Origin of the sequence: Salmonirosea aquatica (assembly GCF_009296315.1) — a bacterium.
Taxonomy (GTDB): Bacteria; Bacteroidota; Bacteroidia; order Cytophagales; family Spirosomataceae; genus Salmonirosea; species Salmonirosea aquatica.
This window is the reverse complement of record NZ_WHLY01000002.1, coordinates 1-54,333: the sequence shown is the minus strand read 5'-3', so window position 1 is coordinate 54,333 and position 54,333 is coordinate 1. Positions and strand designations below refer to the sequence as shown.

Here is a 54,333-nt window from a genome sequence, read left to right as displayed (position 1 = left end):
CCCCGAACCGGTAACCAATGCTGGACTCCCCAACCTCGAAATTGTGAATAAAATACCTGGGGCTTACCGGGTAGGGTTAATCAGCATGGTGTCGTACAAGGAGGCCACCCGTCTGGCAAAGGCAGAATTTGTAGGTAAGACTTTTTCGTACAGCAACGGAAAGTACACCGTGGAAGTCACAGATCTTGATTTGTTCGGACAGAATGAGTTTTTGATCATAAAAGCCGTACTCCGAGGTAGTATGAATGGGACGATCTACCTGCGGGGAATGCCCCATTATGACGCGGCCACCAAAAACCTCACCCTTAAAAATCTGGATTACGACCTGGATACCCGCAATGTCATTATAAAAACAGCTGGCTGGTTGCTTCAGGGAAAATTCAGCGCTATGATGGAACGCAATTTCGTATTTCCCATAGGTAAGCAAATTACCGAAGCGCAACGATCGATCCAGAAGATGCTCACTCAGAATAATTTGGCCAAAGGTATTATGCTTACAGGTACCCTCGAGGAAATTGTTCCAGACAGGGTGTACCTAACGCCGGAGAATATTTATTCGGTTGTTTTCGCCCGTGGACAGGTATCTCTGAGGCTCGAAGGCCTGCTCTAAAGCGTACAGAATGTTGGTTTTATGGGCCTATTGGGCGTAAAAATTTGCTTTTTGTACACGGTTAGGTACCAATCAAAGCAAAGTATTTCTTAGCTTTGTAGCCAACCGGGATTAGATAAGCTGTCCTATCGCTCTTGCTTCAAGCAGGGGAGGAAAGTCCGGGCAGTGCAGAGCACCGTACTTCCTAACGGGAAGGCAGCCGATTGGCGACGATTAGCTGACAGCAAGTGCCACAGAAAAGATACCGCCTGGCATACTTTTTATGCGAGGTAAGGGTGAAAAGGTGGGGTAAGAGCCCACCGGATCGGTAGCGATGCCGAGAGCAGGGTAAACCTTACGGACTGAAAGACCAAATAGGTGCCGAGAAGAAGCGGCTCGTTTCGGTTCCGGCACGTTCGGAACATTGGCACGGGTAGGTCGTTAGAGGCTCCGGGTGATCGGAGCCCCAGATAAATGATAGGAGTTTCGGGGAAACCCGGAATACAGAACCCGGCTTACAGGCTTATCTATTTTCGGATTTATTGTTTTGTGTATATACAAATTCAGGCTTATTGAATCACATAACTGGTGTTTCCTCATGAAGAAGAAAAATCTTTACATTACACTTTCCTTGCTGGCTCTGTTTACTACGGCATCTTTTGCCCAAAACCGTACCTATGAGGGGCCCAACAAAATGAACACCTGGTCCATTACCGGGTACGGGGGAATAACCCGTTTCTTTGGTGACCTTAAGCAGTATGACTTTCGGAGAGGCCCTGAGGAACCGCTCACAGGAGGTTTCGGAGTATCCATCAACAAGCAATTATCGCCACTTTTCGGGGTACAGCTTACGGGCTGGAATGGCTGGTTGGCTGGATCCAAAACAGGGGTTGTAAGTTCGATCACTGGGAAATCACAGGATGTATATTTCAGGAGCCCATCTTTTGTGCAAGTTACACTCGATGGTACTGTGAATTTGAACCGACTGCTATTTGGTTTTGATAAGCTACGTCGCTGGAAATTCGATGCACATGCCGGGGCGGGTATTATTTATTACCATACCGATGTATACGATTTAAATACTAAAGCCTTGCTACTTCAATCCAATACGGATGGAAGCTCGAAAACTGCGGGCGAATGGGAGCGCAACGGGTCCATATATACCCGTGAGTGGGTAGTACCCCTGGGTTTGGCCATCCACTATGAACTTTCTCCACGGATTGACATTGGTTTAGACTTTGCCATTAACCATGTGATGACTGAGAAACTCGATTTGACGGCCAGTGACTTGACGGACTACGCTACCTCTACCGGAATCTTTGGATTTGTAAAAGGTGATTCCGAGCTGGATAAATGGGGCTATGGTGCTATTGCCCTTACCTATAAGTTAGGCAAGAACGCCGTAATGTCCAAAAATGGTAAATACGATGCTTCCAGCGGTCGCTACCACCTGCGTTGGGCAGATCCCCGCGCTTTAGTGCCCCCCCTTATAACCCTACTATGGAAGATGCCGATTCTATTGCTAAAGCCAATATGCCGAAACCCGTCGATCCCCGACTCTACACGGATTCAGATGGTGATGGAGTAGCCGATCTGTTCGATAAAGAACCTAATACGCCTGCTGGTAGTGTTGTATCGGGTGGCGGTGTTGCCATTGATCTGGATAAATATATTACCGACGCAATAAAGAACAATATGCCTAAGGATGAGTGCGAGGCCCTGTTCAGTAACATTGAATTCGATACTGATAAAGCCACCATCCGACGCGCTTCCCAGGAAACACTTACCAAGGTTGTCGAACTGCTAAACATGCGTCCCAACTGCCGTATCGTTCTGGTAGGTCATGCTGATGCCCGGGCTTCTTACGGGTATAACATGAATTTGTCAAGACGTCGGGTAGAAGCTGCTAAGCGGTACCTGATCCGGGCGGGATTAGCTGATCCAAGCCGCCTTTTGGTTGAGTATTTCGGTGAGTACCGGCCTTTGGCTGAGAATACGACTCCTGAAGGACTTCAGGCTAACCGTCGCGTCGAAATCAAAATCATGCCTAACAACACGCTGCGTTCCACATATCCGGCTGGGTTCAAGCGATAGTTTTCAATTTGAAGTTTATATAGGGGAAGGTTCCAGAGGAACTTTCCCCTTTTTTTGTTCATATGCTTACTAATCAGGAAATTTAGTTAAATTTGCACCCTGTTTAATCGGAGGGACGAGATCCCCCCACCAATAACAATTATAACTACATGGCAGTTAAGATCAGACTAGCGCGTCGAGGACGCAAAAAAAGAGCGATGTATGACATCGTCGTAGCCGATGCCCGGGCTCCCCGTGACGGACGCTTTATTGAAAAGTTGGGTACCTACGATCCCAACCAGAATCCCCATAATGTAGTGCTGCAGGCCGACCGGGCTGTGGATTGGTTACTCAAAGGAGCTCAACCCACAGACACCGCCCGTTCTATTTTGCACCACGAAGGCGTCATGCTTCGCAAACACCTACAGGTAGGTGTCAATAAAGGCGCCGTAACGCAGGAAAATGCCGATGCTCGTTTCGAAGAGTGGAAAAATGCTAAAAGTGAAAAATTGGCCAACAAAGCCGATACCTTAAATAGCAAGAAAACATCTGAGAGGGAACAGAAACTGGAGGCTGAACGCAAAGTGAATCAGGCCCGTATTGAATCAATAACCAAGAAAAATACGCCCCCTGCTGATACCACTGCTCCCGAGACAGAAGCAGAAGAACCAGTAAATGAGTCGGCAGAAACTGAAATTGCCGCCACTTCAATAGAAGAGCAGCCAGAGGCAGTTGAAGAAACAACTGCTGCCACCGAGGCACCTGCTGAACAGCCTGCTGCCGAAGCACCTGCTGAACAGCCTGCTGCCGAAGCTCCGCAACCCGTAGCTGAAAAAGCTGAGGAAACGACCGTAGTTGAAGAGGCTGCTCCCGCAGCTGATCAAGCGAGCGAGCCTGTTGCTGAAGCTGCGCCAGTTGCAACCGAAGCTACTGCCGAAACCGAAGTTCCGGTTGCGGAAGCACAAGATACACCCGCAGCACCGGATGAGAAATCGACCGAAGAGCCTACTACTGCTTCGGACGAGTCTGATGCCAAGAAAGCCTAAGTATACCGGCTTTCAAGGTGTCCTTCCAATTTAATTTCACACATGAGTCTGTCGGGTATCCGCACAGACTCATGTTTATTTTAGGGATACCTACCTGATTTAATCATATAAACAATTAAGACCGTGACACAGGCAGATTGCTATTTGCTGGGATATATAGTAAAAACCCATGGGACCAAGGGACAATTGGTATTTCATCTTGATGTCGATTATCCCGAGGACTATGAAGAGATGGAGTCGGTTTTTATAGAAACTAAGGGCGAACTGATACCTTATTTTGTTGAACTTTTTAACCTCCAGAAGCAGAGTAGGGTGATTGTGCAGTTCGAGGGAGTCGACACAATGGAAAAAGCTCAGGCTCTGGTAGGTACTTCCCTTTTTTTACCTCTGGATGCTTTGGACGAACTAGAGGAGGGACAATTTTACTACCACGAAATTCAGGGATACGAGATTCTTGATCAAAAACTTGGAAGCCTGGGTACCGTCCGGGAAGTTTATTCAGTAGCTACTCAAAACCTGATTGCATTTGATTATCAGGGAGCCGAAGTGTTGATCCCTATTACTGACGGTATTGTGCTGGAAGCCGACCGAACCAACAGGCAGCTCCATGTGGAATTGCCCGATGGGCTATTGGAGGTATATACTGAGAGTAATGCAAGTAACGAACCGGAGGACGGCGATGAGGATTGATATCATTTCGGTAGTGCCAAAACTGATGGAAAGTTTTTTCGCACACTCGATTCTGAAAAGGGCGAAAAACAAAGGCTTGGCCGAAATCCATCTGCACGATCTCCGAATGTATGCCACAGGTAAAAATCGACAGGTAGACGACTATGCTTTTGGGGGCGGGGCAGGGATGGTATTGCAGATAGAGCCTATCGCCCGTTGTATACGTGCTTTACAATCTGAGCGTACCTATGACGAAATCATCTACCTGACCCCGGATGGTGAGCGGCTTGCGCAGCGGACAGTAAATCAATTATCGTTGAAAACAAACCTACTCCTGCTTTGTGGACACTACAAAGGGGTTGATCAGCGGGTACGCGACTTATTTGTAACGAAGGAGATCAGCATCGGCGATTACGTCCTTTCCGGTGGTGAACTGGCCGCTGCTGTACTCACCGATGCCATTGTACGCTTGGTTCCCGGAGTGCTCAATGACGAAACTTCTGCTCTGACCGACTCTTTTCAGGACAATCTGCTCGCACCACCCGTATATACCCGACCTGCCGTTTTTGAAGAAAACGCAGTACCGGAGGTGCTGTTGTCAGGCCATGAGGCCAAAATAGAGCAATGGCGGCTGGATCAGTCCCTTGCCCTGACGAAACTAAAACGTCCTGATTTATTGTAAATCATGTGACCTATCCGGGGTACCCTAACCAAGATGATTAATGGATGCTGTGAAGTTTTTTCAGAAATCCAGATGGCAATTTAGCCACTCATCATCGAACCGCGTACCGTATTTGCGGTAAAAGCCTACGGCGGAGGTATTCCAGTCCAGCACCTGCCACATCATACCCGTGCAGTTCGTATTCTTGGCAGTCTGTACCACCGCGTCAAAAAGTGTTTTGCCCAATCCATTTCCACGCACCGATTCTGTAATCACGATATCTTCCAGATACAGCCGCTTGCCTTTCCATGTAGAATAGCGGAAATAGTATAAGGCCAGCCCTACGGTCACACCATCGGATTCGGCAATGTGAAAATCGTAAAGCTTGTCGTCGTAATCCTGGTTCATGCGCTCTACCGAGTTGGTTACCTGATCGAGGGCTTTCTCATAGACAGCCAGTTCTTTGACCAGCTCAAAAACAGCTGGTATGTCTTCACGTGAACCGGGGCGGGTGGTAATGTTCATATTGTATTACTAGTAAATGAGGAATTGGATAAATGATAGGATAAGTACAAAAATTAGGTATTCTATCATTCACCCGATCAAAATTGTTAGCGATGATGTACGTAATTTTCCCATTTGGCCATAACCTGCCTGAAATCGTCTGGTAGTTCGGTGTCGAATTGCATGAACTCCCGGGTCTTGGGATGGACTATCCCCAGCGATTTAGCGTGCAACGCCTGACGGGGTATAATCTTAAAACAGTTTTCCACAAATGCTTTGTAACTGCCGCTGGTCGTGCCCCGGCGGATTCGGTCTCCCCCGTAGGTACTGTCATTGAATATCGGATGGCCGATGTGTTTCATATGGGCCCTGATCTGATGGGTACGTCCGGTTTCCAGGGTACATTTTACCAGAGACACATACCTTAGCGGCTGGATAACTTCGTAGTGGGTGATGGCTGGTTTTCCCTGGCTTCCGTCGGGAAAGATATCCATGATTCGGCGGTCTTTAGCGCTCCGTCCAATATGACCTTCAATGGTACCTTTGGCCTCCTTGGGCTCGCCCCATACCAGGGCATAGTAGGTGCGCTCGATAGTATGTTCAAAAAACTGCTTGGCTAGGTAGGTCATCCCGTACTCACTGCGGGCGATGACCAGCAGGCCTGATGTATCCTTATCGATTCGGTGTACCAGCCCGGGACGAATATCGCCGTTACGACCCGTGGGCAAATGCTGGAAATGGTATACCAGTGCGTTGACGAGGGTACCAGTCCAGTTGCCGAAAGCGGGATGAACCACCATGCCGGCGGGTTTGTTCACGATTGTCAACTCGTCATCCTCGTACACGATATCCAGCGGAATGTTTTCGGGTACAATCTCCGTATCCCGGGGCGGCTGGGGTAGGGCCAGTACAATGACATCAGCGGGCTTGACCTTATAGCTGGCTTTGGAAGGCGCATCGTTTACGGTAATAGCTGCCAAGTCGATCCCGTTCTGAATCTTGGTGCGGGTAGCGTTAGGTACGTGCAGACTCAGGTACTTGTCCAGCCGCATAGGCCCCTGCCCCTTATCAACCACAAGGCGGTAGTGTTCATAAAGGTCTTCTTCCTCGTCGGTTTCCTGCGTTGGCTCTGACATTATTTAGCGTTATGAGATATGGGGAGTCCCTTTTACTTTTGACAAAATTATCAAAATTTACGTGGACTCACCGATTTCTGCCCTACCTAGCCCATTGCAGCCACTGGTTGACCTAACCACACAACGGGCCGGGGTGAACCTGTATCTGAAGCGCGATGATCTGATTCACCCCACGGTTTCGGGAAATAAATGGCGCAAACTGAAATATATTTTGCTGGATGCTCGGCAAAAAGGGTATAACACGCTGCTTACATTCGGTGGAGCGCGTTCCAATCATCTTTATGCGGCTGCGGCTGCCGGTGCCCTGCTGGGTATGCGCACGATCGGATTCGTGCGCGGTGAGGAGTATTTAGAAAAAAGTACCGAAACACTGGATTTTTGTCGGGCTGAGGGTATGCAGCTTTATGGTATTAGCCGTGAGAAATACAAGCAGCGGAATACCCCCAGGTACCTTGAAGAATTAAAAGGTACCTTTCCCACGGCTTACATCATTCCCGAAGGTGGTACGACCCCGTTTGCCTTACCCGGTGTAAGGGAACTCGTAATGGAAACAGAAACCCAACTTGGCTTCAAGCCCGACTACTTTGCCGTAGCCGCAGGAACAGGAGGTACCACCGCGGGACTTTTAACCGCAAAAATTCCGGTACTTGCTTTTACTGCTTTGAAAGGTGGCGGATTTCTCAAACAGGAAATCCTGGAATTGGCGGATAGTCTGGAGTTAGAAAATAACCTGCACCTTTTTACCGACTATCACTTTGGAGGGTACGCCCGCCATACTCCTGAATTGCTGGCTTTCATGGAAGAATTTGAATTGCGTCACCAAATCCTGTTAGAGCATGTGTATACGGGAAAAATGCTGTACGGATTGTATGATCTTATGAATAAGGGGTATTTCCAAAAAGGAGAAACCCTAGTGGCTATACATACCGGTGGATTGCAAGGCCGTAGTCATGTATTCTAAAAAAAGCCGCAAGGTCAAAGACCCGCGGCTCATATAGAAGAGGTTTACAAAGCTCTTGTTATCCCACACTACCCTCAAGGCTGATCGCCAGTAGTTTCTGTGCTTCCACAGCAAATTCCATGGGGAGTTGATTCAGTACTTCTTTGGCGTAGCCATTTACAATGAGGGCTACGGCCTGCTCGGTACCGATACCACGCTGATTGCAGTAGAACAGAATATCTTCACCAATTTTCGAAGTGGTTGCTTCATGTTCTACCGTGGCCGTAGGGTTGCTCACCTCGATGTAAGGGAAGGTATGCGCGCCGCACCGGTCGCCCAGCAGCAGCGAGTCACACTGCGAGAAATTACGGGCGTTGTCGGCACGCTTAAATACTTCGACCAGACCCCGGTAGGAGTTCTGGCTTTTGCCCGCTGAGATTCCTTTCGAAACGATACGACTCTTGGTGTTCTTACCGATATGTATCATCTTGGTACCCGTATCGGCCTGCTGCATATTGTTGGTAACAGCCACGGAATAGAATTCCCCGATGGAATTATCACCCTTTAAAATCACCGAAGGATATTTCCAGGTAATGGCCGATCCTGTTTCAACCTGAGTCCAGGAGATTTTGGAGTGAGCACCATCACAAAGCCCGCGTTTGGTCACGAAATTATAGATCCCCCCTTTGCCTTCCTTGTCACCAGGGTACCAGTTCTGAACGGTCGAGTATTTGACTTCTGCTCTTTCGTGGGTGAATATTTCCACCACTGCCGCGTGCAGTTGGTTCTCGTCCCGCATCGGGGCGGTGCAGCCTTCAAGGTAGCTTACATAGCTACCCTCGTCAGCCACGATGAGGGTACGTTCAAACTGCCCCGTTCCCGACGCATTGATGCGGAAATAGGTCGATAGCTCCATCGGGCAGCGAACACCTTTGGGAATGTATACGAACGATCCGTCGGAAAAAACCGCTGAATTGAGGCCCGCGTAAAAATTGTCCTTGGGAGGAACTACCGATCCCAGATATTTTTTTACCAGATCGGGATGTTCTTTGATCGCTTCTGTGATGGAGCAGAAAATGATTCCTTTTTCTTTCAAGGATTCTTTGAAAGTAGTAAAAACCGATTCGGAGTCCATGACAGCATCTACTGCTACATTAGAAATCCGTTTTTGCTCATCCAGCGAAATTCCCAACCGCTCGAAGGTATTGCGCAATTCGGGATCGATATCATCCAGGCTGTCAACCTGCTTTTTCTTTTTTGGGGCCGAATAGTACTTGATAGCCTGCAGGTCAATGGGTGGATAATGTACATTGGCCCAGGTAGGTTCCGTCGTTTTAAGCCAGGCACGATAGGCCTTCAGGCGCCATTCCAGCATCCATTCGGGTTCATTTTTTTTGGCGGAAATGAACCGGACAATTTCTTCGCTGAGACCCGGAGGGGCTTCGTCAGCTTCAATATCTGTTACGAAACCGTACTTATATTCTGAACTGGTGATTTCTTCTAGTAATTCTACTTCTTTGCTCATAGTACTGTATGTTACCTTATTAAGGATACATGGAGTTAACAACCGCAGGGGAAGTTGAGTTTGGTGATTCAGACAAAAATATAGAAAAATTCCAAATAAGCCACTACGAAGGCCTTGGGCGAGCCTGAGATAGGACTTGCCTAGCTCATTGACCCGATAATTAGTGTAATATCGGGCTAATAGGCTAGGCCGGAAAGACATCAAGTCAAGAGGTTAGTAATAGGCGTTAGGAATCAGGTACTGCGTTACATAGTTTTCGATTCCTTCTTCTAGGGAATGGAAGGGTTGGGCATAGCCAATGGCGCGCAGCTTGTCCATAGAAGCTTCGGTGAAATACTGGTACTTGTCGCGGATGTCGGCGGGGGTATCGATGAAATCAATGACCGGCTCAATTTGCATGGCGTTGAAGGTACTCGTAACCAGATCTTTGAACGTACGAGCCTTTCCGCTGCCCAGGTTGTAGATACCCGAGTTTTTTCGATGATTCATCAAAAATATACACACATCAACTACGTCCTTCACATACACAAAATCGCGCATCTGCTCGCCATCTTTGAAATCGGGATGATGAGACCGGAAAAGTTTCATTTTGCCGGTTTTCTGGATTTGGTGAAAAGCGTGGAAAATTACGGAAGCCATCCGGCCTTTATGGTATTCGTTGGGACCGTACACGTTGAAGAATTTCAGTCCCGCCCAGAATAAAGGCTTCTTCTCCTGAGCTAATGCCCAGATGTCGAATTCGTTTTTGGAATCACCATAGGGATTCAAGGGGTGCAACTGCGGAATCAGTGCCTCATCGTCAAGGTACCCCTGTTCGCCTAGTCCGTAGGTAGCGGCCGAGGAGGCGTACACCAGCGGAATTTGATACGCTACGCAGCGATTCCAGATTTCCTTGGAATACTGCACGTTGAGCTCATCGAAAATCGCCCGGTCAAATTCAGTGGTATCGGTGCGGGCACCGATGTGGAAGATAAACTCGACTTCTTCCTGATTTTCGTCGAGCCATGCGAAAAAATCGCTGCGCTCGACGCGTTCCTGAATGGTCTTGCCGGTCAGATTGTCCAATTTTTCATACTTGGAAAAATCATCGACTGCAATTATGAAGTTAAAACCTTCCTGATTCAATCGGCTGATCAGACAGCTTCCGATAAAGCCCGCGGCTCCTGTTACTACGATCATGTATGCAATGGATGGTTGACAGTTGAACAGGGACAGTGTCGTTTGCCCCGCAACTAGTAAGATGTTTAAAAGGAATTGTAAAGTTAAGCACAATACCGCGCTCCTTCCCAAACAAAACGTATTTTTGCAACAGAAACGAGTTGACAAGCTAGGGCGTTAAAGCCAAGCATCGGTCAACTCTCAATTGTCAACTGTCAACTGAAAAAGTGGTTTACGTCACTCGAAAAGAACATTTTAACGCGGCCCACCGCCTGTACAATCCGAACTGGACCGAAGAAAGAAACCAGGAAATATTTGGCCCCTGCGCCAATATCAATTTCCATGGCCACAATTTCGAGCTCATCGTGACCGTGAAGGGGGTACCTGATGCAGGAACAGGCTTTGTGATTGACCTGAAGGCGTTGGGCGATTTGATTAAAAACAGGATAATCGATCAGGTGGATCATAAGAATCTGAATCTCGATGTACCGTTCATGCGGGGGAAGATGGCCTCCTGCGAAATATTTGTGATGGAAATCTGGAAAATCCTGGCTCCCGCTGTAACTGAGATCGCTCCCGAAGCGCGGTTGCATTACATCAAGCTGATCGAGACTCCCAAGAATTTTGTTGAGTACTACGGCGAATGAAGTACTACCTGATTGCCGGCGAGCGTTCGGGCGACCTGCACGGAGCCAATCTGATGAAGGGCATCCGGTCCCACGACTCTGCCGCGGAATTCCGGGCCTGGGGCGGCGACCTGATGCAGCAGCAGGGAGCTACGCTTGTGACGCACTACACCGACATGGCTTTCATGGGGTTTCTGGAAGTGGTAATGAACCTGTCTATCATTTTAGGATTCCTGAAAAAGTGCAAAGAGGATGTAATGGATTACCAGCCTGACGCCCTGATTCTTATTGATTATCCCGGCTTTAATTTGCGGATGGCGTCCTTTGCCAAAAAAGAGGGATCAGGGTACTGTATTATATCTCGCCGAAGGTATGGGCCTGGAATCAGAAACGGGCTTTGAAAATTAAGGCTACCGTGGATCGTATGTATGTAATCTTTCCTTTTGAAGTGGAATTTTACAAAAAATACGGTTATAAAGTAACTTATGTAGGTAATCCGCTAATGGATGCGATCCATGAATTCTCCGCGGATTCTGATTTTAAAGCAAAGAATAACCTTGAAAATAAAAAGATTATCGCCCTGCTCCCCGGCAGCCGCAAGCAGGAGGTCATGGGTACACTGGATACAATGCTGAGTATTCAGGCAGCGTTTCCAGACCATGAATTCGTCATAGCCGCAGTAAGAAGTTTGCCAGAGGTAGTCTACGAAAAGTACCAAAGCTTACCGAACGTAACTGTAGTATTCGAAGGTACCTATGACCTGCTCTCAGTGGCCGAAGCAGCAATAGTAACCTCCGGTACCGCGACGCTTGAAACCGCCCTTTTTTCGGTACCCGAGGTGGTCTGTTACCGAACCAGTACTATTTCGTATACAATCGCCAAAAACCTGATCCGGGTACCTTATATTTCGCTCGCCAACCTGATCATGGAAAAGGAGGCCGTCCGGGAATTGATTCAGGACGATTTTTCTTCGAAACAACTGGACGCTGAACTGCGCGCTATCTTGCCCGGCGGCACCAAACGGGCTACCATGCTGGACGACTTTCGCCAACTTCAAGCCAAGGTAGGTGGCCCCGGAGCTTCTCAGCGCGCCGGTGCCTCCATGGTAGGGTACCTTAAGGAAGAAATTGGCTAAGTGACTCAGTGCAGAGGGACAAAGTGACAAAGATTTTTAAAGAAATAGGGTAGAAGCCATTGAGTTTAATTTTCCCTAACTGTCCACTGTCCACTGTCCACTGTCCACTGTCCACTGTCCACTCACTTAATAAGGTACCCCGCCCGTTCGATGTTTTTCAGAGTTTTGCCTGCACCCCGTACCACCATGCGCAGTGGATCTTCCACGGTATGAACAGTCAAATGAGTTTTTTGGGAAAGACGTTTGTCAAGCCCATGTAGCAAAGCACCACCTCCCGACAGGTACATGCCCCGCTGGTAGATGTCCCCCGCAAGTTCGGGAGGCATTTCTTCCAACAGTTTCATCACCGACTCCTCGATTTTGGATAGGGATTTATCGAGGCAGTGGGCTATTTCGGCTTGCGTCACTACGATCTGCTTGGGCATTCCGGTCATCAGGTCGCGGCCCATGACCGTGCAATCGCGCTGCGATTCGGGCAAGTCGGTGAGAGCCGCCCCGATGCTGTGCTTGATGCGTTCGGCGGTAGGTTGCCCGATCAGGAGGTTATATTCGTGGCGGATGTATAGTTCAATATCGGCGTCGAGGGTGTTGCCAGCTACCCGCACCGACTGATTGCAAATGATACCGCTCGAGGCAATCAGGGCAATTTCGGTAGTACCCCCCCAATATCCACAATCATGTTGCCTTCGGGTTCCTCTACGTTGAGACCAATACCCACCGCCGCCGCAATCGGCTCGTGAATCAGGTACAATTTGCGGGCGCCGAGGATTTCAGCCGAATCTTCAACGGCGCGTTTCTCGACTTCGGTGATTCCCGACGGGATGCACACTACCATCCGGATAAAGGGCCGGAACAGGCTGCGGCGGAAACCCACCATGGCCATCATGCCCCGGATCATTTGCTCGGCGGCGTTGAAATCGGCGATTACACCGCCCTGTAACGGCCTGACAGTACGGATTTTATCGTGAGTTTTGCCTTCCATTTGCATGGCCTCATGACCTACGGCGAGCATTTTGTTGGTGGCCCGGTCGAAGGCTACCACGGAGGGCTGATCAACGACAATATTGTCTTCGTGGATTATCAGAAAATTGGCGGTGCCAAGATCAATTGCTATATCGTGATTCATATGAATAAGTCAAAATAATGGGGTTAATCGTTCAGACCGATTACACACAATGTGGGCCGAACCATGCAAAAGCCAGTAAGTGAAAAGGAGGGTTGGGGATAAGAAACTTTACCGGAAAGGGCGAGGCAGTGAGCCGATTCGTCATTAAAAGCCAAAAAGTTTCTCATTCCATCACCGGATCGACCTTCTCCCTCAAGTATCCCTTTCTGCACGTGGATCCGAACTTAATGAATTTCTTACTTCCTCAAATATACAGGGATAAAACTGACTATTCCGAAAGACCCGTCGGGTTATTTTGATTTTTTTGGAACTATATTATGCATTGAACAAAATATGCTCAGCAGGGCATGCTATATCAACTGCCCCTACTAATGACTACCGGCAATGACGCCAGTGCGGGCATACATGTCAAGCCAGCTTTTTCTCCGTCCCCCGATCGTTAGGTAAAAATCGTAGATGGCATGCATATCGTTTGCATAATCTCCGGTAAGCCACAGGGGGTCACGGATGACAAATGCTTTCCGGGGATAATCGAATCCTACCAGAATGAGGGGTACCTGTGCTTGTAAGGCCATGTAATAAAAACCTGTTTTCAGGGCATGCACGTCACGGCGGGTACCTTCGGGGGTAAGAGCAATGTGCAACCGCTCATTTTCTCGAAAAGTTTCAACGACGGCATCTACCAGATTGTTGCCCTGAGTGCGGTCTACAGGGTACCCTCCCAACGCCCTGAACAGCCCGGCCGAGTACCATTGAAAAAGTTCTTTTTTTGCCAGAAAGCCTATATCGAAATGCATGGTAGCACGGGCGCCCACGCTGATGAGGAAGTCCCAGTTGGAATGATGGGGCGCGCCTACCCAAATCGCTTTGGGTATTGCGTAGGGCGGAGTGCCGACAACTTTCCAACCTGACAGTTTGAATAAAAATGCGAACATGATGCAGGAGGAAAGTAGAAGAAAAAAAAGAATTCAGCTCAAAGCCTACCCTTGCGACCTCAGTATAAATAGAATGTCCACTTCCCAATTATACAATAATGAACGGCTTAGGACTCGCACACAGAACAAACACCAGCACCGCCAGCCAGCCCAATAGTATTCGACCGGTACCCAGCGGACCCTCTTCAGCCGTTTCGGGATGGTAGACGCCCAGAAAACGGCCCAACAAAAACACAAAAGGCAAAAAGCCAGGGTACCCCTCCCAGTCGGGTCGAAGGTAGGTAACAGCAAATTGGGTGATCACAATACCCAAACTGAGCATCAGGGCAGTACGGGGATTGCTGCTTAGGCGCCTCAGGCAGATGTACAAAAAATAAGCGTAAAAAGCCAGGTACCCCAAAAGGGTATAGAATTGCTCATCATTGGGAACAGAAAATTCGTCAGCCTTGAAAAGGCCCAAACCTGCGTAAAAAGTGAAGAGGACGAATAGGATAGGTGCTACTGCATTGAACCGTTTTTTGCCGATCAGCCCATACAAAATATGTCCACCATCCAACTGGCCAATGGGAATCAGATTGAGTGAAGTAAAGAAAAGCGCCATGTAGCCCGCAAAGATGTAGGGGTAGTGGATCATCTCAAAAGCGTGGGGCAGTCGGGTAGGATCGGCAATGTAGGTTTTGAACCACCAAAACAGGATCGTATCACCCAAAGCAAGGCCTCCCTCCTGATTTTGGTACACATACTTGGGATAATCGAGCCCGTAGCGGAGGTATTCGGGGTGAATGGTAAAGATATGTTCCGGGGGAGGCAAATGGGTGAAACCGTACCAGAGTACCCCCAGCGCGGCCACAAAACCAGCCAGGGGGCCTGCAATGCCAATGTCGAAAAATTTGATTCTGGAGCGCACCACCGAGGTAATGCGGATAAAAGCTCCCATGGTTCCGATGCTCTGGGTAATGCCGAACCACAGCGGAATGTAGTAGGGTAGGGTGACCTCCACCTGGTAAAACTTGGCGGTAAAATAATGCCCGAACTCATGGATGGTGAGGATGGCCAGAAACGGAATGGAAAAATTAAGCCCCTGCCAGAATTCGGGCCAGCCGAGGGGATTTTCCATGAAAATGAAGGTTTTGCCGTAGATCCACTCCGCTCCCGAAAGGGTAGTCGTGATGAGTGTGAGAACAAATAAAATGCCCTGAATCAGGTAGGTGCGGGTCTTAATCGACATAGTCGTTGAGGTAGTCCAGAATGCTTAACGGTTTCTGAACATGGATGGTTTGAATGCCGAGCAAACGGGCGGCGTGGATGTTATCGAGGTTATCATCCAGAAACAAGGTTTCGTCGGGCAGAAGGTCGGCTTCCGTCAAAACCCGCTGGTAGATTTCGGGATGGGGTTTCATCACACCCATTTCGTAGGAGAGAAATACTTTTTCAAACAAATCGCCCAACCGTTCGGCGCCGGATGCCTGGTGGAGGATTTTGTCAACGGCCTCAATGTGAATACTACTCGTGTTGCTGAGGAGAAACAGCCGGTAATCCTTACTCAATTTCCGGATCAATTCGATGCGTTCAGCGGGAATATCAAGCAAGAGGGAGTTCCAGGCGGTGTCCACTTCGACATCGGCCCAGGTAGTATTGTTCAGGATTTCCCGCACGTAGGATCGGAAACCGTCGGCATCCAAAGCACCCGTTTCGAACTGGCGGAACAGGTTTCCCTCTTCGAACAGGCGCACTATTTCCTCAGTGCTGCGTCCGCTTAGGGTAGCAAACGATTGCGCCGCGCGCGGCACGTCGATGTTGATGATGACATCACCCAGGTCGAAGATGATGTTTTTTATGGAATCTATCACGAAAGTACCTATTCGTTAAAAACGCCCATGGCGCAGAATTTGTCGATCCTTTGGTTGATGCGATCTTCCGCGGAAAGCCGGGAAAGCTCATCCAGCGTTTCGACAATGACTTTTTTTAGATTTTGGGACATAATAGCGTGGTCGAGATGAGCGCCACCAAGCGGTTCAGGCACAATTCCGTCGATCAGGCCATTTTCTTTCATGTCGCGGGCCGTAAGTTTGAGTGCTTCGGCGGCCTGTTCCTTATAGTCCCAGCTCCGCCAGAGTATGGTCGAGCAGTTTTCGGGAGAAATCACCGAATACCATGTATTCTCCAGCATCAAAACCCGGTCGCCAATGGCGATACCCAAAGCGCCGCCGGAGGCCCCTTCTCCGATGATAATACAAATGACAGGTACCTTGAGCATGAACATTTCCTTCAGGTTACGGGCAATGGCCTCCGCCTGACCGCGTTCTTCGGCCTCCAGTCCCGGGAAAGCCCCGGGTGTATCGATCAGGGTGATGATGGGGCGGTTGAATTTTTCGGCCAGCTTCATCAGGCGCAGGGCCTTGCGGTATCCTTCCGGATTGGGCATGCCAAAATTCCGGTGCTGCCGCTGCTTGGTATTACGGCCTTTTTGCTGGCCGATAATCATGACTCCCTGCCCACCCAGTTTGGCAAATCCTCCGATCATCGCCGGATCGTCGCGTACCTGCCGGTCACCGTGCAACTCAATGAACTCCTCGCACATGAGCTGGATATAATCATAGGTATAGGGCCGGTCAGGGTGCCGCGACAGCAAGACCCGCTGCCAGCGGGTGAGGTTGTCGAATATTTCCTGACGGAGTTTGGCAATGCCGTTTTCCAGGGCCGTCGTGGCTGCTGATACATCCACGTTGCTTTCTTCGGCCAATCGCCGCATATCGGCTAGTTTGGCTTCGAGCTCAACAACGGGTTTCTCAAAATCGAGGTAGGTTCTCATGTAAGGGGGTGTAATTGTACAAGTGTTTAATCGTAGTATGAATGGTTCACTATACCGGTGTATTAAAAGGCTGGCGCATGGAAACATTCTGGAAATCCATGGCAAATCAGCAATCAATACCCGACGACACGATTCAACAGTTCAACAAACAGTTATAATTCATAGGTCTGCCCACGTTCCGGAATTTCTGTTTGGAAGTAGCCCTGTCCGAGTAATAACTCGCGAAAATCACTCAGACTCTGGGCTTCTCCGTGGATCAGAAACAGTTTTTTCAATAGCTCCTTATCCTGCATTTGCACAAAATCAACCAGATCATTCTGATCGCCGTGCCCGCTAAATACGTCAATTTTTTCAATATTCGCCAAGACCGATTTCTTCTCGCCCCGGATTGTGATGGTATCCTGACCATTGAGCAGCCGCCAGCCCAGGGTATTTTCCGAGGCGTAGCCGATCATCAAAATTGTGGCGTAAGGGTTCTCGATATTGGCCGCCACGTGGTGCTCTACCCGTCCGCCCTGTACCATGCCCGACGAAGAAATGATCACACAGGGCTCGCTGTAATTGGAAATGGCCTGGCTGGCGTCGCCCGTTTCGATATATACCAGGTTTTCAAAATCGAAGAGCAGTTCGTTGTCTTCCTTGAATTCGCGTGCTTCCCGGTTCAACAGCCGCGCGAATTTCTGGTACACCCGGGTACTGGCAAAGCTCAGCGGACTATCGGTAAACACTTTCAGCGGGGGCAACTGGTGATTGACATACAGCTTGTTGAGTGTATACAGCAGGGCTTGCGTGCGACCCACGCTAAACGTAGGGATAATAAGCCGGCCCGGAATATCCACGCAGGTGCGCTGAATGACATCCAGCAACGCTTCTTCGGGGGGACGCATGTCCTCGTGCAGGCGGTTACCGTAGGTGGTTTCGCAAATCAGGTAGTCAACTTGGGGTACCGGGTAGGGATCGACGAGCAGGGGGTAGTTCTTACGGCCCAGATCGCCCGAAAAACACAGTGTCTTTTTCTCACCGTCTTCCCGCACCTCAACCACAATGTGGGCGGCGCCCAGCAAATGCCCGGCCGGCAGGTAGGTGACACTTACGCTGTCCGTGATTCGATAGCGCTGGCCGAAGGCCACCGGAAAAAAGTTTTCAAGAGCTTCCTTGACATGCTTTTCGGTGAATAGGTCACGGGGAATGTCGCGTACAGGCTGGCGTTTTTTTTTCTTATTCGACGATTGGCCGTTGGCGGTATTCAGCCGCTTCTGGTGGAGCATGGCGGCGTTTTGCAGCAGCAGGCCCGTAAGGGAATAGGTCGGCTCGGTACAAACGACCTGCCCCTCAAAGCCTTCCTTGTACAGGTTAGGGATATTGCCTGAGTGGTCAATATGGGCGTGGGTGAGCAGTACCGTGTTTACAAGCGTGGGATCAAAGGGGAAAACACTGCGTTGTTGATCATAAAGAGCCTTTTTTTCTTTTTCATCCAGGTCGAAATTTACGCCACAATCAATCAGAATACGGTAGTCGTCAACTTCCAGCAGGCACATACTCCCCGTAACCTGACGGGCGGCGCCCCAAAATGTTAATTTCATATAAATGCTATGCGGTGAATAATCATCTCCTGGCGAGTATATTGCGACTCCTTATAAGCCCAAAAACCCTGTTGGATGGTTTTTTCGTGAACTAATGTATATTGACTACCCTACCAGCTTCTGTTTGGTTTAGTCTGTTTTGATCGCCAGTACCTTAGCGGATATACTTCCGAAAAAGCCTCTTTTGATGAGAGGCGAATTAACAAAAGTACCAAAAAAAGGGGCAGTATTGTCTACTTCTCCCTCAATAACGCACGATAATGACAAAGTTGATAAAAACCATCGGTTTCACAGCCGCCTTAGGGCGTATCCTGATATCTGGCATTCTTTTCTACATATTTTCTCTCCAAATCAGTACCGCGCAGCGCATCGATTCTCTGGGGCTGGGGCGGTTGGCAGATGCCGTGATAGAGCTGCAGAACTCCGAACTCATGCGCAATGGTACCCTGGCTTTTTGCCTGAAATCGACGCGCGACGGACGTACCATCCTGGGACTCAACCAGGAGCAGTCACTTCCCTCGGCCTCTACTCTGAAACTGGTTTCTACGGCCACAGTACTCTCGCTATTCGGAGGAGACTATACCTATAAAACCTACCTGGAATACGACGGCCAGCTAGTCGGTGATACGCTGCTGGGAAACCTGTACATCCGCGGTACGGGCGATCCGTCCTTGGGTAGCGACCGTTTCGAAGGCTACCCCGACCGTCCTAAACTTCTTGCCCGCTGGACGGCGGCCGTGCGCAAAGCGGGCATTAGGTACATTCGGGGGCAGGTGGCGGCCGACCCTACCTTTTTCGATGATAAAGTTTTGGCCGATACCTGGGTGTGGGGTGATTTGGGTAATTACTACGGAGCTGGGGTACATGGACTGAACTTCGGTGAAAACCTGTACCGTGTTTCGTTTCGAGCTGGCCGCGATGTGGGCGATCCTACGCAGGTATTGGGTATCGATCCCGAACTGCCTTACCTTACCCTTGCCAATCAGGTAACTACGGGTGAAGCAGGTTCGGGTGATCAGGTCTATATTTACACTAGTCCGCTGGGCAATGCAGTGCAACTGACCGGGACGGTACCCCGTGGGGCCATATCGTTCGCCGTGAAGGGTGCCGTGCCAAATCCTGCCTATGCGGTAGCGTTCGGATTGAATCAGACCCTGAAAGCAGAAGGAGTAGGGGTAGCGGAAGAACCCCGGGTTCTGGCTGCTTCCGGAGCGATTCAGGTACCCCGTACGGTGCTCGATCAATACGATTCACCCACGCTGCGGGAACTTTGCCAGCAAACCAACTGGTGGAGCATTAATCTGTATGCCGATGCATTTCTGAAAACGTCCGGACAGCGCCTGAGTGGCAAAGCCTCTTTCGATGATGCCGCCAAAGCTGAGGCTGCATATTGGCGTACAAAAGGGGCCGATATGCGGGGTTTCTACATCAAGGACGGAAGCGGCCTTTCACCCACCGGATCGCTGACTGCCCAAAACCTGTCGGAGGTCCTGAACGCTGCAACGAAGGATAAAACCTTTACCGATTTCTACAACAGCATTGCGATACTGGGGAAAACCGGGACAGTCAGGAACATAGGCAAACGCACCAAAGCCGCCGGTAATGTACGTGCCAAGAGCGGCTCCATTGAAGGTACCCGTGCTTACGCAGGCTATGTAGTCACCCAGGAAGGAGAACGGCTCAGCTTTGCCATGATTGCCCACAAGTACCTGCCAGATACCAGCGGCGAAGTGAGCCGGGCGTTGCGGGAATTGCTGGTGCTGTTGGGGGAGTTGTGAAGGAGAGTTTAGGAGACACATAGGGACAAAGGCACAGAGTAGCAAAGTTAGGATATCTCTTTCCTGAACTTTGTCGCTTTGTACCTTTGCTCCTTCGTTTTACCCTATCTTTTCTACCGTCAGATTCTGATTGGTATAGATACACAAATCTCCTGCGATCATGAGGCCCTCGCGGACCATTTCCTCGGCCGTGAGTTGGGTAGCATGTTTTTTCAAAGCAGTGGCAGCCGAGAGGGCAAAGTTGCCTCCGGAACCGATGGCCGCAATCCCGTTTTCGGGTTCCAGTACGTCACCCGTACCCGAAATGACCAGGATTTCTTCCTTGTTGGCCGTGATCAGCATGGCTTCCAGTTTACGTAGGTAGCGGTCAGTGCGCCAGTCTTTGGCGAGTTCGATGGCGGCACGCTTCATGTTGCCGCCGTAGGCGTTGAGTTTTTCCTCGAATTTTTCCAGCAGCGAAAAGGCATCCGCCGTGGAGCCCGCGAAGCCGACCAGAATCTTGCCGCCTTGCAGGGCGCGTACTTTTTTGACATTGCTTTTGGCGACGGTATTGCCCATGGTGGCTTGTCCATCGGCTCCCAGGGCCAGTTGTCCGTTATGCAATACGCCGAGGACGGTGGTGGCGTGTATCTTTTCCATAGTATGTAAATTCTTGATGGAGGTTGGTTTTGACCTAAAAAAAATGATTCGGGCGGAGGGCCGAATCAGGGATATAACCGGAAAGGGGGTAGGAACGTTCAGGAGGGTGAGTTCAAGGAATTGGGCGACGAATGGGTAAGTTCCGGTTGTAATTGATTCTCAGGTTTTTTCCTGCTAGCTTTAAGCTGCACAATATTCCTAGATATGAAAGTCATCACTTGCCTTCTCTTCTGTGCCTTCATTGGTCTTGTTTCCTGTCAGACTCAGCGCGATGATGAAAAAGTTGGCGAAAAGATGAACTTGCCGCTCACGTATGTCGAGGGCTTGGGGCCCTTCCATCCCAGTGCGAGTTTATTAGGGTACGAGAATCCCAAAGACACGATTGACAAAGGATTCTGGGCGAAAACCTATTTGCCAGTCAGAGGGGTACCTAAAACCTGGAAACTCGTCAAAAAGTCGATGGTTTGGCTGGATGTCCATCAACTCATCTATCAGAACTTCCAGGCAGGTACCCTCAATGATAAGGAATTTGCTGGTTTTAAAAAATCTTCTGAGTGGGAGCCTGACCCGAACGAACTACCTGATAAGCCGATCAAGTGCTTTGTCTACGTAATTCGCGGTAGGGATGAAAAAGGCAATGCCGCCGTGATGGTTGATACAGATAACGATCTTGATTTTAGTGATGAAATTCCTTTTTACCCAGCGGTAGCTTATAAAAACAATTTAGAGTCGATCGAAACTTATCAGGAAGCAGAAAAGAAGTACTTCACTTACGAGGTATACGAGGGAGGTAAGCTAGTGAACAAACGGATTCCCATCATGATCAAACGTATGCCTTTCGAACCCGCCGGGATGGATTTCCTGTATTATTTCCCTATTCATGCCCGGACACAAATAAAGATAGGGGGAGAAAAATACGAAATTGCAATCGCTGGTGGAAGCCGGATACCAACTTTTGAACATGCTAGTTTTGTGTTGCTGGAAAAGGATTCTACCAAAAAATATGAGCACCCTGAATTCATCAAGAAGGGAGATTTACTAACCCTGGGAAGTATTCTTAATAAAGTCCAATACCGGAACGAGGGAGTGAGCTTGTATCATAATGCATTACAATTTTCCACAGTCAATCCTGATGAGCGGGAATATTCTTTAAAGGCAGGGTACCCGTTCCGACCATTTGATGTCAAAGAATTTCAGACAGAAAATTCGATTTCAATGCGTGATTATAAAGGTAGGTACCTCTTCATTGATTTCTGGGGTACCTGGTGTAAGCCCTGCGTCCAGGAGCTGCCTGAGCTGCAGCGGATTTATAAGGGCATTGACAAAAGCAAAGTAGCGTTTGTCAGCATTGCCGGGAATGATACCCCGGCTTCTTTATCCCGATTTTTGAAAAAACGCCCGCTGGACTGGCCGCAAATTTTGTCAGATTCTACAAACAAGCTTATTAAAACTTATAATGTCAGCAGTTTTCCAACCACTGTGTTGGTCGGGACGGTTGGGAAAGTAGTGGCTAAGGATTTGCACGGAGCGGCTTTGGAGCAGAAATTGGCCAAGTTAGAGGTTCTTGTTTCTCATTAGTGCGTGTTGTTTAGGTGGCGGCGGATGTTTCCATCCGCCGCCAAAACGAATTTCAGAATCGATCTTTTTTCAAGACAATGTACTTTTTGGGATTTTCCAACGTTTCCTTTCGATATTTTTCATAGTGAGCATTAGTCATCAAATCCAGTTGGTATTTGTATTTATACCCTGTTTTTGGCTGTGCGTTCGGATATACTTTACTCACAAAAACCTGTGAAAAATCGGTAGGCTTATATTTGTCTAATGCGGTATTCGGCACCTTTTTTTCGTCGATCCAGACACCATACACTTGCGGATTTTTATATTTCTCGTATTCAGCCTCGGTGGGAGTAGCTCTGAACAAGGGCTTTATCTTATGGATTGTATAATCCAACGAGACCTTTTGTTCTTGAGTCATAGCAGCCAGTAGGGTTTCCATTCTGTCCCCATCTACCTTCGAAGGCTCCTGAATGAAATCGCGTTTTTTTGATCTATCAATGTATTTGTCAACCAGAGCGTTATACTCTTTCACTGCATCGGACGAGGTACCCCTTTCAATAGGCGGAGGTGGCGGCGCTTTTTCAACTGGCGGTGGCGGCGGCGCAATCTGGGCCAGCGTTAAATCGCTGAATGCAAAGAAAATCACGGCCAGTAGGGGTACCAGGGTACCCTTGATCAAGAGAGAGCGTCTGTGGGAAGTTTGTCTGTTCATCATGACGAATCTTTTTTTGGTGAAGGAATAGTTGAATTGACTGGTAAAGGGTTGGTCGGAGACATAGGTCGCTTTTTGAAGGAGCAGGTACTGGTAGGTGGGCACATCGCGGCAGGCGTCGATCACAGCTTCATCAGCCAGAAACTCGTGGTTGAGGGCAATGGCATTCCGATAGAGATAGAAGGCCGGGTTGAACCAGAAAATCACTTTTAGAAACTCGATCAAGAGAATATCCAGGGTGTGAAGTTGGCGGACGTGAGCGCGTTCATGATCCAGGATTTCCCTCTCGAGGGTACCTTGCAGGAAGGTACCTTTGGATAAAAAGACGTAGTTCAAAAAGCTATGGGGTAAGGTAGGTTCATTGACCAAAACCAGTTTCATTTTCTCCAACCCTCTTACTTCGTGGGTACGGATGCTTTGCACCAAACGAATAATATTCCGGCTAAACCGAAACAGCAGCCCGCCGCTGACCAATACGTACAAGGTACCCACAAGCCAGCTCCACTGGAAACTTTGGGAAAGGTCGGGTTCAGAAATCAGGGCCACCGTGTAGCGCGCCTGAATGCCCTGCTCGGCCAGGGCTACGGCCGCAGGAGGGGGTGTAAACAGATTTTGTGCCACCAGAATTTCCAGGGGTACCCAGGGCAAAACCAACGACAGCATCAGGGTACCCAGTAAATAAAACCGATTGAAGCGGAACATCTTTTCTCGTTCCAGTACCAGCCGGTAAAACAGCAGCAGGCATCCCGAGCACAGCGTGACTTTCAGCAGGTAGGTAATCATGCGTTCCGTTTTTTGATTTGGTCGTCGATGATTTTCTTCAAATCCTCCAATTCAGCCTTCGTCAGATTCGAAGACTGGGTGAAAAACGACGCAAACTGGGCCGAGGAATTATCGAAAAAGTTGGTAATCAGTCCGTCGAGGTGCGTCGTGAAGTAATCGTGCTTACTGACCAGCGGATAGTACTGCCGCGAATTGCCAAATTCGGTGTAGGCCACAAAATGCTTGTCGATCATGCGACGGAGCAAGGTAGCTACCGTGGTCGGGGCAGGCTTGGGCTCCGGGTAGGCATCCAGCAGGTCTTTCATAAAGGCTTTTCCCAGTTGCCAAAGGTACCCCATGAGGGTTTCTTCCGTTTCAGTAAGTTTCATATTCTACGTTTCTAGATTCTATTCTACAAATGTAGAATTAAAAATTACAATTCCAAATAATCCATAAAAAAATACCGGCTGGACAGATTCTGAAAATCTGTCCAGCCGGTAGAAAAACAGTGGGTGAAACCGTACTTAACTTTGTTCTTCGGCAGCCATCATTGCCATTTCGTCGGCACTCGGACCGTAGGGACCGGGAATCGGAATATCCAATAGCCGCAGGAATACGCCGAGTTGAGCACGGTGGTGGGCATTTTGCCCAAAGGCGTGGCGAATGGCTTCCCATTTCTCAATATCAAGGTACACATCATCGCCTGCACGAAGTAGCCAGCGTTTTTGTAAAACGGCATCCGAAGCATGGCTAAGTGCTTCTTGGGAACGACTTAGCCCTTTGTCGAATTTCTTCAGAAGATCCTCGGCGTTTTTGCAGTCAACCGGTTCTTCAGCCTTGGCCAGATCCCATTCATCCTGGTCAAGGATGGCAGAAATCCAGGATGCAATGTCGGCCAAATGGGTAGAGAGGGCCTTGATTGTCATGCTCTTGGGGTGAGGCTGCCAATCCATTTTATCGGCGGGTACAATGGCCAGCATGCGGTGGGTTTCTTTGGATTCGTCGGCCAGTTCTTTTTGGAATGCTTCAATGAAGGAGATCATACTTTATCGTTCGTTTAGTGATGCTACAAAGATCACACCGACCAATGACAGCCCTATGTCAGCAGGGTTCGGATACTTTTGTCAAGAGTCGCTGCCGTGTTTTTTCGAGCTTCTCCAGCACCAATTCCTTCAATTCTTCGGGTTCGACGATGTCTGCGGCCTGACCCAGCCAAACGAACCAATGCGCCAGGCCGTTCAATGATTCCGTCAGAAAAGTCATTTCGATTTGATCGCCTGCATCGGTTTGAGAAACGAAACCATTGTAGTAGTGATGATCGCCCAGATAACGCTGCGCGACTCTATCCAGCCGGATTACCGCTTTGTGCAGAGTTCGTTCACGGCGTGTTCGCTCGATGAAGCTCTGGAGCGCCGGGTGGAGGGTCTCGAATCTTTCTGAAAGTACCTCCATGGACTGAACGCGGTCGGTGCGGAAGTTGCGATAGCCCTCGCGGAGTCGGCACCAGGCAATCAGGTACCAATAGGCACCGCTGGAATAAATGCCTACGGGTTCGATGATGCGTTCGGTCATATCCGGACTGGTCATGGAAATATAGTGCAGGCGGATCACCTTCTTTTCAGAGATGCAGTTCAGGATGGTCTCGATGGACATTTGATGACGGTCTTTGGGTAAATAAGGATCATCTACCACCGCGATTCGGTCACTGAGGTCGTCCAGCAGTTCTTTGTCCGTGGATCTGAGTACGGATTTGATTTTATAGAGAGCCGATTGGTAGGAGGTGCGGGTTTCCGGATCGGTCAATTTATTCACCAGTTTCTCCGCCGTCACAAACGACATGGCTTCTTCTCGTGTAAATTGGACGGGCGGCAACCGGTAGCCCTGCATGATGGAATAGCCGATACCGGCCTCGCCAATGAGAGGTACCCCCGCCAGCTCCAGGGTACGTATATCGCGGTACACGGTCCGGAGGCTTATCCCAAACCGCTCAGCGACTTCCTGTGACTTGACGATGCGCTTGGACTGGAGTTGGATCAGAAGGGCGGTCAGCCGGTCGAGTCGGTTCATAAAAGCTATTGATTTTTATACTCCGAATTTACTGGTTGCGCTGATCAAATCCACGTGAATGGTTAATTTGACGCTGTATTTAACAAAAAAAGGAGAACCAAAAAGTTTGGTTCTCCCAAGAAAAATCATTGAACATGATCCACTACACTAGCATACTCATCGGCTCTTCCAGCAACTTCTTCACGGTTTGCAGGAATTGAGCGCCCGTGGCTCCGTCCACAACGCGGTGGTCGCAGGAAAGCGTCACCTTCATGATGTTGACGGGGTACACGGAACCGTCCTCCTTAAACGCAGCGGTCTGTTTGATGGTACCTACGGCTAGGATACACGAATCGGGCGGATTGATGATGGCGGTGAATTCATCGATGCCAAACATACCCAGGTTCGAAACTGAGAACGTATTACCCTCCCAGTCTTTGGGCTGTAGCTTTTTGTCCTTGGCCTTGCCGGCGTACTCCTTCACTTCACCCGAAATTACCGAAAGCGTTTTCTTATCGGCGTCACGCACTACGGGTACCAACAGCCCTTCCTCTACGGCGATAGCTACCCCTATGTTCACGAAATCGTATTTACGAATCTTATCGCCCAGCCAGGCTGAATTGACCGCCGGGTGCTGACGCAAGGCGATGGCGCAGGCTTTGATCACCATGTCATTGAATGAAATCTTCGAGGTACTTACGGCATTTAATGTAGGCCGCAACGCCATGGCCTTGTCCATGTTGATTTCCATGGTCAGGTAGAAATGCGGAGCCGTGAAAAGGCTGTCGCTGAGGCGACGGGCGATGGTTTTGCGCATTTGCGAAATGGGCAGATCCTCGTAGTTGCCAGCCGGGGCCACTTCGGGGGACGGGGCTTTGGCGGGGGCCGGAGCGGACTGGGCTTTTTCGGCGGCGGGAGCGGGTTGGGCCGAGGGTTTGAACTCGTCCACATCACGCTTAATAATACGACCGTTGTCGCCGGAGCCTTCTACCTGGCTTAGATTAATGCCTTTTTCTTCGGCGAGGCGGCGGGCCAGCGGCGAGGCTTTGATGCGATCACCCGAGTCTTCGGCAGAGACCGTTGAGGTACCACCACTGCTGGGACTTTCAGCGGAAGGCGTTACCGTTTCGGGATGGTCGGTCGCTTTTTCTTCTTCCGCGTCGCCGGAGCCATTTTCGCGATCTATGAGTGCCTGGAAGTCCGCGCCTTCCTCACCGATTACGGCAATGATGGAGTTGACGGGCACGGCTTCTCCTTCTTTGATGCCAGTAAAGAGGAGGGTACCCTCTTCGTAGGCTTCCAAATCCATAGTGGCCTTGTCGGTTTCGACTTCGGCCAGTATATCGCCCGAAGCCACCTTATCGCCCACTTTTTTCTGCCACGACACCAATACACCTTCCTCCATGGTATCGCTCATTTTGGGCATTCGAATGAGCGTGGCGTTAATTTTTTCCTGGGAGGGCGCTGGTTTTGCTGCTTTAGGGGCTGATTTTAGTTCTTTCGGAGTGATCTTTTCTGTTCCATTGGCAGATACAGCGGGTTTGTCTTCTTTTTTCTCTTCCGCTTTACCTTCCGACTGCCCGTTTGAGCCGTTGGCTTTTTCATCAAGCAAGGCTTTGTAGTCCTCGCCCTTCTCACCGACGACAGCCATTACCCCATTGACAGGCACGGCATCGCCTTTCTGCACACCAATATACAGGAGGGTACCTTCCTGGTAAGCCTCCATGTCCATGGTAGCTTTGTCGGTCTCGACCTCAGCCAGAATATCGCCGGATTTTACCTCGTCGCCAACTTTTTTATGCCATTCCGCAATGACACCTTCTTCCATGGTGTCGCTCATTTTGGGCATTCGAATTACCTCTGCCATATGATTTTTGTAGAGTGTTTTGTCTTAGGAATTTTTTACGATAGTCAGCCAAAAATACAACAAAAGGACGATACACCCGTCCTTTTGTTCATAAAATGTAAGTCTGGAGATGAGCCTAGTTTATTTTCAAAACGGCCATAAACGCCTCCTGGGGGATCTCGACGTTACCCACCTGACGCATCCGTTTTTTGCCTTTCTTCTGTTTTTCAAGCAGTTTCCGCTTCCGCGAAATATCGCCGCCGTAGCATTTGGCGAGTACGTCCTTACGCATGGCCTTCACCGTTTCCCTGGCGATGATTTTTTGTCCAATAGCGGCCTGGATCGCAATCTCAAACATCTGCCTTGGAATTAGCTCACGTAATTTTTCGCAAAGTTTCTTGCCCCATTCATACGCCTTGGAACGGTGAACGATGGCCGATAAAGCATCTACCCGGTCACCATTGAGCATCACGTCGAGCTTCACCATATCGGATTCCTGGTAACCAGAGAGCTCATAATCGAGCGAGGCGTAGCCGCGTGAAATGGTTTTGAGTTTGTCGAAAAAATCAAAAACCACCTCGGCCAGCGGCATGGAGAACTGCAGCTCAACCCGGTCGGAGGTCAGGTAGATCTGATTCTTCAGCATACCCCGCTTGTCCATGCACAACGTCATGATGGCACCCACGTATTCCGATTTGGAAATGATCTGGGCATTGATGAATGGTTCTTCAATGGATTTGATGAAATTGGGCTCGGGCATTTCCGAGGGCGCGCTTACGCTCAGGGTTTCGCCACGTGTGTTGTGTACCGTGAATTGCACAGAAGGTACCGTGGTGATCACCGTCATATCGAACTCGCGTTCCAGACGTTCCTGCACAATTTCCATGTGCAGCATGCCCAGGAAGCCGCAGCGAAAACCGAAACCGAGGGCGGCGGAGGTTTCGGGCTCCCACACCAGCGAGGCATCGTTGAGCTGAAGCTTTTCCATGGCCTCCCGCAGTTCTTCGTATTCACTGGTATCGACGGGATATATTCCCGCAAAAACCATCGGTTTTACTTCTTCAAAACCCCGGATCATAGCCGTGGAAGGACGGTGAATGTGCGTGAAGGTATCGCCTACCTTTACCTCGCGGGCCACCTTGATGCCCGATATGAGGTACCCCACATCGCCGCATTCTACTACGTCCTTGGGTTGCTGCTGGAGCCGCAACGTTCCTATTTCATCGGCGATATATTCTTTGCCAGTGGCCATAAATTTCACTTTATCGCCCTTTCGCACACTGCCGTTTTTGATTCGGAAGATTACCTCGATGCCCCGGTAGGAGTTGAAAACCGAATCGAATATCAGGGCTTGTAAGGGTGCTTCAGGATCGCCTTTCGGCGCCGGTATACGGTGTACGATGGCTTCCAGAATCTCAGGTACCCCGATCCCCTCTTTACCGCTGGCGTGGATGATCTCATCGCGGTCACAGCCGATCAGGTCCACGATCTGGTCCGTGACCTCCTCAGGCATGGCACCTGGCAAGTCAATTTTATTCAGAACCGGAATTATGATCAGATCATGGTTGATCGCCAGGTAGAGGTTGGAGATGGTCTGGGCTTCAATACCCTGCGAGGCGTCTACCAGCAGCAGAGCCCCTTCGCAGGCGGCGATGGAGCGGGAAACTTCGTAGGAGAAATCCACATGGCCGGGCGTGTCAATCAGATTGAGGGTGTACTGCTCGCCATTGAGCAGGTAATCCATCTGGATCGCGTGGCTCTTGATAGTAATTCCCCGTTCGCGTTCCAGGTCCATGTTGTCGAGCAACTGGGCCTGCATTTCGCGGTGGGTCACGGTGTTGGTATATTCCAGCAGACGGTCGGCCAGGGTACTTTTGCCGTGGTCAATGTGGGCAATAATGCAAAAATTGCGTATGTTCTTCATTGAAAGGTACTAATAGCGGTAGGCTGTAAGCAATGCGCTTTAAGCTTTATTGGTCGATTGGAATGATATATTGGGTGTGTTCGAACTTCCCGCATGCGCAACCGATAGTCTTTCATCGGGAAATTTCGTGCAAAGATACGCTTTAATGCCCTAATTTTTACGGAGACTGTTTCAAATTCCCTCGCTTACCCATTGCATGAGGAGAGCCGTGAGGTACCCTGCATAAGTGCCCAGGGCGTACCCAAGAATAGAAAGCAAAACTCCAACCGGGGCCAGCGAGGGATGAAATGCAGCAGCCACGACTGGAGCAGAAGCCGAGCCCCCCACATTGGCCTGGCTACCTACCGCCGCAAAAAAGAATGGGATTTTGAAAAGACGGGCTACTCCGATCACAAAGGCAGCATGAACCAACATCCAGATAAGACCGATAGCAAAGAGTCCGGGGTTATCGGCCACCGCCCGCAGATCCATTTGCATACCGATGGTAGCCACTAATAAATACAGAAACACACTTCCTACTCGTGAGGCTCCTGCATGTTCGAGTTTTCGGATAGGCGTAAGGGAGAACAGAATTCCCAGCAACGTGACCAACCCCACCACCCAGAAGAAAGAGGAAGTAAGGCTGTACTTTGCCCATGTGGGATAATGTTCGGCAAGGTAGGGGGTAATGATGCCGGCCAGCCAATGAGCAAAGCCCGTGGCCCCAAACCCAACGGCTCCCAACTGGATCAGGTCCGCGGTGGACGGAATGCGCTGGTGGGCCAGTTGCAGACCTTCGAGTCGTTGCTGAACGTCGGCAATGCGGCTACTATCGGCACGCAGTAGGGCATCGATGCGGGAAGCGTACCCTGCGCCGTAAATCAACACGGCCATCCACAGTTCGGCTGCCAACACATCCACCGCAACGATCTGGGAGAACAAACGGTCGCTGGGCTGAAAGACCTCCTTGAGGGCCGTCTGATTGGCACCTCCCCCGATCCAGCTGCCGGCGATAGTCGCCAGTCCGCGCCAAACGGCTTCGGGACCCTCGCCCTGCACGGTGACGGGGCTGAGTTCGCTCACGGTCCACAGGGCAATGGGGCCGCCCAACATGACGCCTACCGTACCCGCCAGCATCATAATTACGGCGGGAGGGCCGAGTCGGGCCAGCGATTTCCAATCCATACCCAAGGTAAAAAAGACCAGGCAGGCGGGTAGCAGATATCGTGAGACAACGGGATATAGCTGCGATTCGGCACCATTGATGAGCCCGAGGGAGTTGTATACACCTGGCAGGAAATAGCAAAGCAGGAGCGGGGGTACTACACCGTAAAATTTCGTCCATCCTTTTTGGGGGAGGGTTGCAGTATAGAAAATCAGTCCGAGCGTGAGCATCAGGATGCCGAGCAGGACTGCGTCATTCTGAATCATCAGTGGGGTAGGGGAGTCGGTTCAGGCCGAAAGGTAGGGATTTTTGAATTACGGGCGGAAGTAGAATTCCTGCCCATGTAATTGGGAAAACAAAAACAGGCAATGCGCTGAACGCAACCCAGCCTGTCCCACAGCCCAAAATGAAAACACGCAGGTTTCAAGGCGAACCCGCGTGTCAAATTACACTTCATCAACAAACTAAAAACCAAATGGGAGATCAATTTTGAATTTTAATTGAGTGAATAAGAGAACAGAAATCACTAAATTTTCTCTCATTCCCTCAATTAGCGATTCATAATTGAAAAAAGCTGTAGGAGGGGGAGTCGAACCACCCACGGTGCGGTTAGCCGCGATACAAATACTTGGTGGTCAACCCCAGTCGACAAGTCGGCATTATATCGTGTTTATCCCGGAATCACCACCCCCGAGACAGGAGGGCATGGCTGCCAGTTTCATCATCCTACAATAAAGCAAAAAACGACGTCAATAATGAAGAATGGGGAACCGTTTCTTTATATTGACCTTGCAAAGGTAAGTGACATGACTAAATAATTAAAATATTTTCATAAAAAATTGGTAAAATTTAGATTAAATTCAAAAAATAGCTCCTTTGATTAGGTGATTCAAAATATTTAGCCGAAAAATGAACAAAAATTCAGAAATTGACAATACCGATTTAAAGATTCTTTCCCTCCTGATGCAAAACGCCGGATTACCCTACACCGAGATCGGCAAAAGGGTATTCGTGTCGGGTGGGACGGTACATGTCCGTATGAAGAAGATGGAGCAGATGGGCATCGTCAAAGGTTCTCAACTGCTCATTGATCCCGCCAAACTAGGCTGGGATATCAGTGCCTTCCTGGGAGTATATCTGGACAAAAGTTCGCTATACGAGGAAGTGGCAGCAGACTTGGAAACAATTCCTGAAGTTGTCAACATTCACTACACAACGGGTATTTACAGCATTTTTGCCAAGATCGTCTGCCGCGATACCGGACACCTCCGCGAGGTACTACACGATAAAATCCAGAAAGTGAAGGGAATCCAGAGAACCGAAACGTTTATTTCACTCGATGAACGCATTAACCGTTCGATACCCCTGGATGAAGAAGGTTAAATTAATTCTCAGAAAGTTATTGTATATATAAAAAACTTATATATATTTGTTCAGTCATTTTATTGACAAAGGCAAAGTACAAAACAACAATCACTAATCACAAACAAAAGCCTACCTAGGTGGGTGGCCGAACCAGAATAGCATGGAAAACAGCACGAGTAACGAGTACGTAAGGGGTACCTTGAAAACCATTGTATTGAATTTATTGTCTGAAAATGGCCGGATGTATGGGTATGAAATCACCCAGCAGGTAAAGGAGCGCACTGCTGGTGAAATAACGCTGACGTTCGGGGCACTCTACCCGGTATTGCACAAACTTGAACAGGAAGGCCTGTTGCTGACCGAATCCGAAGCGGTGGATGGCCGAATGCGCAAGTACTATACCCTGACCAGCCAGGGAACAGCTACAGCGCGCACCAAAACCAATGACCTCGAACGTTTTATGGAAGCAATCAAATTGCTTTTATCCCCGCAGGACGGTGCCATTCCCGGCCTCGCTCCCGAGCGCAGTTAACCCAACCCCACAATCCTAAACCTATGAAACGACTTGACGACCATCGCATTGCCGAACTTAACCGCTATCTGAGCGCTAGTGGTTTGAGCAGAAAACTGTTACCTGAACTATTGGATCATTTGGCCTGTGAAGCCGAAGAGCGGCTCTGGGAAGGGCAGCCGCTCGAGCGGGTGATTGAGTCGTTGCGCGGTGAGATTGATTCGGATGTATTAGAGCAATTAAGTGTTGAACATAAACATCTGTTAGCCATGGAAGAATCACTGAACGACATCGTATTCGAGAATCGTAACAAGTCGTATGGCGCCTACGCCTTGCGCCGCGACTATGGAGGCAACGTGCAACGCGCTACATTCATCGGGGTAGGTTTGTTTCTGCTTATTTTTCTACTCCCTGAACTATACGCCCGTTTGAAACCAGAAGCGAATGAGAAAGACGTAGCCTTTATGGTAGAGGCCAAAACAATCAGGATTAAGCCTGAGAAAATCCTGATTCCGCCGCCCGTACTGGAAACGCCACCACCAACAGTAAAAACCGTGCGTTCATTGCCGCCCGTCGTATTACCCGACGAGCAGGTTTTGATTGAGCACCAGCCACCGACTGTCGAAATGCTAGAAAATGCACAGCCAGGTCAGGAAACGGTTGAAGGAGATGTGATTGAGGAATTAGTCGTTCCACCCGCTGAGGTTGCAGACAAAGGGCTAGGGCGTATCGTGGAGGCGAAGCCCGAAGAAGAAAAGACGCTGCTCTCTGCCGAGCAACAGCCCGAATTCATTGGGGGCAGTCAGGCGTTCGCCCAATTCCTGCAAAAAAACCTAAGGTACCCCCGCGCGGCCGCGCAAGCCGGTATACAGGGTAAGGTGTTTGTCGAATTTACGGTGGGTACAGATGGAAAAATCGAGCGTGCCAAAGCAATCAAAGGCATTGGCTTTGGCTGTGACGAGGAAGCCTTACGAGTCATAAACCTGATGCCCAACTGGATGCCGGGTAAGCAGTCAGGACGCCCGGTTCGGGTGCGGTTTACGCTGCCGATTGTATTTCAGTTGGATTGAGAGATCTGGAAATTATGTATAAGGTCGATAGGTACCTAGCAGGATTGTAATAAAAACCCCGTCGCTTGACGGGGTTTTTTCTATTTTTGCGGTAAGGGTTAAGACAAATCAAGGTCTTGATTCCTGGTTTAAAAAAGCTACTATTTCGTATATTATTATAATTCACGTTTTTCTTGTACGCAATCGTCGATATTGAAACAACGGGTGGGGTAAAAGGCCCCACCCGCATCACTGAAATCGCCATTTTTCGGCACGACGGTCAGCGGGTAGTAGATTCGTTCCATTCGCTGATCAACCCGCAAACTTTTATTCCACCCTTCATCACCCGGCTTACAGGCATCGACAACCAGATGGTACAGGATGCGCCTACCTTTGAAGAGATCGCCGATCCGGTCAGAAGGCTGACTCAGGATGCTTGGTTCGTGGCCCACAATGTAAGTTTCGACTACAATTTTATTAAAAAGGAATTTCAGTGGTTGGATGAGTATTTTAACCGAGACCAACTCTGTACGGTGCGCTTGAGCCGGAAGATTTTCCCCGGCTACCGGTCGTATAGCTTAGGGAATATTTGCCAGAGCCTGGATATTCAAATCGAGGATCGTCACCGCGCCTCGGGAGACGCGGCCGCTACCGTGAAATTATTTGAAATGCTGCTACGGGCCGATCGACTGGCGCTCATTCCGGTAAATTAAATTTGAGCGGTAGTAATGATGAAAACTATTTATAAGGTACCCCGCGGTTTTCTGGTATGTTTTACAATTAATTCCTCAAACTGTTCGGCACTTTTTTCACCGTAGCCCTTAAAACTTCGGACGATCTCCCCCTCACTATTTACCAATAAAGTCAGCGGTACCCTTTGATCAAAGCCGAAAATTTCACGGGCATAGGTCAGAGTTTCCGGGGTTATCATGAGTTGTTTCCAGGGCATCTTCTCGGTGCGTAGGGCTTTTTCCCAGTCTTTTTTACGATTGTCGAATGAGATGGTTACCATATGTAGACCCTCCCGATCAGCATATTCACTATATATTTTTTTCAGTTGGGGAATTTCGGCCCGACAGGGTCCGCACCAGGATGCCCAGAGAACGACCATCGTCAGGCCAGCATCCTTTGACAAAATCGGTTGATTTACCCCGTTAGAGTCGGGAAGAGAAGTCTCCCAGGTGAGTTTGTGTCGATCACGGGTATCGAAATAGTGTTTCAGTTGGCGGCCAGAAGAGCTTTCGCGGACGTCGGAATTCAGCAAATTGAACAGTGCGTAAAACTGGGCGTTCGCGGCTCTGGGGGCTCGCCTTTTCAGAACATCCAGGTAGTAGTAGGAATAGGGATGCTGTCTTACCAGATTCTTTAAGGTATTCAGATTGTTAATTACCTGAAAACCTGCCGTGTCGTCGTACATCACGCGCGTCTGTCGACCTACCTGAATGATTTGTTGAGAATGGAAGCTGCTCCACTCACCCGCAATATGCAGCTTCAGGGTACCTTTTAGCTCAATCCCATCTTCAAGCATAAACTCACTGCTGGATTCTATGCCACCGTAGCCCGCTTTTCCTTTGGTTCCGGTTAAAAAGAAAATACTTCTTTTTACCTGATTAGTATCGTAGTGACTGATTGCCACCCGAATGGATTCAGGGTACCTGGCTACGGGTATTCTGAATTCAAACTTTCCATCGACAACCACAATCGAATCAAGTGTTTCCCGCTCTTCTGAAAAAGGAGTTTCCAGCACAATACTGCCGGCGGGCAAATGTTCAAGATTGCCCCGGATGATGTACTCATGGTAAACTTTTTTGCTGGAGCATTGAATAAAAAATGCGCTACTCAGCAAAAGAATAGCCGGGTAGCGCAAGACGTATATCAGGGAAAGTAATGACATGGCAGCGGTAGGATTCAGGTGAATTCACCGCAAGATAAGTCAAGTAGTAAGCATTTGATTTTAAAGGCAGAGGGGTTTAACTTTTTTTAAGATGCGCACACTGCGGAGGCAATTCTGAGAGTCTGGAATAGTTTTTATACTATACCATAGCATTATTCATTTTAAAACTAATCCCTATGAAAGCCCTTACCAGTTCAGCCAGTTACCTGATTATTTTTCTTCTTGCCTTTACCCTCACGAGTTGTGAATTGGTGGGCGATATCTTCAAAGGGGGCGTTTGGACGGGAGTGATCCTGGTCTTTGTCGTGATCGGCGTTGTAATTTTCGGAATTGCCAAATTGTTCGGTGGCGGAAAAGGGTGAGGCTATCCGATAGCTTCGTTCCAGTCGGGTAGGCGACCAAAACGCCGGAGCGTAGAGACATGCGACTGAAATGCGTCGTTGAACGATTCATTTTCAAGATACACTAGCCCAAACTCTTCGGCGGTTTGCTTCACAATGGGTGCGATGGAAGGATAGTGTACATGGCAAATCCTTGGAAACAAATGGTGCTCTACCTGAAAGTTCAATCCACCTACATACCAGGATAACCATTTATTACTGCGGGAAAAGTTTACCGTAGTTTGCAATTGATGGATGGCCCAGTCATTTTCAATAATGCCTTTCTCGTTGGCCAGAGGGTGATCGGTACCTTCCACGGTATGGGCCAATTGGAATATAACCGTCAATACTAGTCCAGCGGTGAAATGCATTAACAGGAAACCAGCTAACAGTTCCCCAAATGCTATGTCAAAGAAGTAGACGGGAATAAAAAAGAAAACCGCGAAATAAGCTAGTTTCATCAGAATCAGTCTGATCAGCGTGTTGGCATTCTCCCGACGGGTCTGCGTATTTACGCCCGATCGAGTGAATGTCACAAACTGTACAAAATCCTTAGCCACAACCCAGTAAAGTGTCAGGATGCCATAAAAGAAGAAGGCGTAGATCCATTGGAAGCGGTGAAAGCCATGTACATGAGTATGAGGCGACAGCCTAACCACCAGTCGATCTTGGATATCTTCATCCATAGGTACCACATTGGTGTACATATGGTGTAGTACGTTATGCTGCAATTTCCAGTTGAGCACCCCACCGCCCGCCAGGTTGATGGTGTGGCCCATCCATTTATTGATGCTTTCACTAGCCGAGTAGGCACCGTGATTAGCATCGTGCATGATACTCATGCCAATACCGCCAATTCCAAATCCCATAAGGAGCCAAAGAAACAGACTCAGGATAAAAGGAGGATTGAACATCAAAATGAAAAGGAAGGGTAGAATGTAGGCGCTCAGCAGCACCACAGTCTTTATAACCATCTGATTATCTGCGTGTTTTGATAAGCATTTCTCGGTAAAATAATCGTCCACTCGTTTTTTAAGGGTCGGGAAAAACAGATTTTTGTCCTTGTTAACGAAGCGGACTTTGCCTTTTTGTTTCATACAGTTGGATTTTACCGAAAGGTAAGAGTGTTTTCTTTGTTAGTTAAATTAAATAGAAGCAGAGATGGAGCGGATGGAGTAGATAATAATCCGTCAAAAGTAACGGATAAGATTTGTATAACGGCTCCGTTGAAGGGTAAAAGCGCAGAACTAAGGCGGGCAGTGCCGACAGGGGTCGTGCGGAAACTTATCTGAAGCGAACTCACTAATTTGCAGAATACCTCTATATAACGATAGGGCTATCAATATGTTTCATGGATGTTGTCCGAAATTGAGATATAAATTTAAAAAAAATAGCCCTTAAATTTGCGTATCTGATTTATGACTCACATCTTTGCACTCCCATTCCAGAGCGGTATGGGAGTTTTAGCGGGGGATTAGCTCAGTTGGCTAGAGCGCTTGCATGGCATGCAAGAGGTCATCGGTTCGAATCCGATATTCTCCACTATATGCCCTCTATGATCTCCATAGGGGGTTTTTTCTTTCTGCTCACGGCAGTACTCACAAATTCACCAAATCTTTACGGAATGAGTAGGGGCGGCAACTACCCTTTTGTACTGGCTTCGTTGAAAGATCGGGGCGGCGACGTTTCGAAGTATTGGTACATTGAGTGGTACGCTTGGGACGTAGATAAGGGCGAACTACGGCGCGGGCGGAAACAATGCCCGGCCAAATACAAAACCGATAAGGCGCGGCGGGCCTGGGCGGGGCCTGTCGTGGATCGATTAAATAAGCTGCTGAATGAGGGCGCGCACTTTGCAGCGGGTACCGATCAAAAAGAAGCGGATTTCTTTAAAGAGCGGGTACCGGCTGACGTCCTGGCGGCGCTGGATGAAATACTAAAATTGAATGCGGCCAACTTTCGAAAGAAAACAAAAGGTACCTATCAAAGTGCTGTAAACAAGCTGCGGGGATTCTTTGCGTACTATGACATTAAGCCTATGCCCCTGGCTCGGGTACCTGACAACCTGGGCGCGCGCTTTACGGAGTATATGCAAACGGTACTCGGTAACAATGCCCGCACGGTGAACAATACCAATAATCAAATTAAGATTTTGTTCAATTTGATGGATGGGCGCGGCTGGATCGATAAAGGAAAAGTAAAGACGAAGAAATTAGGAGAAACGGACAGCGGCAAAAATATTGCTTTCCTGCCGGAACATCAGGAAATCATCGAAGCTTGGCTATTGGCCAATGATTTCGATTTATGGGTTTTTACGCGCTTCCTGTATTTCGCCTTCATCCGTCCGCGTGAACTGGCGGCGCTTCGGTTTGAAAATATAAACCTTACTCAGCGGGCGGTGATGGTGCCGGGCTTGGTATCCAAAAACAAAAAGCTGCAACCTGCGGCCATTGTCGAACCGTTCCGGGTGGTGTTGACTGATCATGTTTGGCCGCGGTCGGGGAAAGGTAGGGGTAGGGTTTTTGGGAAAGGGTTAACGCTGGGCGGGCCGGGTGTCCTGGCCGAAAATGCGGCCTATGAGCGTCACCGGGTGGCGCTGGCTGCCTGTGGGCTGGCGGGCCTGGATTACACGCTTTATTCCTGGAAACATACCGGCGTTGTAAATGCCTATCTGGCGGGGGTGGATATCGTCAGTTTACAGCAACTTCTAAGGCATCAGCATTTATCTACTACGGAGGTTTATTTAAAATCGCTGGGGCTTCGGGTAAATACCCTGCTGTTAAATTCTAGCTGGTAACTGTGAATTGGCCAGGGTCAACAATACGAGCTCACTCACTTCTGTGAGTGAGCTCGTATTGTTTGCGGTCGACGGGTCACGGCTGTGACTGATCGAGTATTACAAAGCGCTGCGGCTTCACGCTTTTTTTGTAGGCGCTTCCGGCATGTCGCGTTTGCTGCTTTCTGCTTTCCGCTCAGAATGCGCCCGCAACCGCACAAACATACCTTTGCATTATATATGGTGATGGGGTCGGCAGCTGTGGTCGCTTCCCAAATGGCGCGGCCTACTTCCTGAGCGACGGCGGCATGAACGCCGTTACTAACGGCTTTGTACTTGGCGGCTTTATGAAAGTCGGGTAAATCAAAATCGGGCGGTAAACCCTGCAACCGGCAAAACTCGGAAAATGTACGCCGTCCTTTTTGGGTGCCTTCGCTGGCTGTTAAGCAGGGTTCGCGTTTTCCTGTGAACGCGCTGCGGCGAATGTTCAGGATTAGGCCACGTTTTGACCCAAATTGAAAATGCCTTAACCGGCTTTGTGAGTGGCCCAATTGAGTAGGGGAGAGGTCGAACCGCTGAACGTGGTACCCTACTATTTCAATATCCGGTACTCCTGGGACATTTTCAAGTAAAAACCAATTCGGTAACGACTCCTGAACGATCCGGCAATATTCCCCTAAAAGTTCCAAGCCTTCGCCGGTTGGAGGGGTACGCCGGGCGCGGCTGAAATCCTGGCAGGGTGAGCCGCCAATAACCCCCGAAAAGACGCCGGGCATCGACCGAAACGCGCGAATATCTCCGCCCGTTATTTTCTCCGGCCCTCGGACTACACAAAATCCGTTTTGCTCAAAACCGGAATCTAAAAGGCCAATTCCAGAATAAACGGATAGTACCAACTGTGGCGGGCCCTCTGTTGTTAGCTGCTGCATACTCACACTTTTTTTTTGATTTAAAGGTACGGTGTAAAATGTGAGTTGTCAAGTGTGAAAACGCGCGGCTCATTCACGCCGGCGCAATCACAGAAAAAAAACGTGATTGACCTGGCTCTTGCGTTACCAGGTCAATCACAAATGTGAGCATCCCAGGGATGCAGTACCGCGGGCAATCACAAACGTGAATGCACCCGGTAACGTGAACGCCGGCGAGTCACTTTAATCCGGAGGATCACAAAAAATTCAGTTTACGATCGATCATAGATGAATGGATCTATGTGATATCGGATCCGCCCAAGTCATTTTTATCTATGGTCGACGGAATGGATCGACGACATAGATTTATATATCTATGTTCTACACGTTAGAACCGCCTGAATAATGGCGTTCCGCTCGGTAGCGGGCAGATTATACAACTTCTTTATTTCACGGTGAATCTTCCTTTTGATCCGCTGGCGGTCGGTGAAATCTTCTCCTAAGAAATCATATTGATGAAGGTACCCTAAATGATTTTCGTAGTTCATATACAAAAGTTCCGTGGCTGGGCCTTTGCGGGTTTGGGCCTGGAATTCCTTCAATTCCCAATCTTTCAGGTAATAACTGTATATGGGATTTTGATAGGTTGAAATGACAAAATCAATGTGGGGGGCGGAAAGGCTGAGTACAGTTTGCAATAGTTCGACGTGCTGGGCGTCGGTCATTTCGTAGCGGTACAAATCCCGGCTACTTTTCCGGCTGGCGCGCGGGTACGGTGGATCAAGATAAATTACGTATTTCTCCGATTCCTGGAAGGGGTACCGGCTTAAAAACTCGGTGGCGTCCTGTTGGAGTACTTCATAGCCGTATCCGTCTATCTGGTACCCGCGCCACTTTACAGAAACTTCGGGGTCAATGTCGTTGATCAGATTGTACAAGGCTGGGCGCTTGTACTGAAAAATGGCGCCACTTCCGGCGAACAATTCCATATATACACTATGCGGGCGGATTACATTTATAATATTGTGGAATACCCCTTGCCCGTTCTTTCCGCCTGGATAGGTTCTAAAAATCTGATTCTCTTTTTTCATTCTGGACCTTACAGTTATTTATGTCTATGTCGGCCGACCATGGCCAGCATAGACGAAGCTGACTAGCAAACCAGGTACCCAAGTTATTTTTATCTATGGTTTCCGGAGAATACAGCTGGCACAGTCAGTTCTATCTATGACCCCGGAAAAATAGACAGAAATAACTATAATGTCAAGAGCACAAAAAGCCCTGCCGAAAATCGGCGGGGCTTTATGATACGATACTTTAACTTCACTACACGCGGGAAAGGTGGACTTTACAGGTTGATAAGTTGCGCGAATGGGCCAATTCCGCAAACGTCCATTTGGTACGTTATACCGCTATTGGTCGGGTGCCTGAACTCCAACGTTCGGCGTATGTTGTCGGCCCAAAAATTATAGGCTAATACGGACATTTGCCCGCCTTTGATCCGGGCTTTTACCACATAGGTTTTATCGTAGTATTGCCTTACTTCCTCAGTGCCATTGGCCGTTTTGTTGATCCAGTTCCCGCCGTTGATCCTATAATCACAATAGTAATCGGTGCCGCCTACGGTTCGACCTCCCGTAACATTCCAGGCACGAAGGCCAAAATTAGGGAAGTCGGCCAGGAAGGCGGGAATGTCGTAGTAATTGCTCCCCTCGTTCACGTAGTTGGGGTACGTGGTCGGCGTGGATGACCCGCTAGGGTAAAAGCGATCCTTCCCGGACATATAAAAAGAAATGTCCAGGATTTTCGTTTTGTCCACTTTGGCCCGGCGCTTCAAACCCCACTCAATAGAAACGTTCCCGTACTCATGGGCCAGGAACGGCCATAATAAACTTAATTGCGGATTGTGGGCGGCTTTGTTGCTCCGCTCAAATACTCCGCTGGGTAGGTAGGTATTGTGCGCGTAGCCGGGTAGCCATTCGTTTACGTCGAATACAAAAAGGCCAGCCGCTTTACCCAATTTCTTTGATAGTCGCATTCGAAAAATTGCCTGTAGCATTTGCTTGGCGGTCTGGTCGGGTGCGTTCAGATAGATTCCTTCTACGATTAGGTTTGTTGCACTGTAATTATTACCTGGGTGGTAAATGCTGGTCGGCCACGTATTGCTATTGCTGGTAAGCATTCCTTCATGAGCCGCCCGGGACGCTTCCCCCAAATTGTAATTTACTCCACCGTGCCAGCGCGTGAAGTAGTTGGCGGCGAACAATGCCCCATCCGGTAGCCGCTCCATACACCGATCAATGAATACTTTCCAACTTGGGTGCAATTCGGGTAAATAGGCGTCGCCCTCTAACAATTCCCCCACAAACAAACCTATGTTCAAATCTAACCCATTGGCGGCGTTTAGTGCTTGCTGGGTAGTCATAGGCCCGCCCGGCCAGAATGCCAGGTTATAATTTCCGCCCGTCGTGGGTTGCCAGTTGTCCGGCCCCTGGCGGGCAAGGTTGAAAATATCCTGTATCCGGGGGACGTCCTGATAGGCCCGGCCCGGAAAGCGGGCGCGGAATGCGGCGGCTCCTCCGGCTTCGTCGTTGGCATCCAATAAGGAAAAGTGCGTGACTCCTTTATTGAAGGTGTGTTCAATACCCCTATCTTCCCGGTTTGGGCTTGCTTGGTGAAAATGGCCGCTCGGTAACGCAAAATTGCTACCTACTTCCATCCATTGCGGCAACTGGCTTGCAGGGTTGTAATTATCCGGTACCGGGTTGACGGTGTTAATTTGGGTTGCCATATTAATTTGAATTGGGTACGAATGCAAAAACGAACTGAGCGCCTACGTCGCCCTTATCAAAAAACTCTATTCCGTTCGGATCATAGTAGGGGTTACTTTGTTGCTCCGGTGTGGAAGCATGCTGTTCAAGGCTGACCAAACCGACTTTGATCGAATGCTTCAGAACGTGGCCGGGTAGGTTGGTTTGCCAGGGTTCATCAATCAAGCGGCCCGATTGCCTTACTACTTTTTCGCCTACGATGTAGTACCATTCATAACCCGGTGCCGGGCTGCGGGTGGATAAATCGGTAATACGCCAGTTGTTAGAACTGCCGGAAATTTCAAAGTTCGCCAGAGAGGCATAACCTCGAGAAAGGATTACCGGCGTGAAGTTGCCCGAAATACTACCAATCCCGGTCGACCCCCCGCTAGTACGATCGCCAGCGCTTACGGGAATATTGGGAAGCTGAACGACGGGCGGGCCAAGTGTACCGGCTTTGGCTTTATACTTTCGGATAAAGAAGTAAAGCAGGATTGCACCCACTATCCACAAAATGCGCTGCCGGTTGGCGGCGCTGCTTAGGTATTTTTCGAGTGCGTCCATTTCATTTATAATTCAGGCGTTTTTTATTTGACTCTGTACCAGTTTCCGGCTAAGTACTTGTACATAAGTATGAAGCCTTCGTACTGTGTCGATGAAGAAAAAACAATAGGATCGCCAAGAATAAAGCCACTCCCGGTGGTAATGTTGACGGTAATCGGTGAAGCGCTGTTATTGAAAAGCGCAACGTAAAATTCGTCTTTCTCCTGGGGGACTTCGGTAGGCGGAGAAATAACAAGATCGGTACTGGCTGTAAACGTTGCGCGGTACGATTTCCACACCTTCGGAACAAGGTTTGTCGGATTGGGAAGAATAACGGTTTCACTGGCTCCGCGTTTCTCATTTACAATCAATCCGCTTTCTTCGTCGATTTCGCGTAAAATGTTGATCCGTGAAATATCATTGTAAAGCCCCCCGCTTGCAAGTACTATTTTGTAGTTGTCCAGGATCGAAATATTATTACTGTATCCGGGATGAATAAAAAACTGATAATGTCCGGCTAAGTTGGGATTGGCTTGTACGATGTAATTCCGCTGTATGGTAAGGTTTCGTACCGGGCCGCTCCCGTCCGCTTTGCCTGTCGTAAGCTGATTGCCAAACGTTTCCGTAAGGTTGTTAACAAACCGATTCCCTTCTACAACACCCGTTACAACCGCCTGAATCCAAATAGAACCCAGTAGATTGTTATTCCCTAACTCATTGTGTGTAATGGTAATGAGCCGGGAAACGCCCCGGCCATCGTACCCGATTACAATACCGTAGTTCGTGTTTCCAATGATTTGGTTATTGTCTATTTCTACTTGTTCGGAGAGTTCAGAGTAAATTCCCGTATTGCAGTAAAAAATAGAATTGTGGCGTATGATGATATGTGACGCGACAAATTCAGAGGAAACGTCCCCTACTATATTGATCCCCTTCCCATTCAGGCCGTCTATCCAACACCGTTCGATTAACCCGTTTGAGGACTCCCCAAAGTCGGAGAACCCAACGGCGGTTATTTTGATCCCGTCGCCACTGAGAGCGGGCATATAAAGATCATGAATGTAAAAATCTTTCTGACTGCTTAGGAGAATCCCCGTTACCGTACCGGTTACGGTATTTGCTGACTTTTAATAAAAAAATCCGACAACTCGGTTCGATAGGTATTGTAGTACGTGGTGTTGTTGGGGATGTTATCGTTATTCCCATCCAGCAGGAACAAAGGCCCGTTCAGATTGTGGGTAATAAATCCCGACTTTTCGCGGCCCGCTCCCCGGATACGAAGCCCCGCCCCGCGTACGGTAGCGTTGACCTGTATTAGCGAGGACGTAATGAAGTACTTTCCAGGCGCGTAAATTTCCGCCCCTTTCGAGGATAGCGCAACCCAGTTGAGTAGTTTTTGCCATGCCTGGGTGTCGTCCGTCGTGCCGTTGCCCAATGCCCCGAACATTTCCGGCGTAACAATAGGGTTCTTTTTGTTGACATAATCTATGATTCCATCCATTGCCGTACGCACGTCGGCGGCACTGTACCCGGTTGTCCTGGCTCCCCGCGTGGGTATCTTGGATTGAATCAATGCGCGTACCGTGCTATCAGCGGGTACCATTTGGCCCAATGCCAGGAAGGGAAATAAAAGGAGAAATAAGAGCTTTTTCATTAGGCAGCGTCTTGGTTTTTTAGTTGGGTAGTGATTCCAGAAACGGAAGTTTCCAGCGTAGTGATTCGCGTGGTGTAGCCGTTTACCTGGGCTTGTAAGGCATCAAATTGGGCTTGGGTGGGTCCGGCTCCGGTTGGCATCTGTTTGTACATCAAGTACACGACGGCCAGGGCCAGCCCAAAAAGAAAAAGGTCGTTCGTTTTCATTTTTTACGGTTATTACGATTCCAGGTAATTGAACTGAACAGCGTTGTATAAATCAGCATGGCGAATACTTTCCAAATCGGGGCCTTTCCCTGAACCATTCTCACGGCTAACATGAAGTTGGATAAATGCCGGGCGTGGCGGTCGCCTAATTGATCCCGAAACAGGCCGTTTTCGTGTTCGTAGTCGTGTGGTATGGCTTCGTTTGATCCGGCTCCGTGCGGGTGAATGATCGGGTACAAGAGCCAGGGCGCACTAATAAAATCGGTTCGGTAGCCTTTCGGAATCGTGTATTCCCCTTGCGGGTGTGGGATTACGGCGGGGTCGCTGAGTGCCCACCAATCCGATTTTTCGCCGTACACCTTTTGAACTACGATCCTGGGAAAGCGTGTCATTCCTGGCTAGGTAGTTTCACCTTTAAAGGCCAATTAACGTACCTAAAAAAAGCGTTTATTTCGGCGGTATCCGAAGGGGTTACACTTCTATCAATGTACTTATTTACGAGCTGGTACTTTGAGTTTGGTAGGGTCTTGTTGCCCTCTTCGGCGGCTCTGGTAAGTACCGCTGAACGCAATTCGTAGTAGACATTTTGAACCATTATTTTTTGCACGGTATCCGCCGGATTGGGAGCCAGATAAGGCGCTCCGATGGGTCGCACGACTAGTGCGTTCACCCTGGGGATTTCCAAGGTAAATTCCTCCAAAGGAATGGTAACATCTTGCCCGGTCGCGGCCAGGGAAAGGAATAGCAGTAGAATTGAAAATAGCTTTTTCATGGAAATTACTGTAAAGTGGTAATTAGATTGCCAGAGTTGTCGATGGTGATTTTGTAGCGCTTGGTACCGTCCGGCGTTTTGAGTATTATTCCCGCTCCGGCTGTGGTGTGTTCGGTTCCGGCCTGAAATGTCGTTAAACCGGTAAACCGCCCCGTACCGTTCACATCCAATCCATACCCGGCATTAGTGGAAGTGCCTATACCAACGTTTCCAAAAAGCCGGGTAAAGGTGGTAGAAGAATTACCCAGTACGGTCGTATTGTTACCTAGCCCGGTGGCATCGTGACCAATTACAATTTGGTTGGTTTGTCCATCTGCGAGCGCTTTGGTATTGTAGCCTAAAAAAAGGGAATTGGCTGGATTGCTCAGTACGGTAGTCCCGTCGGCTATATACCTTCCCGCTTGTCTTCCTAAAAAAAGATTGTTGCCTCCGGTTGTGACAAAATAGCCCGCGTGTACGCCTAGAAACACATTATTGCTTCCGGTGGTGCTCGATAGCCCAGCCTGATAGCCTAGTACTATATTACTATTTCCGGTGGTGTTCGATAGCCCAGCATGATACCCTATAAAGGTGTTAGTGTTTCCGGTCGTGTTGGCGTTACCAGCTAAATAACCCAATACAGTATTGCCATTAAGATTCCCCCCCCCAAACCAACACGTAGCGAATTAATGTAGATATCCTGCGTAAAAGTCTTGACCCCCGTAAATGTCTGCGTTCCGGCGAGGGTCGCATAGTTGGAAACGTCGGGCGCGGGGCCGGTCGGCCCTTGTACGCCCTGCGGCCCCTGTATTCCCTGCGGCCCTTGCGGCCCCTGAATACCTTGCGCCCCGGTTGCCCCCTGCGGCCCGGCTACCCCCTGCGGGCCTTGTGGCCCTGGTACCCCGGTCAGTGTGTCGGCAAAATCCACTACCTGAAATATAGCCTGCCGGATACTAGCGGGCGTTACGACGCGCGGGCGGCTGTCGGGTAGTATTTTGGTAATGGTATCCTTTACGGCGGGCGCGGAAATTTGCGCCTGGGCGGTCAGGCTGCCAAAGAGTAGGGCGAGTATTACAAGGCGTTTCATATAGCAAAAGGTGATTGATTGAGGCGTTCAATCAGAGTGGCCGAATCTTCCTGTAAATCTTTGATTACGGCGGCTTGATGAACGACCAACTTATTAAGGGCGTCAAAGTCGGCGGCGGTGGGGTAGCCGGTGCCGGTCAGGGTGGCGGTTCGCCTGGATCGCAAAACCAGAAAGACGAACACGGCTATCAAAATAGTGTTAGGCTTCATCGGGCGCGGGGGTTACAGATTGGAATTTCTTTTTCAGGCTGCCAAGTTCCGCCGTCGCAATCGTGACAAATACCGGTATGATTCCGATTAACTCCATCGTATGCCCGGTTAGCTGGCTGGCATATTCTACCAGATTCCCGGCAATGAGTACAGCGGTATAGGCTAAAAGCTTGTATAGGTATTGGGTCAGGTACCCGTACTTGAACTCCCGTTTGATCAGGGCGCGCGTGATACCTAGCACAGCATCCAGCAAGACGATTCCAAAAATGATTTGGAATAAAACGAAGTGAGCGAAGGCAATCAAAATAAATTCTTTCATGGCTAATAGATTGGTATTGGTACTTGGTTGTTATCCGTCGACGCCTAAAATATCCCCTTGCCAGGGTTGGCAGCCCACGCCAGTAAACCGGCTTCGGTCGCGGGGAATACCTTTTTACTCGTTCGCTTGGCATCCCTGGCGGCGCTCTTGGGATTGCGCAAACTGCGCCTGCATTTCTTTGCAAGTTCTACGATCCCGCTGGCCTGTTGGGCGCGGTACTGAGCGACGCGGGCCAAACGTTCCATTTTAAAGGCGGCGTCCAATTTAATCGGCGCGTTTTGGGCGCGGCCTTTCTTGCCTTTCAGCTTCTTACCCTTCAATAGTTGTAGGGCTTGGGTAGCAAACTTGGTTTGCTGGTCGTCGGTCAATGCCCAAAAACTACCTTCCGATTCCGGAATTTCGAGCAACGGCCCAAAGTAAAAACGCGGGTTGGCGGCTACTTCGGCCAGTTCCTTTTTAAAGGTGTCGGCGCGTAGGGTACGCAATCCGTTTTTCACGAAGGTGTCGACGTCCTTTATTTTCTGGCGCTCGTAGGTACTGCGGGCGCTCTGGCCTTCCTTCACGCGGCGGCGTACGTAGGCTTGTAGCTTGGCGTTCGTGTCGTACTGCTGGGCAAATTCTAGAATGTCCTGTATTAAGGTGTCTTCGTCGCGGTTGCTTCCGGAAAACTCCTTTAACTCGGCGGCGGCTAGGTCAATGCCTTTGGCCGTTTTCTTGATCCAAAACCGGCGCAATCCGGGCGTTAGGTTGTTGGGGTCGCCAAACCGTTTAAAAGATTCCAGGCTAAACGTAGGTTGCAGGATGGCTATAAAGTCCTGAATGCTCTCATAGGGCATATCTTTCAAAACCGACTGCAAACGCTTCTGACTGGTACCCATTATTTTACGAGTTTGGTCATTAACAAATACGCGATGGCGCACCCACGCGGGGTACTTCCATTTGGCCGCTTTGCCGTATTTCCACGTAAAGTAGGCGGCGGCTACTCCGATTAGGTTTACTTGGGTCGTGAGGTTATTCATAGAAAAATTTTGGTTACGATGGCGGCGGCTATTACTAAGGTTTCGACTAGTACGACGTTTCCCCGGCGTTTGGCCCGCCGTTCCATGACAGAACGGCGGGCGGTTTCCTCTTTTAGTCCCTGCTGGGCGTCGTTTATTTCGGTTTCCTGGCGGCTGGTTTCCGCAATCAGGGTTTGAATTTTGGCATTCAACAAGCCGTTAATCTGGCGGGCTTCGTCGCATATTTTCAGTTCTTTGATGATCTGCGGCGTTAGGCTGGTCAACTGGCGGACTTCCGTAGGTGTCAAGGTATCCGGCTGCGCGGTAGCGTTCCAAGAGTGCGCGGGCGGCGCTGTCAGGGTCAGCAGGGCGGCTACTATACAGCTATCAAGTTTCGCATATTCAGTTATTAGCTGTTGATCGATGGATCTGATTTTATCAATATGGGCGGCGCGCTCGGCGGTCAATTCCTGGACGGCGTGGCGCGGCGCTCCTGGTATCGGCGGCAAAGTATCCGGCTCCAAACAGGATGATACTACCCAATAGCAACACGCTCCACGAAGTACCCTTTACATTCCATTTCATGCTTTGCGGGTGCTTTCTTCGGCCAGAAATTCAGTAACATTATGCACTACATCGGAAAAATAGTACCGGTATTCTCGGACGTCGCCGGGGTTCGTGATAAAGCACGTTTCCAGCAAAAAGCTACGTTCCGGGTTCAGATGCAACACGCCTAAACGGTTGTGTTGGCTCTGGCTTTCGTTCTTGGCTCCCCTGTCTTTTATCCGTAGGGCATCGGCAACGCTGGCGCTCAGTTTGGCGGCGGTCGGTTGGGGCTGCAAAAAGCGTGAGGTTTTATAAAATACCTCGGTGCCGGTGGCCTGGGGGCTGGCGGCGTTAAAATGCAAATCCAAAAGAACATCTTCAAAGTGAGCGATTTCCTTGATTTTGCTCCACGTTTCGGCGTTGGTGTTCGTTCTGGTCGACGTACACGTTGACGCCCCGTTCAATCAACCGCGTAGCGATGGCATTACGAAGTATTACGGCTTCGATGGCTTCGTCAAACCCTGGCACTTTGGCCCCGGTACCTATGCCGTTAACTACGGCGTGGCCTGCGGTTAGAATTACTTTTGCCATGGACTTCTAAGTTTAGCTCTTGATACTTGCGTTCGAGTTCGTTGTACTTTTTCGTCAAAATTTCGTGTTGCTCCATAAGCAGATTAAACCGCCCTTCCAAATGTTCCGCGTACTTTTTCCAGTTATCAGACACGATGTTGTCCGTTTCGGCATCGTTCTTTTTTTTGGAAAATATATACCGGATACCTTCCAGCGCGCCCCCGCCTATGGCAAAATCTAAAAGCCGTTCAAAGGCTGTGACTTTATCGGGCATATCATTGACGGCTTTCGTTTATGAGGTAGCCGCCCGCCAGGGCTAACAGGATCGCCCCGATTCCGGCAATGTTGGTTGTTACCTCACTCCTAAAAACCGGCTGGCCGTACGCCTGGGCTTCCTTCAATCGGCGGTTGGCGTTGTAGGGCCAGGATTAAAGGCGGCTTCGATGGCGTTCAGGTCGTTGGGATTTACCTGTATTTGCTGCCATAGCTGCGACTTCAAAAAGTTGCCCGGCCCGGCGTTGTACACGAACGAACCACGGCGTCAAATTGGGGAACCGTCAGGCGGATATTTTTCCCGTTCAGGTAGCTATTTAGGTACCCTCTTTAGTCGTACGTGGTACAATAAGAGTTGATCAGCCCTTTTTTTGTGATCTGCTGGCCGTACTGGATTTTACTACCGTCCTCGTAGAAGGTGCAACCGTACCCGATGGCGGGGCCGTTGGTGTCCTTATAGGCAGGGTTAAAAAGCTGTCAGGCTTGGAAAACAACGGCGCGTTTCTTCCAGGGCTATAAAATCAATTCCGCTTTGTGAGGTCGTTCCCATAGTATTTTAGTTTGCGTATACGCGGACGTCGGCCCGCTTAATATATCCGTCCGTGGGTACCCGATCCAGTTCCGATAAGTGACCAGAACGTACTGATTTCTACGCCCCCGCTTTTGGCTATGGTGTAGTACTTAAATTCAGTTTTGGTACCCAGCGGCAACGTCGTAACGGTTTGGCTGCTATCGCTGGCGGATAAGAGCGGAGTACGTCGGATGGTTTCGGCGGTGTAGCCTTTGCCGGTGGTGGCACCTCCCCCGGTGGGCGTGGTAGGGGCGGCATTGCCTTGCAGGATGGCTACAAACTTGGCGAAAACTTCGGGTTGGCGTCGTCGCTTATGTCCTGTATGAGTTCGCTTTTGTAAAGTGTCCGATAACTGGCTGTAACCTCAGACCAGACGTTGCCCCGGCAAACCCCGGCCAGATAGTAAAGCGTATCTTCATCGGTGCCGCCGTCGATGCCTAAAAATGAGAATCCCCACGGTCTGAGCGCTTGCCGGAATTGCAGCGCTATATTGGCGGGGTTGACCGCTCCCCCGTTGCCCGCTACGACTTTATCATATTCATTTTGGGCCAAACGCTTGCGGGCGCTGGATCGCAATAATAGATAGAGGGCATAGCAACCAAGACTTTACCGACGTTGGCGACGGTCTTTTTGTCTACTTGGCTGGCCAGGGCGCGGCGGCGGTTAAATTCTTCATAGACTGGCTTTTTGCTTGAATAGCTGCATCGGGTTTTTGACCGTGTTAAACTTGGAAATAGGGCAATGCGGCGCGGGGCTTCGTCAACGCCTTCCCTGGTCAACAGGCGGGCAAAAAATGCGTTATTGTCGTGGATTTCGGTTTGCAGTTGTAGCACTGCATCCGGGTTGTTTGTTACAAATTCGGTCAGGGCTTCAATTAGTTTTATGGTGTCCTCGGTACCTAGTACTTCATCGTAGGCGCGGCCAAAATCTTTCAAAAGTTGTAGTAAGTCCTTTTCCATTGGTTCCGTTGTGTAAGCGTTTTAAAAAGTACGTAGGTGTTTAGAGGTTGTTAAATCCGCCACTGGCGCGGGGAATCTGATTGATCACAACCGGCGCGGCGGTTTTATTCTTGATGGCTCCCAATGCAAATTCCTTAATCAGACTTTGGGCAAAATCATTGTTGCCGTCGCCGTCCGTCAAATCTTCCAGGATTTCAAAAAGCTTGTTTTGATTTTCTTCCAGCTTTTTGATTTTATCTTCCATTTCTTTCATACGGAATCTTGCATGAGTTCGGCGCGCATTTGTTCGCGCAAACTGCTTACACTTGAAAGCCCCCCGGCTTGCTGGGCGCGGCTCCGGCTTTGGTAAATTCAAAGTTGTTGCGCTCCGCTGGCCGCTGGCGTTGCGGTATACCGATAGGCGGTAGCTGTTGGGCGGCAGTAGTTCCAGGACGTTTTTAAAATGCTCCTGGGCGTGGCTGGGTCGGCGGTGGGGTTGTTGTCTTTTTCGCACTCGCTTACCTTACTGGTACCTTTCCATAGTTGCCAGAAAGCCATGTTTTCCTGTTTCAAAAAGTCGCTTGCTTGCTGTGTCGTATCCATGTTGCGTAGTAGGGGTAAAGTGATTTAGGAAAAGCAAGCCCGGTTTGGCGGGCTTGCTCTGGATGGATGGTAGCGGGCGGCTATACTTTGGCAATCTTGGCACTCAGGGCCATAGATTTTTGTACTCGCTCATTTTCTTGTTATAGTCCTTTTTGATGGACGCAACCTTTGAGAGGTACTTTTTCTTTTGCTCGGGGCTGGCCGTCAGCTTAGGTTTTTTCGGCAATTTGCCCATTTTTGGCTTGCGCATAATTTTGGAATTTAAGAGTTAAAAAAAAGTGATTCGTTGGGGGTTGGTGTGATTGCCCTGGCTACGGAATAGCCAGGGCGTTCACGGTTGGAAACTGGCCTAGTAGGGGCGGCGCTTACGCTTCCGGGCGTCGGGGGTTATTACCTAGCGGCGGCGGCGCGCCTTCGTTTTCTTACGGAAGAAGAAATACCAAACACCAAACCAATCATGGCGGCAATCAGCGGGTTATTGGTAATGAAACTGAACGGGTCGGAAATGAACTCATTAAAGTAGTCCATAATGCCTTTGGTGGCGGCGGTGCCGGTGCCGGTCGTTGTGGTCGTCGTAGCGCTTCCGCCTGTTTCGGATGCTCCGCTTACGCTTACCCGGATGGCGGCAATTTCGGCGTTCGTGGCTCCTACTCCTTTGATCGAGTACAGGTTTTGACGCTGAAAATGCTCGATTCCGGTTTCGTCTACAATGGCATCCTCTACGATGAAGCCGTCAGCGTCGACAAAATCCCAGTGGTTTTGTTGCTGAAAAGTTCCAGGTTCAAATCCGTTGAGATAGAAGCGTTACCGCTGTTGAGCCAGTTGCGCATGTCGCGCGTTAGGTACCGGTACTTTACATCACTGCCTACCAGTTCAGGCAAAAGCAGAATTTTGGGCTTGCTGGTTTCGGTGCTTTCACTGGCGGCGTAGACGTTGCCTACTCCGTTGTTTCCGGTGATGGTACCGACGTTGGTTAAAATTTTAATTTCGGCCATAGCTAATAGATTTTGAAATAGTGAAAAGTGAAAAATTGGGGGTTATTGGTTTGAAAATTATTTAGTTACGCTTTCGTTTTTTCTTCCGAAAAAATAGGAAGTAGGCAGCCACGGCAGCCAGGGCCAACAACGGTATATTATCCAGTAGGCCGCTGCTGCTGTTGCTGCGGTATTGGTTAGGGTCGTACGGAACGGAACCGTACGAAGGGTAATACTGCCGTTGCCTTTGATACCGCCCGGAAACAAGGCGGTCAGTAGGGGTACAGCAATGCCACTTATAGCGCTGCTAATCGTGGTGATTACGTTCCCGCTTTTGGGAGTGGTGCCGGCCTGGGCTTGCTGCGCGGCCTGACTGATTAGGATAGGGTCAACCCCATAGACTGAATACGGCATATTTATATGATTCTAGGGATTTTGATACTTTGGGAGAATTGAACCGGGAAGTTTAGCAACTCGGCTTTTACAAATCCGTTGAAGTTGAATTGTATCGTTTTACCCTGCACTAAATCCCGGATTTCGGGAATGATGCTGATTAGGTCGAGCAACTGAATATTTACAATAGCGTCGGCCTGGGTTTGTCCGCTGGGTTGATCCTGAATTTTTCGTACCGATACGCCCGGCCTACGGTGGCGGTGTTGATGCTTACGGTAGTTCGATAATATTAATATTCGTCGCCGTGCGGTTCCAAATTGAGGGGCAACAAAACGTTAGTTGGCCCTGGCCCAAACTTACCCGTAGTTGCTTGGGTAGTCCGGGCGTAACGTCCAGGTTACTGGCGGCGCGGGCTTTGCTCAGGACGTACGCCCCGGCTCCCACGGCCCCGGCTATCATCAAATCTTGATTGCTTATGCCTTTACGTTTCTTGCTCATAAGGATTCGACGGCTTGCTTGAATAAAAATCCTATGATCACGGTAGCGGCTATTTTGCCGTACTCTACTTTGGTGCTTGGGGTGCCCGGTGGGCGTGGCGTCGGTTCCCTGATGGCGCGGGGTCGCCGGGTGTGTTATGTACTGGTTTCCGTCGACGGCGTTTTTTTGCGAATTGTAAAGCCTGGGTAGGCTCGTACCCGCGTATGAGGGCGTCAACCAACTCACCGACTAGCAAGGCCAGGGGGTACCCTTTGGCGTAGGCATCCAGATTTTGCGTGACGGCTTTTATATAATTTATGTCCTCAACGCTTACCGTAGGGCTATCAATCAGGCGGGTATATTCCCGGCTCAGGATGGCGCGTAGGGTTTCCCAATCCTGGCCACTTCGGCCCAACGTAGGAGATAAGCCCACTATACGCGAAAACTTTGGAGTTGCGTTCCGTTTCGGTTTGCGTCAGGGTTTGGCCGGTGGGCGTGGTGGTGACAATCGGCGCGGGGTCGCTGGTGAGTCCCGGATCACTGTCAACAATTACGGCAGGATTCAGCGCGTAGGGATTGGGGTACAGTGGACTATTGACCGT

The 54,333-nt window shown here is 49.5% G+C and carries 65 protein-coding genes, 1 tRNA gene, 1 other RNA gene and 2 pseudogenes (1 of these 69 only partly in view); 20 read left to right on the top strand and 49 right to left on the bottom strand.

Features of this window, described 5'->3' with window-relative positions; all coding sequences use genetic code 11:
- The 7 genes from GBK04_RS01195 to trmD all read left to right on the top strand — a co-directional run.
- Positions 1 to 610, top strand: partial view of a DUF4403 family protein gene (locus GBK04_RS01195; RefSeq protein WP_373330604.1) — the 3' portion only. Its footprint begins 830 nt before the window's first position; 610 of the gene's 1,440 nt are visible here — the last part of the coding sequence; its start codon lies beyond the left edge, outside the window; it ends in the stop codon at positions 608 to 610.
- Positions 611 to 722: 112 nt separating this feature from the next.
- Positions 723 to 1,123: RNase P RNA component class A (gene rnpB / locus GBK04_RS01190), an RNA gene on the top strand.
- Positions 1,124 to 1,187: 64 nt separating this feature from the next.
- A complete protein-coding gene (locus GBK04_RS01185; RefSeq protein WP_373330603.1) occupies positions 1,188 to 2,177 on the top strand; it encodes a hypothetical protein in 990 nt (329 codons plus the stop codon).
- On the top strand, positions 2,123 to 2,683 hold the full coding sequence (locus tag GBK04_RS30185; RefSeq protein WP_373330602.1) for an OmpA family protein: 561 nt from the start codon (positions 2,123 to 2,125) through the stop codon (positions 2,681 to 2,683). The genes GBK04_RS01185 and GBK04_RS30185 overlap by 55 nt, the downstream gene beginning before the upstream one ends.
- Positions 2,684 to 2,880: 197 nt before the next feature.
- Positions 2,881 to 3,708, top strand: a complete 828-nt coding sequence (gene rpsP / locus GBK04_RS01180; protein WP_373330601.1) for a 30S ribosomal protein S16 — start codon at positions 2,881 to 2,883, stop codon at positions 3,706 to 3,708.
- A gap of 123 nt (positions 3,709 to 3,831) precedes the next feature.
- The gene (gene rimM, locus GBK04_RS01175; RefSeq protein ID WP_373330600.1) at positions 3,832 to 4,398 is read left to right on the top strand and encodes a ribosome maturation factor RimM; all 567 of its coding nucleotides are present in this window, start codon (positions 3,832 to 3,834) and stop codon (positions 4,396 to 4,398) included.
- Complete coding sequence (gene trmD / locus GBK04_RS01170; protein ID WP_152756153.1) at positions 4,388 to 5,059, top strand: tRNA (guanosine(37)-N1)-methyltransferase TrmD; 672 nt, start codon at positions 4,388 to 4,390, stop codon at positions 5,057 to 5,059. Before rimM ends, trmD begins: the two co-directional genes overlap by 11 nt.
- Positions 5,060 to 5,119: 60 nt before the next feature.
- On the opposite strand, the gene GBK04_RS01165 is transcribed toward trmD, so the two are convergent.
- A complete protein-coding gene (locus GBK04_RS01165) occupies positions 5,120 to 5,563 on the bottom strand; it encodes a GNAT family N-acetyltransferase (protein WP_152756151.1) in 444 nt (147 codons plus the stop codon).
- 86 nt (positions 5,564 to 5,649) lie between these two features.
- Positions 5,650 to 6,678: an RluA family pseudouridine synthase gene (locus tag GBK04_RS01160; protein WP_152756149.1), complete on the bottom strand. Its 1,029-nt coding sequence runs from the start codon at positions 6,676 to 6,678 to the stop codon at positions 5,650 to 5,652.
- A 94-nt stretch (positions 6,679 to 6,772) separates the two neighbouring features.
- Here GBK04_RS01160 and GBK04_RS01155 point away from each other — a divergent pair, with 94 nt between their 5' ends.
- Positions 6,773 to 7,639, top strand: a complete 867-nt coding sequence (locus GBK04_RS01155) for a 1-aminocyclopropane-1-carboxylate deaminase/D-cysteine desulfhydrase (RefSeq protein ID WP_152756147.1) — start codon at positions 6,773 to 6,775, stop codon at positions 7,637 to 7,639.
- Positions 7,640 to 7,697: 58 nt separating this feature from the next.
- Here GBK04_RS01155 and sufB read toward each other — a convergent pair whose 3' ends face one another.
- The gene (sufB, locus tag GBK04_RS01150) at positions 7,698 to 9,143 is read right to left on the bottom strand and encodes a Fe-S cluster assembly protein SufB (protein WP_152756145.1); all 1,446 of its coding nucleotides are present in this window, start codon (positions 9,141 to 9,143) and stop codon (positions 7,698 to 7,700) included.
- Positions 9,144 to 9,356: 213 nt separating this feature from the next.
- A complete protein-coding gene (gene rfaD / locus GBK04_RS01145; RefSeq protein ID WP_152756143.1) occupies positions 9,357 to 10,322 on the bottom strand; it encodes an ADP-glyceromanno-heptose 6-epimerase in 966 nt (321 codons plus the stop codon).
- A 206-nt stretch (positions 10,323 to 10,528) separates the two neighbouring features.
- Between rfaD and GBK04_RS01140 the strand changes: the two genes are divergently transcribed.
- Together GBK04_RS01140 and lpxB are read left to right on the top strand one after the other, a co-directional pair.
- Complete coding sequence (locus tag GBK04_RS01140) at positions 10,529 to 10,948, top strand: 6-pyruvoyl trahydropterin synthase family protein (protein ID WP_373330599.1); 420 nt, start codon at positions 10,529 to 10,531, stop codon at positions 10,946 to 10,948.
- Positions 10,945 to 12,062, top strand: a pseudogene (gene lpxB, locus GBK04_RS01135) (lipid-A-disaccharide synthase). The gene GBK04_RS01140 and the pseudogene lpxB overlap by 4 nt, the downstream one beginning before the upstream one ends.
- A 122-nt stretch (positions 12,063 to 12,184) precedes the next feature.
- Here the strand turns inward: lpxB and GBK04_RS01130 are convergent.
- The 6 genes and pseudogenes from GBK04_RS01130 to GBK04_RS01105 form a co-directional block, all read right to left on the bottom strand.
- Positions 12,185 to 13,188 (bottom strand): annotated as a pseudogene (locus GBK04_RS01130) (rod shape-determining protein).
- Between the two features lie 368 nt (positions 13,189 to 13,556).
- Positions 13,557 to 14,123, bottom strand: coding sequence for a 1-acyl-sn-glycerol-3-phosphate acyltransferase (locus tag GBK04_RS01125; protein WP_152756139.1), 567 nt, complete (start codon positions 14,121 to 14,123; stop codon positions 13,557 to 13,559).
- A gap of 88 nt (positions 14,124 to 14,211) precedes the next feature.
- On the bottom strand, positions 14,212 to 15,351 hold the full coding sequence (locus GBK04_RS01120; RefSeq protein ID WP_152756137.1) for a site-2 protease family protein: 1,140 nt from the start codon (positions 15,349 to 15,351) through the stop codon (positions 14,212 to 14,214).
- Positions 15,341 to 15,973 carry an HAD family hydrolase gene (locus GBK04_RS01115; protein ID WP_373330598.1) on the bottom strand — a complete coding sequence of 211 codons (633 nt, stop codon included), beginning with the start codon at positions 15,971 to 15,973 and terminating at the stop codon, positions 15,341 to 15,343. Before GBK04_RS01115 ends, GBK04_RS01120 begins: the two co-directional genes overlap by 11 nt.
- An 8-nt stretch (positions 15,974 to 15,981) precedes the next feature.
- The gene (locus tag GBK04_RS01110) at positions 15,982 to 16,935 is read right to left on the bottom strand and encodes an acetyl-CoA carboxylase carboxyltransferase subunit alpha (protein WP_152756135.1); all 954 of its coding nucleotides are present in this window, start codon (positions 16,933 to 16,935) and stop codon (positions 15,982 to 15,984) included.
- A 152-nt stretch (positions 16,936 to 17,087) separates the two neighbouring features.
- Positions 17,088 to 18,518 (bottom strand): MBL fold metallo-hydrolase, encoded by a 1,431-nt coding sequence (locus tag GBK04_RS01105; RefSeq protein ID WP_152756133.1) that lies wholly within the window; start codon positions 18,516 to 18,518, stop codon positions 17,088 to 17,090.
- A gap of 260 nt (positions 18,519 to 18,778) precedes the next feature.
- On the opposite strand from GBK04_RS01105, the gene dacB reads away from it, so the two are divergent.
- A complete protein-coding gene (gene dacB / locus GBK04_RS01100; RefSeq protein ID WP_152756132.1) occupies positions 18,779 to 20,296 on the top strand; it encodes a D-alanyl-D-alanine carboxypeptidase/D-alanyl-D-alanine endopeptidase in 1,518 nt (505 codons plus the stop codon).
- Positions 20,297 to 20,395: 99 nt separating this feature from the next.
- Here dacB and hslV read toward each other — a convergent pair whose 3' ends face one another.
- Complete coding sequence (gene hslV, locus GBK04_RS01095) at positions 20,396 to 20,935, bottom strand: ATP-dependent protease subunit HslV (protein WP_152756130.1); 540 nt, start codon at positions 20,933 to 20,935, stop codon at positions 20,396 to 20,398.
- A gap of 204 nt (positions 20,936 to 21,139) precedes the next feature.
- Here hslV and GBK04_RS01090 point away from each other — a divergent pair, with 204 nt between their 5' ends.
- On the top strand, positions 21,140 to 22,513 hold the full coding sequence (locus tag GBK04_RS01090) for a TlpA family protein disulfide reductase (RefSeq protein ID WP_152756128.1): 1,374 nt from the start codon (positions 21,140 to 21,142) through the stop codon (positions 22,511 to 22,513).
- 52 nt (positions 22,514 to 22,565) lie between these two features.
- On the opposite strand, the gene GBK04_RS01085 is transcribed toward GBK04_RS01090, so the two are convergent.
- The 7 genes from GBK04_RS01085 to GBK04_RS01055 form a co-directional block, all read right to left on the bottom strand.
- Positions 22,566 to 23,987: a M56 family metallopeptidase gene (locus GBK04_RS01085; protein WP_152756126.1), complete on the bottom strand. Its 1,422-nt coding sequence runs from the start codon at positions 23,985 to 23,987 to the stop codon at positions 22,566 to 22,568.
- Positions 23,984 to 24,355, bottom strand: coding sequence for a BlaI/MecI/CopY family transcriptional regulator (locus GBK04_RS01080; RefSeq protein ID WP_152756124.1), 372 nt, complete (start codon positions 24,353 to 24,355; stop codon positions 23,984 to 23,986). Before GBK04_RS01080 ends, GBK04_RS01085 begins: the two co-directional genes overlap by 4 nt.
- A gap of 135 nt (positions 24,356 to 24,490) precedes the next feature.
- Entirely contained in the window at positions 24,491 to 25,009 is a 519-nt protein-coding gene (locus tag GBK04_RS01075; protein WP_152756122.1) for a DinB family protein, read from the bottom strand.
- A gap of 58 nt (positions 25,010 to 25,067) precedes the next feature.
- Positions 25,068 to 26,033, bottom strand: a complete 966-nt coding sequence (locus GBK04_RS01070; RefSeq protein ID WP_152756120.1) for a helix-turn-helix transcriptional regulator — start codon at positions 26,031 to 26,033, stop codon at positions 25,068 to 25,070.
- Between the two features lie 142 nt (positions 26,034 to 26,175).
- Positions 26,176 to 27,879: a pyruvate dehydrogenase complex dihydrolipoamide acetyltransferase gene (locus GBK04_RS01065; protein WP_152756118.1), complete on the bottom strand. Its 1,704-nt coding sequence runs from the start codon at positions 27,877 to 27,879 to the stop codon at positions 26,176 to 26,178.
- Positions 27,880 to 27,994: 115 nt separating this feature from the next.
- On the bottom strand, positions 27,995 to 29,782 hold the full coding sequence (gene lepA / locus GBK04_RS01060) for a translation elongation factor 4 (RefSeq protein ID WP_152756116.1): 1,788 nt from the start codon (positions 29,780 to 29,782) through the stop codon (positions 27,995 to 27,997).
- A 171-nt stretch (positions 29,783 to 29,953) separates the two neighbouring features.
- The gene (locus GBK04_RS01055; protein ID WP_152756115.1) at positions 29,954 to 31,192 is read right to left on the bottom strand and encodes a DUF819 family protein; all 1,239 of its coding nucleotides are present in this window, start codon (positions 31,190 to 31,192) and stop codon (positions 29,954 to 29,956) included.
- Positions 31,193 to 31,835: 643 nt separating this feature from the next.
- Here GBK04_RS01055 and GBK04_RS01050 point away from each other — a divergent pair.
- From GBK04_RS01050 to GBK04_RS01035, 4 genes are all read left to right on the top strand, one after another.
- On the top strand, positions 31,836 to 32,309 hold the full coding sequence (locus GBK04_RS01050; RefSeq protein WP_152756113.1) for an Lrp/AsnC ligand binding domain-containing protein: 474 nt from the start codon (positions 31,836 to 31,838) through the stop codon (positions 32,307 to 32,309).
- 142 nt (positions 32,310 to 32,451) lie between these two features.
- Positions 32,452 to 32,823: a PadR family transcriptional regulator gene (locus GBK04_RS01045; protein ID WP_152756111.1), complete on the top strand. Its 372-nt coding sequence runs from the start codon at positions 32,452 to 32,454 to the stop codon at positions 32,821 to 32,823.
- 23 nt (positions 32,824 to 32,846) lie between these two features.
- Entirely contained in the window at positions 32,847 to 33,872 is a 1,026-nt protein-coding gene (locus GBK04_RS01040; RefSeq protein WP_152756109.1) for an energy transducer TonB, read from the top strand.
- A gap of 173 nt (positions 33,873 to 34,045) precedes the next feature.
- Complete coding sequence (locus tag GBK04_RS01035) at positions 34,046 to 34,564, top strand: 3'-5' exonuclease (RefSeq protein WP_152756107.1); 519 nt, start codon at positions 34,046 to 34,048, stop codon at positions 34,562 to 34,564.
- Positions 34,565 to 34,593: 29 nt separating this feature from the next.
- Here GBK04_RS01035 and GBK04_RS01030 read toward each other — a convergent pair whose 3' ends face one another.
- On the bottom strand, positions 34,594 to 35,745 hold the full coding sequence (locus tag GBK04_RS01030; RefSeq protein WP_152756105.1) for a thioredoxin-like domain-containing protein: 1,152 nt from the start codon (positions 35,743 to 35,745) through the stop codon (positions 34,594 to 34,596).
- A gap of 176 nt (positions 35,746 to 35,921) precedes the next feature.
- On the opposite strand from GBK04_RS01030, the gene GBK04_RS01025 reads away from it, so the two are divergent.
- Positions 35,922 to 36,107, top strand: coding sequence for a hypothetical protein (locus GBK04_RS01025; RefSeq protein WP_152756103.1), 186 nt, complete (start codon positions 35,922 to 35,924; stop codon positions 36,105 to 36,107).
- Between the two features lie 2 nt (positions 36,108 to 36,109).
- Here GBK04_RS01025 and GBK04_RS01020 read toward each other — a convergent pair whose 3' ends face one another.
- On the bottom strand, positions 36,110 to 37,222 hold the full coding sequence (locus GBK04_RS01020; protein ID WP_152756101.1) for a fatty acid desaturase family protein: 1,113 nt from the start codon (positions 37,220 to 37,222) through the stop codon (positions 36,110 to 36,112).
- Between the two features lie 371 nt (positions 37,223 to 37,593).
- Between GBK04_RS01020 and GBK04_RS01015 the strand changes: the two genes are divergently transcribed.
- Together GBK04_RS01015 and GBK04_RS01010 are read left to right on the top strand one after the other, a co-directional pair.
- Positions 37,594 to 37,667: transfer RNA gene (locus tag GBK04_RS01015), tRNA-Ala, on the top strand.
- 13 nt (positions 37,668 to 37,680) lie between these two features.
- Positions 37,681 to 38,922, top strand: a complete 1,242-nt coding sequence (locus GBK04_RS01010) for a tyrosine-type recombinase/integrase (RefSeq protein ID WP_373330597.1) — start codon at positions 37,681 to 37,683, stop codon at positions 38,920 to 38,922.
- Positions 38,923 to 38,957: 35 nt separating this feature from the next.
- Here the strand turns inward: GBK04_RS01010 and GBK04_RS01005 are convergent, their stop codons facing one another.
- The 24 genes from GBK04_RS01005 to GBK04_RS30170 form a co-directional block, all read right to left on the bottom strand.
- Positions 38,958 to 39,830 carry a DNA cytosine methyltransferase gene (locus GBK04_RS01005; RefSeq protein ID WP_152756097.1) on the bottom strand — a complete coding sequence of 291 codons (873 nt, stop codon included), beginning with the start codon at positions 39,828 to 39,830 and terminating at the stop codon, positions 38,958 to 38,960.
- Positions 39,831 to 40,183: 353 nt separating this feature from the next.
- Positions 40,184 to 40,900 (bottom strand): DNA adenine methylase, encoded by a 717-nt coding sequence (locus GBK04_RS01000; protein WP_152756095.1) that lies wholly within the window; start codon positions 40,898 to 40,900, stop codon positions 40,184 to 40,186.
- Between the two features lie 257 nt (positions 40,901 to 41,157).
- Positions 41,158 to 42,600, bottom strand: a complete 1,443-nt coding sequence (locus tag GBK04_RS00995; protein WP_152756093.1) for a hypothetical protein — start codon at positions 42,598 to 42,600, stop codon at positions 41,158 to 41,160.
- A 1-nt stretch (position 42,601) separates the two neighbouring features.
- Complete coding sequence (locus tag GBK04_RS00990) at positions 42,602 to 43,183, bottom strand: hypothetical protein (protein ID WP_152756092.1); 582 nt, start codon at positions 43,181 to 43,183, stop codon at positions 42,602 to 42,604.
- 23 nt (positions 43,184 to 43,206) lie between these two features.
- A complete protein-coding gene (locus GBK04_RS00985; protein ID WP_152756089.1) occupies positions 43,207 to 44,208 on the bottom strand; it encodes a right-handed parallel beta-helix repeat-containing protein in 1,002 nt (333 codons plus the stop codon).
- Positions 44,209 to 44,270: 62 nt separating this feature from the next.
- Complete coding sequence (locus GBK04_RS00980; RefSeq protein ID WP_152756087.1) at positions 44,271 to 44,816, bottom strand: pectate lyase family protein; 546 nt, start codon at positions 44,814 to 44,816, stop codon at positions 44,271 to 44,273.
- A complete protein-coding gene (locus GBK04_RS00975) occupies positions 44,816 to 45,022 on the bottom strand; it encodes a hypothetical protein (protein ID WP_152756085.1) in 207 nt (68 codons plus the stop codon). The genes GBK04_RS00980 and GBK04_RS00975 overlap by 1 nt, the downstream gene beginning before the upstream one ends.
- Positions 45,019 to 45,414: a DUF1353 domain-containing protein gene (locus GBK04_RS00970; protein WP_152756083.1), complete on the bottom strand. Its 396-nt coding sequence runs from the start codon at positions 45,412 to 45,414 to the stop codon at positions 45,019 to 45,021. The genes GBK04_RS00975 and GBK04_RS00970 overlap by 4 nt, the downstream gene beginning before the upstream one ends.
- Positions 45,411 to 45,794 carry a hypothetical protein gene (locus tag GBK04_RS00965; RefSeq protein ID WP_152756081.1) on the bottom strand — a complete coding sequence of 128 codons (384 nt, stop codon included), beginning with the start codon at positions 45,792 to 45,794 and terminating at the stop codon, positions 45,411 to 45,413. The genes GBK04_RS00970 and GBK04_RS00965 overlap by 4 nt, the downstream gene beginning before the upstream one ends.
- 5 nt (positions 45,795 to 45,799) lie before the next feature.
- Complete coding sequence (locus GBK04_RS00960) at positions 45,800 to 46,411, bottom strand: hypothetical protein (RefSeq protein ID WP_152756079.1); 612 nt, start codon at positions 46,409 to 46,411, stop codon at positions 45,800 to 45,802.
- Entirely contained in the window at positions 46,399 to 46,860 is a 462-nt protein-coding gene (locus tag GBK04_RS30180) for a hypothetical protein (RefSeq protein WP_373330596.1), read from the bottom strand. The genes GBK04_RS00960 and GBK04_RS30180 overlap by 13 nt, the downstream gene beginning before the upstream one ends.
- Complete coding sequence (locus GBK04_RS00950; protein WP_152756077.1) at positions 46,857 to 47,069, bottom strand: hypothetical protein; 213 nt, start codon at positions 47,067 to 47,069, stop codon at positions 46,857 to 46,859. The genes GBK04_RS30180 and GBK04_RS00950 overlap by 4 nt, the downstream gene beginning before the upstream one ends.
- The gene (locus tag GBK04_RS00945) at positions 47,059 to 47,388 is read right to left on the bottom strand and encodes a hypothetical protein (protein WP_152756075.1); all 330 of its coding nucleotides are present in this window, start codon (positions 47,386 to 47,388) and stop codon (positions 47,059 to 47,061) included. The genes GBK04_RS00950 and GBK04_RS00945 overlap by 11 nt, the downstream gene beginning before the upstream one ends.
- A gap of 44 nt (positions 47,389 to 47,432) precedes the next feature.
- Positions 47,433 to 48,407, bottom strand: a complete 975-nt coding sequence (locus tag GBK04_RS00940; protein WP_152756073.1) for a hypothetical protein — start codon at positions 48,405 to 48,407, stop codon at positions 47,433 to 47,435.
- Positions 48,404 to 48,895 (bottom strand): hypothetical protein, encoded by a 492-nt coding sequence (locus GBK04_RS00935; RefSeq protein ID WP_152756071.1) that lies wholly within the window; start codon positions 48,893 to 48,895, stop codon positions 48,404 to 48,406. Before GBK04_RS00935 ends, GBK04_RS00940 begins: the two co-directional genes overlap by 4 nt.
- 72 nt (positions 48,896 to 48,967) lie before the next feature.
- A complete protein-coding gene (locus tag GBK04_RS00930) occupies positions 48,968 to 49,396 on the bottom strand; it encodes an N-acetylmuramoyl-L-alanine amidase (protein ID WP_152756069.1) in 429 nt (142 codons plus the stop codon).
- Positions 49,311 to 49,523, bottom strand: coding sequence for a hypothetical protein (locus tag GBK04_RS00925; RefSeq protein WP_152756067.1), 213 nt, complete (start codon positions 49,521 to 49,523; stop codon positions 49,311 to 49,313). The genes GBK04_RS00930 and GBK04_RS00925 overlap by 86 nt, the downstream gene beginning before the upstream one ends.
- Positions 49,483 to 49,776: a hypothetical protein gene (locus tag GBK04_RS00920; protein ID WP_152756065.1), complete on the bottom strand. Its 294-nt coding sequence runs from the start codon at positions 49,774 to 49,776 to the stop codon at positions 49,483 to 49,485. Before GBK04_RS00920 ends, GBK04_RS00925 begins: the two co-directional genes overlap by 41 nt.
- 1 nt (position 49,777) lies before the next feature.
- Positions 49,778 to 49,903 (bottom strand): hypothetical protein, encoded by a 126-nt coding sequence (locus GBK04_RS30175; protein WP_373330595.1) that lies wholly within the window; start codon positions 49,901 to 49,903, stop codon positions 49,778 to 49,780.
- Positions 49,904 to 50,619: 716 nt separating this feature from the next.
- A complete protein-coding gene (locus tag GBK04_RS00915) occupies positions 50,620 to 50,898 on the bottom strand; it encodes a hypothetical protein (RefSeq protein WP_152756063.1) in 279 nt (92 codons plus the stop codon).
- A complete protein-coding gene (locus GBK04_RS00910) occupies positions 50,868 to 51,305 on the bottom strand; it encodes a hypothetical protein (RefSeq protein WP_152756061.1) in 438 nt (145 codons plus the stop codon). The genes GBK04_RS00915 and GBK04_RS00910 overlap by 31 nt, the downstream gene beginning before the upstream one ends.
- Positions 51,306 to 51,345: 40 nt before the next feature.
- Positions 51,346 to 51,558 carry a hypothetical protein gene (locus tag GBK04_RS00905; protein ID WP_152756059.1) on the bottom strand — a complete coding sequence of 71 codons (213 nt, stop codon included), beginning with the start codon at positions 51,556 to 51,558 and terminating at the stop codon, positions 51,346 to 51,348.
- A 98-nt stretch (positions 51,559 to 51,656) separates the two neighbouring features.
- Positions 51,657 to 51,887, bottom strand: coding sequence for a hypothetical protein (locus GBK04_RS00900; protein WP_152756057.1), 231 nt, complete (start codon positions 51,885 to 51,887; stop codon positions 51,657 to 51,659).
- Positions 51,888 to 51,990: 103 nt separating this feature from the next.
- Positions 51,991 to 52,137 carry a hypothetical protein gene (locus tag GBK04_RS30170; RefSeq protein WP_373330594.1) on the bottom strand — a complete coding sequence of 49 codons (147 nt, stop codon included), beginning with the start codon at positions 52,135 to 52,137 and terminating at the stop codon, positions 51,991 to 51,993.
- A 279-nt stretch (positions 52,138 to 52,416) separates the two neighbouring features.
- Between GBK04_RS30170 and GBK04_RS30165 the strand changes: the two genes are divergently transcribed.
- Entirely contained in the window at positions 52,417 to 52,563 is a 147-nt protein-coding gene (locus tag GBK04_RS30165; protein ID WP_373330593.1) for a hypothetical protein, read from the top strand.
- 43 nt (positions 52,564 to 52,606) lie between these two features.
- On the opposite strand, the gene GBK04_RS00895 is transcribed toward GBK04_RS30165, so the two are convergent.
- The 5 genes from GBK04_RS00895 to GBK04_RS30160 form a co-directional block, all read right to left on the bottom strand.
- Positions 52,607 to 52,882: a hypothetical protein gene (locus GBK04_RS00895; RefSeq protein WP_152756055.1), complete on the bottom strand. Its 276-nt coding sequence runs from the start codon at positions 52,880 to 52,882 to the stop codon at positions 52,607 to 52,609.
- 57 nt (positions 52,883 to 52,939) lie between these two features.
- Positions 52,940 to 53,275, bottom strand: coding sequence for a hypothetical protein (locus GBK04_RS00890; RefSeq protein ID WP_152756053.1), 336 nt, complete (start codon positions 53,273 to 53,275; stop codon positions 52,940 to 52,942).
- Between the two features lie 249 nt (positions 53,276 to 53,524).
- Positions 53,525 to 53,752, bottom strand: coding sequence for a hypothetical protein (locus GBK04_RS00885; RefSeq protein WP_152756051.1), 228 nt, complete (start codon positions 53,750 to 53,752; stop codon positions 53,525 to 53,527).
- A 64-nt stretch (positions 53,753 to 53,816) separates the two neighbouring features.
- Entirely contained in the window at positions 53,817 to 54,146 is a 330-nt protein-coding gene (locus GBK04_RS00880; RefSeq protein WP_152756049.1) for a phosphatase PAP2 family protein, read from the bottom strand.
- The coding region (locus tag GBK04_RS30160; RefSeq protein ID WP_373330592.1) for a hypothetical protein at positions 54,076 to 54,333 on the bottom strand (258 nt) is incomplete at its 5' end. The genes GBK04_RS30160 and GBK04_RS00880, both read right to left, overlap by 71 nt.

What these genes read in the sequence shown, in the direction of transcription:
- GBK04_RS00970 (WP_152756083.1), bottom strand. Translation starts at nt 45,414, where the DNA reads ATGACACGCTTTCCCAGGATCGTAGTTCAAAAGGTGTACGGCGAAAAA.
- GBK04_RS01050 (WP_152756113.1), top strand. Translation starts at nt 31,836, where the DNA reads ATGAACAAAAATTCAGAAATTGACAATACCGATTTAAAGATTCTTTCC.
- GBK04_RS01045 (WP_152756111.1), top strand. Translation starts at nt 32,452, where the DNA reads ATGGAAAACAGCACGAGTAACGAGTACGTAAGGGGTACCTTGAAAACC.
- GBK04_RS01030 (WP_152756105.1), bottom strand. Translation starts at nt 35,745, where the DNA reads ATGTCATTACTTTCCCTGATATACGTCTTGCGCTACCCGGCTATTCTT.
- GBK04_RS30170 (WP_373330594.1), bottom strand. Translation starts at nt 52,137, where the DNA reads ATGCGCAAGCCAAAAATGGGCAAATTGCCGAAAAAACCTAAGCTGACG.
- trmD (WP_152756153.1), top strand. Translation starts at nt 4,388, where the DNA reads ATGAGGATTGATATCATTTCGGTAGTGCCAAAACTGATGGAAAGTTTT.
- GBK04_RS01090 (WP_152756128.1), top strand. Translation starts at nt 21,140, where the DNA reads ATGAAAGTCATCACTTGCCTTCTCTTCTGTGCCTTCATTGGTCTTGTT.
- GBK04_RS00885 (WP_152756051.1), bottom strand. Translation starts at nt 53,752, where the DNA reads ATGAGCAAGAAACGTAAAGGCATAAGCAATCAAGATTTGATGATAGCC.
- GBK04_RS01005 (WP_152756097.1), bottom strand. Translation starts at nt 39,830, where the DNA reads ATGCAGCAGCTAACAACAGAGGGCCCGCCACAGTTGGTACTATCCGTT.
- GBK04_RS01070 (WP_152756120.1), bottom strand. Translation starts at nt 26,033, where the DNA reads ATGAACCGACTCGACCGGCTGACCGCCCTTCTGATCCAACTCCAGTCC.
- GBK04_RS00905 (WP_152756059.1), bottom strand. Translation starts at nt 51,558, where the DNA reads ATGAAAGAAATGGAAGATAAAATCAAAAAGCTGGAAGAAAATCAAAAC.
- GBK04_RS01110 (WP_152756135.1), bottom strand. Translation starts at nt 16,935, where the DNA reads ATGAGAACCTACCTCGATTTTGAGAAACCCGTTGTTGAGCTCGAAGCC.
- rfaD (WP_152756143.1), bottom strand. Translation starts at nt 10,322, where the DNA reads ATGATCGTAGTAACAGGAGCCGCGGGCTTTATCGGAAGCTGTCTGATC.
- GBK04_RS01105 (WP_152756133.1), bottom strand. Translation starts at nt 18,518, where the DNA reads ATGAAATTAACATTTTGGGGCGCCGCCCGTCAGGTTACGGGGAGTATG.
- GBK04_RS01040 (WP_152756109.1), top strand. Translation starts at nt 32,847, where the DNA reads ATGAAACGACTTGACGACCATCGCATTGCCGAACTTAACCGCTATCTG.
- GBK04_RS00975 (WP_152756085.1), bottom strand. Translation starts at nt 45,022, where the DNA reads ATGAAAACGAACGACCTTTTTCTTTTTGGGCTGGCCCTGGCCGTCGTG.
- GBK04_RS01055 (WP_152756115.1), bottom strand. Translation starts at nt 31,192, where the DNA reads ATGATTCAGAATGACGCAGTCCTGCTCGGCATCCTGATGCTCACGCTC.
- GBK04_RS00995 (WP_152756093.1), bottom strand. Translation starts at nt 42,600, where the DNA reads ATGGCAACCCAAATTAACACCGTCAACCCGGTACCGGATAATTACAAC.
- GBK04_RS00980 (WP_152756087.1), bottom strand. Translation starts at nt 44,816, where the DNA reads ATGAAAAAGCTCTTATTTCTCCTTTTATTTCCCTTCCTGGCATTGGGC.
- lepA (WP_152756116.1), bottom strand. Translation starts at nt 29,782, where the DNA reads ATGAAGAACATACGCAATTTTTGCATTATTGCCCACATTGACCACGGC.
- GBK04_RS01065 (WP_152756118.1), bottom strand. Translation starts at nt 27,879, where the DNA reads ATGGCAGAGGTAATTCGAATGCCCAAAATGAGCGACACCATGGAAGAA.
- GBK04_RS01160 (WP_152756149.1), bottom strand. Translation starts at nt 6,678, where the DNA reads ATGTCAGAGCCAACGCAGGAAACCGACGAGGAAGAAGACCTTTATGAA.
- GBK04_RS00945 (WP_152756075.1), bottom strand. Translation starts at nt 47,388, where the DNA reads ATGAAAGAATTTATTTTGATTGCCTTCGCTCACTTCGTTTTATTCCAA.
- GBK04_RS01085 (WP_152756126.1), bottom strand. Translation starts at nt 23,987, where the DNA reads ATGATTACCTACCTGCTGAAAGTCACGCTGTGCTCGGGATGCCTGCTG.
- GBK04_RS30180 (WP_373330596.1), bottom strand. Translation starts at nt 46,860, where the DNA reads ATGAAACGCCTTGTAATACTCGCCCTACTCTTTGGCAGCCTGACCGCC.
- GBK04_RS00940 (WP_152756073.1), bottom strand. Translation starts at nt 48,407, where the DNA reads ATGAATAACCTCACGACCCAAGTAAACCTAATCGGAGTAGCCGCCGCC.
- GBK04_RS00910 (WP_152756061.1), bottom strand. Translation starts at nt 51,305, where the DNA reads ATGGAAAAGGACTTACTACAACTTTTGAAAGATTTTGGCCGCGCCTAC.
- GBK04_RS00920 (WP_152756065.1), bottom strand. Translation starts at nt 49,776, where the DNA reads ATGCCCGATAAAGTCACAGCCTTTGAACGGCTTTTAGATTTTGCCATA.
- GBK04_RS00925 (WP_152756067.1), bottom strand. Translation starts at nt 49,523, where the DNA reads ATGGCAAAAGTAATTCTAACCGCAGGCCACGCCGTAGTTAACGGCATA.
- GBK04_RS30165 (WP_373330593.1), top strand. Translation starts at nt 52,417, where the DNA reads ATGCCTTTGGTGGCGGCGGTGCCGGTGCCGGTCGTTGTGGTCGTCGTA.
- GBK04_RS00900 (WP_152756057.1), bottom strand. Translation starts at nt 51,887, where the DNA reads ATGGATACGACACAGCAAGCAAGCGACTTTTTGAAACAGGAAAACATG.
- hslV (WP_152756130.1), bottom strand. Translation starts at nt 20,935, where the DNA reads ATGGAAAAGATACACGCCACCACCGTCCTCGGCGTATTGCATAACGGA.
- sufB (WP_152756145.1), bottom strand. Translation starts at nt 9,143, where the DNA reads ATGAGCAAAGAAGTAGAATTACTAGAAGAAATCACCAGTTCAGAATAT.
- rpsP (WP_373330601.1), top strand. Translation starts at nt 2,881, where the DNA reads ATGTATGACATCGTCGTAGCCGATGCCCGGGCTCCCCGTGACGGACGC.
- GBK04_RS00895 (WP_152756055.1), bottom strand. Translation starts at nt 52,882, where the DNA reads ATGGCCGAAATTAAAATTTTAACCAACGTCGGTACCATCACCGGAAAC.
- GBK04_RS01025 (WP_152756103.1), top strand. Translation starts at nt 35,922, where the DNA reads ATGAAAGCCCTTACCAGTTCAGCCAGTTACCTGATTATTTTTCTTCTT.
- GBK04_RS00890 (WP_152756053.1), bottom strand. Translation starts at nt 53,275, where the DNA reads ATGCCGTATTCAGTCTATGGGGTTGACCCTATCCTAATCAGTCAGGCC.
- GBK04_RS01010 (WP_373330597.1), top strand. Translation starts at nt 37,681, where the DNA reads ATGATCTCCATAGGGGGTTTTTTCTTTCTGCTCACGGCAGTACTCACA.
- GBK04_RS00990 (WP_152756092.1), bottom strand. Translation starts at nt 43,183, where the DNA reads ATGGACGCACTCGAAAAATACCTAAGCAGCGCCGCCAACCGGCAGCGC.
- GBK04_RS30185 (WP_373330602.1), top strand. Translation starts at nt 2,123, where the DNA reads ATGCCGAAACCCGTCGATCCCCGACTCTACACGGATTCAGATGGTGAT.
- GBK04_RS01125 (WP_152756139.1), bottom strand. Translation starts at nt 14,123, where the DNA reads ATGTTCGCATTTTTATTCAAACTGTCAGGTTGGAAAGTTGTCGGCACT.
- dacB (WP_152756132.1), top strand. Translation starts at nt 18,779, where the DNA reads ATGACAAAGTTGATAAAAACCATCGGTTTCACAGCCGCCTTAGGGCGT.
- GBK04_RS01075 (WP_152756122.1), bottom strand. Translation starts at nt 25,009, where the DNA reads ATGATCTCCTTCATTGAAGCATTCCAAAAAGAACTGGCCGACGAATCC.
- GBK04_RS01185 (WP_373330603.1), top strand. Translation starts at nt 1,188, where the DNA reads ATGAAGAAGAAAAATCTTTACATTACACTTTCCTTGCTGGCTCTGTTT.
- GBK04_RS00950 (WP_152756077.1), bottom strand. Translation starts at nt 47,069, where the DNA reads ATGAAGCCTAACACTATTTTGATAGCCGTGTTCGTCTTTCTGGTTTTG.
- GBK04_RS01080 (WP_152756124.1), bottom strand. Translation starts at nt 24,355, where the DNA reads ATGAAACTTACTGAAACGGAAGAAACCCTCATGGGGTACCTTTGGCAA.
- GBK04_RS01120 (WP_152756137.1), bottom strand. Translation starts at nt 15,351, where the DNA reads ATGTCGATTAAGACCCGCACCTACCTGATTCAGGGCATTTTATTTGTT.
- GBK04_RS01000 (WP_152756095.1), bottom strand. Translation starts at nt 40,900, where the DNA reads ATGAAAAAAGAGAATCAGATTTTTAGAACCTATCCAGGCGGAAAGAAC.
- GBK04_RS00985 (WP_152756089.1), bottom strand. Translation starts at nt 44,208, where the DNA reads ATGCCCGCTCTCAGTGGCGACGGGATCAAAATAACCGCCGTTGGGTTC.
- GBK04_RS01165 (WP_152756151.1), bottom strand. Translation starts at nt 5,563, where the DNA reads ATGAACATTACCACCCGCCCCGGTTCACGTGAAGACATACCAGCTGTT.
- GBK04_RS01020 (WP_152756101.1), bottom strand. Translation starts at nt 37,222, where the DNA reads ATGAAACAAAAAGGCAAAGTCCGCTTCGTTAACAAGGACAAAAATCTG.
- GBK04_RS00965 (WP_152756081.1), bottom strand. Translation starts at nt 45,794, where the DNA reads ATGAAAAAGCTATTTTCAATTCTACTGCTATTCCTTTCCCTGGCCGCG.